Source organism: Undibacterium sp. SXout7W (genome assembly GCF_049339385.1).
Lineage (GTDB): Bacteria > Pseudomonadota > Gammaproteobacteria > Burkholderiales > Burkholderiaceae_D > Undibacterium.
Window position 1 is genome coordinate 1 of record NZ_JBMPPF010000018.1, and the last position, 57671, is coordinate 57671.

The following is a 57671-nucleotide window of genomic DNA, read 5'->3' on the forward strand; positions in this document are numbered from 1 at the left end:
CTGGAACGGCTGCCGCTACAACCGTTTAGTCAAATTAGCCAACTGCTCCCGCATCGCTGGGCCACCGTACAATAATTCTCACCACGATAAAGTCGTTCGGTCAACATGAGTTCGCCGGGCGGTTACCCAGTTCCTGAGCAAATTGGCATTCAGCCCGTAATGCAACGCTATCGCGGCAATGGAGACACCTGGTTGCTCGCAAGCCTGAACTACCTGGGCTTTGAATTCGGCACTATGGCGTCGGCGCCTTGGCACGGGAGGAACTGCATTCAGATTCATAATGTACATGTACCCAGTTATTACGTGGACACTATGTTCTATAAATCCGGAGCGCGGTTCAAGACGACTTTACCGGGTGCTTACCCAGCAAGGGAGTTGATGTGTTTGTAAATGACTCTTTTAGCTGCAAGTAAATAAAAAAGGCGCTGATGCGCCTTTTTTATTGTGAGGACTTAGTAAGAACTAAGTGCATACAGCTTGATTACTGAATCTTCGCTTTTTTCACCAGATTCTGCTGGAATGCTTGTACTTTTTGTTGCTGCAATCCATCGATAATTTGTGGTTTTACTTCTTCTAAGCTCGGGAACTTGGACGCACGAACATCATCCAGTTTAATTACATGGAAACCGAATTCTGTTTTGACCGGAACTTCAGTAAACTGGCCTTTTTGCAAGCCAGTCATCGCTTGGGAGAATGCCGGTACAAAAGTTGCTGGAGATGCCCAATCCAGATCGCCACCTTTAGCTGCGGAACCAGTATCTTTTGACTGTTTTGCCAGTTCTTCAAATTTAGCGCCAGCTTTCAGTTTGGAAATGATGGCTTTTGCATCATCTTCCTTTTCTACCAGAATATGGAATGCATGATATTCCTTGTCGCCAGCTTGTGCTTTTGCTTTGTCATATTCAGCTTTAATTTCTGCATCAGACACTGGATTCTTTTTGACGTAATCAACCATCAAGGCACGGATCAGTAAGGATTGGCGAGCAATTTCCAATTGATTTTTGACTTCTGGATTCGACGCGATACCAGATTTTTCGGCTTCTTGCATCAGTACTTCGCGATTGATCAGTTCTTGTTTGACCATTGCGCGCAACTGAGGCGAATCTTGTTGTCCTTGCGTAGCAAGTTGTTTAACCATTGCATCAACGCGTGCAGATGGAATAGCCTTGCCATTCACTACAGCCAGATTTTGTGCCATTGCAGGCAAAGCAGTTGCAAGCAGTACTACCAGCAAATGAGCAGGTTTAAAAGTCATTGTCTGTTCCTAAATAACAAAATAAAAAACGGATTATAGATAAACTACTTAGGTCGGTATCTCTGACGGAGATAACGCAATAATAGAAAGTGCGTGAATCTCTGTATGCATCATATCGCCAACGGAATCATACACTAGTCGATGGCGGGAAATACGGTTTAATCCTTCAAATTGCTGACAAACTATCTTTAAAATGTAATGTCCAGCCCCTGTCGATGCTCCAGCATGTCCCGCATGCGAAGCAGAGTCATCGGTCAGTTGACAAACAACAGGATCAAAAGTTTCTTTTAATCTGGTAATTATTTTATCGTAGCGGTTCGGATTACTCATGTTGATTCGTGAATGTATTTGGAAAGAAACAGACTTTGCAGGACGATAAAGCCCGGCATGATACCTACAACAGAAATGAGTTTAAAGTTGGCCCAGGTAGACGTTTGAAAGTTGAACGCAACGTATAAATTCACTACACCCATAACCATAAAATAAGCAATCCATGCGAGGCTCAGTCGTCCCCATATTTGTTCTGGAAGAGTCATCTGCGAACCAAGAGCAAGTTTAATCAGGTTTTTTCTAAAGATAAATTGAGCGAGGAAAAAGGCTGCGCCGTAACACCAGTACAGAACGGTAGGCTTCCATTTAATAAATGCTTCACTATGGAAATAGATGGTTGCACCACCAAACAGCATGATGATAATGAATGAGATCCAGAGCATGGCATCAATTTTTTTTCGCGCTATGAGCAAATAAATAATTTGACTCAAGGATGCAATTAACGTGATTGCTGTCGCAAGCAGAATCGGCGCTACTTCGAGGCTCGTTATTCCACCCGAGATGAGCGGAGATAGATATTCATTTGCATAGGCTTGTGCGGCTAAGGCATGACTTTCTCCCCACTTAAAAGTGACAAAGAAAAGAATGACTGGGAAAAGATCAAATAAAAATTTCATTGATAAGCGTATTAAGTGAGTGGTTCAAATTTCAGTGATGCCGAATTAATGCAATATCTGAGTCCGGTAGGGGGCGGGCCATCTGGAAATACATGTCCAAGATGTGCATCGCAAACATTGCAAATAATTTCGGTTCGCACCATTCCATGAGAAAAATCTTTTACTTCTTTGACATGCTCTGGATTGATGGCAGTGAAATAACTAGGCCAACCACAGCCTGATTCAAATTTGGCATCAGATGTAAATAGGGGCGTATCGCAACAAACGCAAGTGTAGATGCCGGTTTCTTGATGATCCCAGTACTTGCCCGTGAATGCGCGCTCTGTTGCGGCATGTCGTGTCACTTCATATTCCATTGGGGCGAGTTGTAAGCGCCATTCGGCATCTGTCTTGATGATTTTGTTCACCGTGAATTTCTCCTGGGGTTAATCTGGTTAAGATGAGCAGCTGACCTCGAGATTTTTTGCCCAGTCAGGTGGTAGTTGAGCATAATCATCGTATTCATCTTGTTCAAGGTAAGGATTTTTCAGAATGGCGAGAAGTTTTGCAATCTCTGAAAAATCTTTCTTTTGTGCTTTTTCGATCGCGATTTGTGCCAGATAATTGCGCAGTATATATTTAGGATTACGTGCCTGCATTATCTGATGGCGCTTTTTTTCATCACTGTTTTCTGACATCAACCTGTCGCGATAAAGTTTGAGCCATTCATTGAGTGCATTTCTGTCAATAAATAAGTCACGCAAAGCCTCGTCATTTGCAGACATCTGATTGTTTATTTTGCTGAGATAACGGAAACTCAGTGTCATATCGGCATGGTTTGCCTGAAGTAGCTGGAAAAAAGACTCAAACAAATCCAAATCATGATCTTGATGTTCACTTAATCCAAATTTTTGTTGGAGTAAAAGCTCCCATTGCGTCTCGTAACTGACTTTATATGAATTGAGTGCTTCCTGGGTTTCTTCTATGCTACCGATTAAAGGTAGTAGTGCCTGAGCGAGGGCGTGGCAATTCCAATGCCCAATTGTCGGTTGCATATGATAGGCATAGCGCCCCTGATGGTCGCTATGATTGCAGATATGATTCATATCGTAGGCCTCCATAAAACCAAAGGGGCCATAGTCGATGGTCAGCCCAAGTATGGACATATTATCTGTGTTCATGACACCATGCATAAAACCTACTGACTGCCATTGAGCAATGAGTTTTGCTGTTTTTTCTGTTACTTGGGTTAACAGTGCTTTATAAGGATTGGCAAGTCCCTGAAGCTCAGGATAGTAGTGAGTCAGCGTGAAATCTGCCAGTGCCTTAAGCTCATCAGGACGCTGATTGTAGTACCAGTGTTCAAAGGAACCAAAGCGTATAAAACTTGGTGCGTAACGAGCGACAACAGCGCTGGTTTCTGGTGTTTCTCTCATGACGTATTGATCCGAACCCGTGATGCACAGGGCTCGGGATGTTGGTATGCCTAATCCAAACATGGCTTCAGAGCAAAGAAACTCCCTGATAGATGACCTGAGTACCGCACGTCCATCACCCATCCGAGAAAAAGGAGTAATTCCCGCACCTTTGAGCTGGATTTCTACTGTTTGTCGTTCCTGATTGAGGGCATCACCTAACAGCAGCGCGCGTCCATCACCTAACTGACCTGCCCAAACACCGAACTGATGTCCCGAATATACGCTGGCAATTGGTATCGCCTTTTTCGAGACTGAGTTGCCAGTAAAGCGTGCAATAAAATCAGGATGGTCGTGTATAGAGTCACTTAAATTGAATTCTGTGACCGCATCTTGATTGATGCCGATCAGATAGGGCTTAGAAAGTGGAGTAGGGGAAACCGGTGCGAAAAAGTCTTTAGGTAACGATGAGAAACGGCTTGGATGTATAAGATCGTCGAGGTCTGTATGACTATTTACGTCGTTTAGTGTGGTGTTACTCATAGAGGGTGCCGTTCTGCAATCAAGATATAGCACTATTCTGCCAGACTCCGCAGAAATGCGTATTCGATTAACATCAGCGATCTGCTATCAGTTACGTAAAGCCACTTCAACAACTGTATGACGCCTTGTCATACAAGACTATATTGCCTTTCGTTGTTATTATGGTGCAGTCAGTGTCTCAGCCAATATGTTGCCGGCTGATGAAACGAACATCACTTGCAAGTGATGTGCTCCAAAGCAAAGGAAGTTCACCTGGCCTTGCAGCGACAATTTTGCACGGCCTTAGCTTTGTGTCATTGGCAGAATGCATTTCGCAATGATTTGCGACGTCATTAAAGTAAAATGAGCTCAGATCTTTAGGGATCTAAGCTCATTTTTACTGGTAAGACACATCTTGCTCAGAGAAGACTGAACTTGTCAGGCGCTCATCCTTTCCCTGACTTTGCATCCATCAATCAGGAAAGACAGACTAATTACCAAAACCAACTCACCCTCGGCAGACCTGGCCGTTCCAGTAATACCTGGAGTGCTGATGCATGATAGCGGTTTGATAACCAGATCTGCTGTCCCATCGACGGAGTCCACAGATAAGATGTAAGGACTTGGCGCCGCAATCACGATGCCAACACGCTCCGACGCTGGTGAGTAGCCGAGAATTTTGCCCAAGGATTTGACTGGGAGTGGTCTGCCGAGGTCGCGCAATACTGGTTGGCCGCCCACGCTTTCAAAGGTTTCTGGTAACTCTACTACGCGCTGCACTGTCGCCATCGGCAGAGCGAGTGAAGCTCCATCCGTTCTCACCAGCATTGTTGGCACAATCGATAATTCGATTGGCAGTCTGATCAGGAAGGTCGTGCCAACGCCTAGTTGTGACGATATTCGTATGGCGCCACGATGGCGTTCCACTGCAGTTTTAACCACGTCCATACCAACACCGCGCCCAGATACGCTGGAGGCGACTTCTTTGGTGGAGAATCCGGGTAAAAATACCAACTGGAATGCCTCATCATCAGTCCTGGCATCGTGGGTATTGATGAGACCCTTGGCAATTGCTTTATCGCGTAGCACCTGAGCATTCATCCCTTTGCCATCATCAGAGACTTCAATCATGACACTACTGGCTTCTTGCCACGCTTTCAATGTTATTGTTGAGCGCGGCGATTTGTTCGTTTTCAGTCGTTCCTCAGATGTTTCGAGACCATGATCCAATGCATTTCTCAGCATGTGAACTAGTGGATCGTACAAACTATCTACTACTACCCGGTCAACTTCTGTCTCAGCACCAGCAATATTCAGATCGACGTCTTTGCCGAGATCGCGCGCCAGTTCCCTTACCAAGCGTGGAAATTTCTGAAATAAGCGCCCAACAGGCTGCATACGTGTTGCAAGGGTCGCTCTTTGTAATTCGGTAGAGTATCTGGATGCGCGTGTCAGAGTTTCTGTCAGTGCAGCCATTAAAGGTGCTGCCTGACCATCAAACTTAAACTGCGATAATTTTTCCAGTAAAACAGCCGCCTGATTCGCGGCTTGAACGGATTCACCTGCAACCTCAAGCAACACATTCAGCTTTACTGCATCAATTCGAATACTTTCTTCTTTCGCTGGAGCAGTGTGCTTGACTTCTGCGCCTGATAAAGATGATTTGACTGCTTCGTGTTCTTCGCTGGCTGTTGCTGCAACTGCTTGAGGTGCTTCGGGTGATTCTGCTGCAGGCAGTGTTCCTTCCGGGGTTACTGCCCGGAAATAAGCTTCCCAATCAAGATTTTTATTTTCGCTGTTTGTTATATTGGCAGTTGGCGCAGCAACGGCGGTAATTGATTGTTCTGTCTTTTGAGGTGCAGCTGGAGCTTTTTCTGGAGCAGGTGTGGGCGCAGATTTTTTACTGGAAATATTTCCTTCAATCGCATCAGTCAATATTTTTTCCAGCGATTTTGGCATGGTAGAGAGCTTTTCAGGATCTTCACCATTGTTCAACGCGGTTAATTGATCTGCGACGAATCCACTTGCTTCCAGCGCAGCTTCTATTGCCTCGGGAGTGACCGGAACCTGACCAGTCCTTAACGCATCAAATAAATTTTCAGTAAGGTGGCAGGCTGACACCATGGCGCTCAGGTTCATAAACCCAGCACCGCCTTTGATTGTGTGAAAGGATCTGAATACTGCATTCAGAGTGTTCATATCACTTGGATTGCGCTCAAGTGACAACAGGTGTTCTTCTACATTTGTCGCCAGGTCGAGAGCTTCGACGACAAATTCTTTGAGCATGTCGTCCATCAGAAACCCAGACTATCAAGTAGGTTATCTACATCATCCTGTTCCAGTGCTGCATTTGGAACGGATGGTCCCTCCATTAATTCTACGGCTTTTTCTTTTAAATCTGAAGGTGCATTGTCGATCAGAATTTGTGCCAGTTCTCGCTCGACCGCCTGTGTTATTGCCACGACTTTCTTGATGAGTTGGCCTGTCAGATCCTGGAAATCTTGTGCCATCATGATGTCAAGCAGCCGAGCTTTTTCAGCATCGGTTGCTCGAATCACGGTATTTGCAAATTCTTTTGAGTCATGTGCAAGTACCTTAAATTCGTCTACGCTCAATTTTCCTTCAAACAGATTCTCCCAGCGACTATCAATAGTTTTTGCGTTTTTCGCGAGAATATCCTGCTCGGGCATACCAACATCAGTCGCATTGAGTACTTTATTTGCCGCTTGTTCGGTCAAAGTTGCAACGTACTCAAGACGACCTTGTGCATCACTGATCTGCGAAGCAACCTCTGAAAGTGACCTGTCATAACCAAGCTCACGCATTGAGTCATGCAGCATGCGTACAAGATTTCCCAAGCGATCAAACATAGGCTTGCTGGCATCACCTTCATTGCTATGAAAATTGAATTTTGTAACAACATGCTCTTCTGACTTTACAGGAGCAGCCTGTGTTGGTGCAGCGTTTGTTTCTAGGCGCTGGTTGGCCATTTCTTCAAATAATGCGTCCAGATCATCTGCTGAGTCGGTCATAGTCCTTTATTCTCCATAATCGCTGCGATTATTGTGTAGTTTTCCACAATTCTCATGGTGTGCCATAAAGAGGGCTTACTCGATAAAGTAAAGTGTGCAATACACGTATTTGATCTTTGCCTCGGTTTATGTCCAGATTGCCTCATGCATGGTATTGAGTAATTTAAATTTGAACATATCACTTACCTTCCATGTCATGGTAACAGGACTTTCTCTAAGAATAACCTAGGGTAATAAAATTTGTCATTCTTTTGTTGGCTTAACTGCGGTTTGATCACAACTTGTCGCATGATTCTCTAAAAATTTTTCTGGTGTTTGTATTTTGAACATTCCCAGATTTTGTACTTTTCGCGCAAGCTTGAGTAGTGCCTTGTCTTTAGTAATCAGTGTGTCGACTTGCGCATCTCGTGAAATTTCTAAAAATTTCTGATCATCTTTATCGCTGCAAACTGGAAGACGTCGCTCATGATTCAGAGGCGGATTTTGACATTCAATATGCGCATCAAATCTTTGTATGATTTCCTGAAGTTGTTCTGGTTGTATTGGTAAGTGTGGATATTTCAGGACGGCCAGCCATTCGTCGCGGCATTCCTGTCGCGTAATTGCTTTAAGTTCGCCAGTTTGCAGCCCGCGAAGTATGTTTGCCCAGCGAGTGTCCTGAAAAACGAACAAATCGAGGCAGACATTGGTGTCAAGCACAAGCAGCTTGGGTATGATGGAGTCCATTGTGTTTGTTGAAGTGAATAAAATTTATGCTTATTGTATTATCCCCAGCCAAAAGTCTTGATTATAAAACTCCACCGACCACAAATATTTCAACAACGCCAGCGTTAATGGCGCAAGCGTCGCGCTTGATTGATATTGTTCGCCGTAAGTCTGCGGAAGAAATTGCTGCTTTAATGAGTCTGTCCCCAGCGTTATCGCAATTAAATGTGGAGCGTTACGCTGCATGGTCTGAGAGTCCTGTGTCTCAGAATATGAAGCAGGCAGTACTGGCATTTAACGGTGACGTGTATGAAGGTTTGGATGCTGGTAGCCTGAGCGCAAAGCAAATAACCTACATGCAGGATCACGTGCGTATTCTTTCTGGGTTATATGGAGTTTTACGTCCGCTGGACGCGTTGCAACCATATCGACTGGAAATGGGAACGAAGCTTGAAAATGCACGAGGCAAAAATTTATATGCGTTTTGGGGGGATGATATTGCAGAAAATCTGAATCAATTGCTCACATTGCAGCAAGACCATGTATTGATTAATCTCGCATCCGAAGAATATTTTAAGGCTGTCAAGCTTTCGATCTTAAATGCAGAGGTGATTACCCCTGTGTTTCAGGATTGGAAAAATGGCAAATATAAAATCATTTCGTTTTACGCGAAACGCGCGCGTGGGTTGATGGCGAGGTACTGTGCAGTAAATCAGATTAAAAAAGCAGAGAAGCTCAAAAAATTTGATGTCGATGGCTATGTGTATTGCGAGGAGGAATCTGATCAAAATCGGTGGGTGTTTCGTCGCAGAGTGGCCGATTGAGTGCGTCATATAAAAGAAAATCAAAGAACAATAAAAAAATCCCCGCAATGTGCGGGGATTTTTTTGTGCAATGTGGATTAAACGATATAACCGGTTTTACCAGAATTTCCACCAAGCCGTACTATCTTTTCCTTTTCCGGTCAGGAAAGCACTTTTCGGGAAATTGGTTAAAAATACTCTGTTTGCATCATCGCGTAAGGCAGTCATATTCATAGCATCATAGGAGCGAACAAGAATAAACATGGCTTCTTCAATCGCTGGTGCGTCCGGGTATTCCTTAATTGCAGATTGTGCCCGGTTAGCTGCTGCCAGATAGGCACCACGACGCATGTAATAGCGCGCTACATGCACATCATATTGTGCCAGTGCATTCACCAGATACTTCATTCTGGCAATGGCGTCCGGTGTGTATTTGCTTTCCGGGAACTGTGTCACCAATTGTTTGAAGGCATCAAATGAATCGCGTGATGCTTTTGGATCGCGTTCCGTAATGTCCTGGTTGGCAAGAAAATTAAACAGACCGAGTTGATCATTAAAATTGATCACGCCACGCAAGTAGTACATATAGTCTACGTGACTGTGATTGGGGTGCAATTTAATGAAACGTTCTACTGCTGCCAGTGCCTGAGCCTGATCACCTTGTTTATAATAGGCGTAGGCTGTTTCTATCTGAGCTTGCTGGGCATAAGTGCCAAAAGGAAACCGCGATTCCAGTTTTTCAAAATACTGAATTGCTTTTTCATACCCTCCATTCGCCATTTCGTCTTTTGCTTCGGCGTATAATTTTGACGCTGACCAACTTTTGGTCTCATCGCCTTTATCACCAAACACCCCGCAACCGCTCAATGTTAGAGAAGCGGTCAGAGCCAGAAACAGCAATTTCAAAGATTTTATGTGCATAAATTTGTGCATGAGCATGGAAACAATTTACGGATTATAGCCGATGGCAAAAAATGTGAAACCAACTACAACAGTGATTTTGTCAAAATCTGATGAAGATATCGATTTTGACGAGGTTGTCGAAGAGGCGGAAGCCGATGAAGAATTTTCTCCGGTAGTCGAAAACATAGACATTAAATTGACGTCTGATGCTTGTGGTGAGCGCTTGGACAAGACATTATCGAAACTTGTTCCTCAATATTCCAGAAGTCGCATACAGCAATGGATAGAGGCTGGATTTGTTGAAGTAGATGGCAAGCCGGGCAAAGGAAAAATGACAATGCTGGGTGATGAGCACATCATCATTCAGCCGCAGGCAGCGCCGGATGAGGGGGCGTATTCACCAGAAGATATTCCGCTCAATGTTGTTTATGAAGATAATTCCATTGTGGTGATTAATAAACCTGCTGGAATGGTCGTGCACCCTGCCGCTGGTAACTGGTCCGGCACGTTGCTCAATGGCTTGTTGTACCGCTGGCCTGCTTTGAATGGCGTTCCCCGTGCTGGTATTGTTCATCGTCTTGATAAAGATACCTCTGGCTTGATGGTAGTGGCTAAAACACTGGTGGCACACACGGAATTGGTGCGGCAATTGCAGGATCGCAGCGTGAAGCGCGAATATTATGCCTTGGTGTGGGGGACGCCGAATGTCTCAGGTACGGTTGATGCGCCAATGGCACGACACCCGCGAGATAGAATAAAAATGGCTGTTTCGCAGAGTGTGATCGCCAAGCCAGCAGTGACACATTTTCAGCGCATCGCTGCCGGAATGTTAGAGAAATTCCCTGTTAGTCTGGTGGCATGTCAACTGGAAACAGGTCGTACTCATCAGATTCGCGTGCATATGCAGTCGCTGAACTTCCCGCTGGTAGGCGATCCTTTATATGGTAAGCAGCATTTGGCGAGATTTTTCCCTAGGCAGGCATTACAGGCGCGTAAGCTGGGGTTGAGCCATCCAGAAACGGGCGAGCATATCGAGTGGGAAATTCCTGTTGCTGAAGATTTTTCTGATCTGCTGAAGCAAGCTGGAATTCATTTGGCATGAACTCCATGATTGCGCGCTTACCATTTCCTGTTATTCAGCCAGATTGGCCAGACCTGCCGTCGAATATCCGTGCTTTTTCAACAAGTAGGCGTGGCGGCTTCAGTGCTGGCGTATATGGTAATCAATATGGTGTCGAGGGGTTCAATCTTGGTGACCATGTTGCTGATGATATTGGGGCGGTCAGTGCCAATCGGGCGTTGCTGAATCAGTACACGCCTCATGATGTCATGTTCTTTTCACAAGTTCATGGCAATATAGTGCTTGATGCTGGCAGCATTCATTCTGGCTTAGTCGGCGATGCAGCATTTTCTAATGCTGTTGGCACCGTGTGTGCCGTTCTCACTGCCGATTGTCTGCCGGTTTTGTTTGCGGACAAAGCTGGGCGGTGTGTTGCTGCGGCGCATGCTGGATGGCGAGGTTTAGCGGGCGGAATATTGCAGCGCACGGTAGATCGCATGAGAGTTGCAGGCGCTAGTGAGTTGACTGCGTGGATGGGGCCAGCAATAGGCCCGGCAAAGTTTGAGGTGGGGCAAGACGTTATGGATGTTTTTTCGTCTGGCTTGTCAGATGTGGAACAATATTTTCGTCCGAAAACCGATGCTGGTGAAGAAAGAAAATATTTGGCTGACATTTATGGTCTTGCCCGGGCAACGTTGGCGAAGCATGGTGTGGTTGATGTGTATGGAGGTAGCTATTGCACTGTCAGCGACCCCGCTCATTTTTACTCATATCGCAGGGATGGTGTTACTGGCCGGATGGGGCATTTGATCTGGATTGATCAGCCGCGTTAGAAGGCGTATCGGGAGATGGTGTTTGGTCGTCGAATTCGCTGATGTGAGATAAATGCTGCGGTGCAGCTTCATTTCTCTTCAGCGCACGCTTGCGTTGTGGTGCGCGCATCAGGTATAAAAGAATCGTTAGAGGGAATACGCAATAAAACAGAAAGGTCATGACTCCAGCTGTTATCGACGGCTCGGTCAATGCCATCAGTAGAACAACGTAAATCCAGGCGATTGCAACAATATAGGCAAACATAATTTCCTCGTTATTTTTATATTTCTTTATTTATTGTTTCAATTTTTTTGAAATTCAAATTGATTGAAGCTAAAAATTAACCCTCAACAATACGCGAAAATCAGGAGGCACGCATGAAGACTTATGATCCTCAAGCTATGTACTCCGAATGGATGTCACAGCTAGTGAATCAAAATCAGTGGCAGGATTGGATGAAGCCTGCTTCTGCATTGGCAGATGCGCCAATGAAAGATGTGCTCAAAGATATTGGCGCACAGATTGATCCTGCGACGTTAAACCGTCTGCAGCATTCCTATATGGAAGAGTTTGGTCGTTTGTGGCAAGACTTTGCTATTTCTAAATTGCCGACATTAAGTGATCGTCGGTTTTCCTCCCCCGATTGGCACAATCATGCCATGCATGCTTACAGTGCTGCGACTTACTTGCTGAATGCCAAGTTTTTAATGTCAATGGCTGAAGCTGTACAGGCAACACCAAAAGTAAAGCAAAAAATCAATTTTGCGGTGCAGCAAATGATTGATGCTGCCTCTCCTGCTAACTTTTTGGTGACCAACCCTGAGGCACAGGCTAAGTTAATTGAGACTAAAGGTGAAAGTCTGGCCAAAGGCATTACTCAGATGCTGTCTGACATGCAAAAAGGCCGCATTTCTCAAACGGATGAATCTGCTTTTGAAGTCGGCGTGAATGTTGCCACGACTGAAGGGGCGGTTGTTTTTGAAAATCATCTGTTTCAGTTGATTCAATATAAGCCACTGACTAGTACTGTGCATCAGCGTCCATTGCTGATGGTGCCGCCTTGTATTAATAAATTCTATATTTTGGATTTGCAGCCGGAAAATTCTGTGGTTCGTTATGCAGTTGAGCAAGGGCATACTGTTTTCCTTGTTTCTTGGGTGAATCCTGACGCTCATTTGGACGAGGTAAGCTGGAATGATTACATCGAAGTCGGTGCAATTAAGGCTCTGCATGTCGTTCAGGAAATTACCAAGCAAGATCAGCTGAATGTATTTGGTTTTTGTGTCGGCGGTACGATCATTTCAACGGCTTTGTCTGTTTTGGCGGACCGGGGTGAATATCCTGCCAGTAGCCTGACATTGTTGACGACCTTGCTTGATTTTTCTGATACCGGCATCCTGGACGTATTCGTCGACGAGATGAATGTGGTGATGCGCGAGCAAACCATCGGTAAAAAGGGATTGTTGCTTGGACGTGATCTGACCAGCACTTTCTCCAGTTTGCGCGCGAATGATCTTGTCTGGAATTATGTTCAGTCCAATTACCTGAAAGGGCAGGCGCCTCCGCCTTTCGATTTGCTTTATTGGAATGCAGACAGCACAAATTTACCAGGCCCTATGTATTGCTGGTATTTGCGCAATACTTACCTGGAAAATAATTTGATGCAGCCAGGAAAATTGACTGTTGCTGGAAATAAAGTTGATTTGGGCAAAATTGACGCGCCAACTTTCATTTATGGCTCCAAAGAAGATCATATTGTGCCTTGGGGCGCTGCTTTTGCATCAACCAACTTGCTCAATGCCAAGCATAAAGAACGTAATCGTTTCGTGCTTGGTGCTTCGGGTCATATCGCTGGTGTAGTGAATCCTCCGGCGAAGAAGAAAAGAAGTTACTGGACTAATGATCGGGTTGGTGTTGATGCAGCGGCATGGTTTGAGGGTGCAACCGAGCACACGGGTAGTTGGTGGCCTGAATGGTCTGCATTTTTGTCGGAACATGGCGGCAAGATGGTAAAAGCGCCAGCAAAACCTGGTAATGCAAAATACCCAGAGATTGAAGTGGCTCCGGGGCGGTTTGTGAAAGTAAGAGCAGATTAATTGTTGTAGCGGAACTTTATATTTCAAACAGGAGAACAAGTATGTCAAAGCGTGTCGCATATGTAACCGGTGGTATGGGTGGTATCGGAACCTCAATCTGTAAGCGTTTATGCAGAGATGGTTACATTGTTGTGGCTGGTTGCGGCCCTAACTCTGCCCGTAAAGATAAATGGCTGGCAGATATGCGTGCTGAAGGGTATGAAATTCATGCCTCTGAAGGTAATGTGTCTGATTGGGAATCTACTAAAGCTGCTTTTGATAAAGTAAAAGCAGAAATTGGCAACATCGACGTTCTTGTTAATAATGCTGGTATTACCCGCGACGGTCAGTTCCGTAAAATGACCAAAGATGACTGGGACGCGGTCATGGATACCAACCTGAATTCCTTGTTTAATGTCACCAAGCAAGTGATTGAAGGCATGGTTGATCGTAACTGGGGTCGTATTATCAATATTTCTTCGGTTAATGGTCAAAAAGGGCAGTTTGGTCAGACTAATTACTCCACTGCAAAAGCCGGTATTCATGGTTTCTCAATGGCGTTAGCGCAAGAAGTTGCAACGAAAGGTGTTACTGTAAATACAGTGTCTCCTGGTTACGTTGGAACCGACATGGTGAAAGCGATTCGTCCAGATGTATTAGAAAAAATTGTTTCCGGTATTCCAGTACGTCGCCTTGCTGAACCAGAAGAAATTGCTTCTATCGTTGCATGGATTGCTTCTGACGAAGGTGGTTATGCTACCGGATCTGATTTTTCCATCAATGGCGGCTTGCATATGGGCTAATGCCTGTGTTGCAGAAACGATGTTGATGTTTGTTTAAAATCACTTTTTGCTGTTTTTGAGTTGTAATGAATCTACTGCAGTGCGGTAGAATATGCCCACCGGATCATATGATTCTGGTGGGCAATTTACTTGTAAGTAATAAAATAAAAATGCAATAAAAATGGGGACAGACAAGCCGTTGTGTTTTATATGTAGAACGAAATGCATAACTTGTTTGCTTGAAGCAATCCAGAACGAATAGCCACTTTTTAGCTGGACTAGCAACTGGGATACGAAGTTATTACCTGAGATTTCGATGAATAGCGCAAAAAAATCAACTCAACATCTGATCAAAAAATACCCAAATCGCCGTTTGTATGACACACAGACAAGCAGCTATATCACGTTGGTCGATGTCAAACAATTTGTACTCGATAATGATGATTTTGCGGTGGTTGATGCAAAAACAGGTGAGGATCTGACGCGCAGCATTTTGTTGCAAATTATTCTGGAAGAAGAAGCGGGCGGCACGCCAATGTTTTCCAGCGTTGTGTTGGCACAAATTATCAGATACTACGGGCATGCTATGCAGGGCATGATGGGAAATTATCTGGAGAAGAACGTACAAGCTTTTATTGATATTCAAAATAAATTAGCTGAAAACTCCAAAGGGATCTATGAAGGTAAGCCCTTTAGCCCCGAAATGTGGACGCAGTTCATGAATGTGCAGGGCCCGATGATGCAAGGCATGATGGGGAACTACATTGAGCAAAGTAAGAGCCTTTTTGTGCAGATGCAGGAACAGATGCAAAATCAGGCAAAAAACATCTTCACCGCTTTCCCATTTAATCCTGAGGATCAGAATAAAAAATAATCTATTTGACCTAAGTGACTGATTTATTGGTAACTTAGGTAGGTAAGTGGGCAAGGCTTGGTCGCAGAGGGTACAATAGCGGATTCGCTGTTCGTACCCTTTTTGTTATTTGTGTCTGCTATGTCTATAAATGAATTACGTCGTCAAGAATCCACTTCCAGCCCTAAAGTTGGCTTTGTAAGCCTCGGCTGTCCTAAGGCCCTTGTTGACTCCGAACAAATCCTGACCCAGTTACGGGCTGAGGGTTACGATACTGCCAAGTCCTATGACGGTGCTGATCTGGTGATTGTTAACACTTGCGGGTTTATTGATGCTGCGGTGCAAGAGTCACTCGATGCGATTGGTGAGGCATTGGCAGAAAATGGAAAAGTGATCGTCACTGGCTGCCTTGGCGCAAAAAAAGATGCAGATGGCAAGGATATGATCCAGTCTATCCATCCGAAAGTGCTGGAAGTGACTGGTCCACATGCCGTAGGTGAGGTGATGGCAGCGGTACACAAGCATTTGCCTAAGCCGCATGAGCCGTTTATTGATCTGGTGCCAGCGCAAGGTGTGAAGCTGACACCCAAACACTTTGCTTATCTGAAAATTTCTGAAGGCTGCAATCATCGTTGCAGTTTCTGCATTATCCCTTCCATGCGTGGTGATCTGGTGTCGCGTCCGATTGCGGATGTCATGCTGGAGGCTGAGAATTTGTTTAAAGCCGGCGTGAAAGAGCTGTTAGTGATCTCTCAAGATACCAGTGCCTACGGTGTTGATGTCAAATTCCGGACTGGTTTCTGGAATGGCAAGCCTGTGAAAACACATATGACGCAGTTGGTAGAGGCCTTGGGTGAGCTGGCAAAGCAATATGATGCCTGGGTGCGCCTGCATTATGTTTATCCTTATCCTCATGTCGATCAGATCATTCCTTTTATGAATAATGGGCATGTTCTGCCTTACCTTGATGTGCCTTTGCAACATGCACATCCTGATGTGTTGAAGCGCATGAAACGTCCAGCCAGTGGTGAAAAAAACATTGAGCGCATTAAAGCGTGGCGTGAGATGTGTCCAGATATCACCATACGCTCGACCTTCATCGCTGGTTTTCCGGGTGAAACTGAAGAAGAATTTGAGTACCTTCTGGATTTCCTGAAAGAAGCTGAAATCGATCGACTTGGTTGTTTTGCCTATTCTCCTGTCGAAGGTGCAACAGCAAATGAGTTGGCCGGTCAGTTGCCAGATGAGGTGCGTGAGGATCGTCGGCGTCGTGTGATGGAGTTGCAGGAAGAGATTTCCAAAAAACGTTTGCAGGCCAAAATTGGAAAAACCATGCGAGTACTGATTGATGCACTTGATCGTAGTGGCGGTGTCGGCCGTAGTTCTGCTGATGCGCCTGAGATTGATGGTGTGGTCTACGTCAAGCCGCCATTTGAGCCTCATCGTAAATTAAAAATAGGCGAGTTCGTGGACGTGTTAATCACTGCTGCTGATGCGCATGATTTGTGGGGCTCGGCAGTGTAACGGTATGAGGGTCCTTTCGATCAGATTGCTGTCAATCGCTTGCCTGTCTGCAGTAACGACCTTAGTAGAGGCGCAACAGGCTGGGCCTGCCATGACTAACCCCTTATTTGCCAAGCCAGTAGAGTTGCGAGGGAAATTGGGGGCGCAGCAGATCCGTATGTATCTGCAGCCTAAAACCGAAGATCGCGATAGTGTTGAAGGGAGCTATGTTATCGTCCATGCAGGTAAACTTGGTCAAAAAATTTTACTGGCTGGTGAAGTGACTGCGGATAAGCTAAGTATGGAGGAATCCATTGACGGTACAGATGTCTCCGGCCAGTGGGATGGTGACCTTCATGGTAATGTGGTTCGTGGTGTCTGGTTATCTGCAGATGGAACGATTCATCAGGATTTCGCGTTGGAGCTGGTTCCATTGAGTAAATCGAAGCAAATTTCCAACAATGGTAGTCGTAAAAAATAAAAAAGCGCACTCTGCGCTTTAAACTCGTAACGATTGCCTGTTGGATTCATAGCGATTGCTTCAGCGAGTTGGAATATGCCACAGTTTGGAGTCGTTAATGGGGGTGTCTTTTGGCAGATGTGGATTGTTTAATCGGATGATTCGTCGGCTTTTCATGTTCAGCTTTGTTATCGCATCCTGATAGTACTTATTAAAAATGGCATCAAAACTCCCATCTTTTTGCATAATGCGTAAGCCGGCTTCTACTCTTTCTTTGATTTCCTGATCTTGCTTGTTGAAGAAGAAATAGTAGGGGAATGGATAGTAAATCAATAGATTCTTTTCTATCATCAGCTCTGGATTTTCTGCTTTATTTTGCTCGTACTCTGTCAAAATTTCACCAATGCCGCGGGGAAAGCCGTCAAAACGATTTGCTGACAGCATTTTAAATAGCTGAGAATATTTACCCTGTACGACTTTGATGCCATGATTTTCAAAGATGGCATTGTCATTCCAGTCAACACCCTGACCAAAACTTATTTTTTTCAGATCATCTGACGTTTTTATCTGATTGAATTTGACCTGATTCTCTTTGTTAATCAGAAGCACACGATAGCCGAGCAAGCCTTTGCGCAAGGGAAAACGTATCGTTGCAAAACGTTGCTCCAGCTCGATTGATGTCGGATTCCAGGCAACGTTAATAGTGTGCTCGGCCGATTCCAGCTCCTGCAAAACCCGTTTTTTGGGTACCAACTTAGTGTACGGGAGGCATTCATAGTCGCCGTACTGTGGCCGTGATTTTTCTAATGCGGTACAAAGGATTTCAATGACATCATTAAAGCGCGACTCATTGGGAGCTTCACCAATAGAGTAAATCACTTTGATCACTGCTGCCTGAGTGATTACAGGAATGAAAATCAGATAGACGAGTAAGCTGCTGCGGAGAATCAGAGAGAGGATATTCATCGCATCACAAATACGGTGTCAATGGTTATTCGTGCATATTGTGTGGTACAGCATGCCGTGTATTTCTGATGACGTATCATGTTGATGTGATCTGTTGATATGAGCTGAACCGATTGTCTGTTTTCTCAAAAATGGCGTGAGGATAGAAAATTCGCAGCGTATTCCATGTGTGTAATTTTAATCGACTTTCATCGCTGACAAGTCTGACAAGTATCCTCAAGCGGGTATTTAGGGCATATTGACACGATGTTTTACAAATGGCGCGGGTTTGTCTGTTGGATGATTTGTTGTAGTTCAAATGCCGATGGGCCCGTTTGAATGAAGTACGGAGAATGCAAAGTCGGATGAAAGCATCTCAATGGTACATACTCCCCATAGAATTTGGATTAATGCCCTCAATCTCTGCGTAAAATAAGGTGCTTAAAATATACTGGTAGGAGTATATTTAAGCACCTTATTTTGTGTAGCGGACTCAGGGGTGTTTTAGTGTTGATGAATAAATCAGAGGTTTTTATATGTCTAAAAATGACAATCAGGTAAATGGTGTTGCAACTCGCGTGATTCACAGTGCATACACAGCACCGGCTGGTTTTGGTGCGTTTCCTGTGGCGATTCATCATGCGTCGACAGTATTGTTTGACAGTGTCGCTGCAATGAGATCACGTAGCTGGCAAGAAAAATCCTCATATACCTATGGTTTGCATGGCACGCCAACCAGTTTTACGCTGGAAGCGCGTTTGGCCGAAATAGAGCAGGGCAATCATTGCCTGTTGGTACCGAGTGGTCTGGCGGCGATTACGCTGGTGGATCTGGCGTTGCTGAAAAGCGGTGACGATGTATTGATTCCGGATAACGTCTATAACCCGAATCGCGATCTGGCGAATTGGTTGAGTCAGAGCTACGGGATCAGCGCACGTTTTTATGATCCGTTGATTGGTGCTGGCATTGCTGCGCTGATTCAGGAAAATACTCGTCTGATCTGGACTGAAGCACCGGGTTCGGTATCAATGGAAGTACCTGATATTCCAGCGATCTGCGCTGCGGCACATGCCAGAGGCGTATTGGTGGCGCTCGATAATACCTGGTCTGCTGGTATCGCCTTTTCTGCGTTTGCCCATGGCGTCGATATCATCATGCAGGCGCTGACAAAATACCAAAGCGGTGGTTCGGATGTATTAATGGGAGCGGTCATCACCAAAGACAAAGCACTCAATACGCGTTTGCAGCTTGCCCACATGCGTCTGGGTTTTGGTGTGGGCATGGATGATGCATATCTGGTATTGCGTAATTTGCCCAGCCTGAAGTTGCGTTTTGAGGCGCATGATCGTGGTGCGCGCGAAGTCGCTGCATGGCTGGCGCAACGCCCAGAGGTCAGCACCGTGCTGCATCCTGCAATGCCGGATTGTCCCGGACATGAAATATGGAAGCGCGATTTCAGTGGTGCCGGAGGTTTGTTCTCGGTGCTATTTGACGAGCGTTATACAGAGCAGCAAACGGATCGTTTTGTCGATAGTCTGAACTTATTCAAGATTGGTTTCAGTTGGGGCGGCGCGCATAGCTTGTGCATACCTTACCGGATAGAGCAGATGCGCGATCGTTGGCAGGCTCGTGGTATTTTGGTGCGCTTTAATATTGGCCTGGAAGAACCAACGGATTTGATTGCTGATATTGAGCAAGCGCTGGTGGAAATGAAAAAAGCTGCCTGAAGCAAAAGGCAGCTTTTTGTGATGAGCGATCAATTCAGGAAGTAAATGAATTGATATTAATGCAGGAAAATGAATTATTTGCTGCTGGCGGCAGCATCGCTGGCCGGAGCTGGAGCATTAGCCGAAGCCGCAACGGGTGCTGGGATCGATGCTTCAGCGCTGGCAGATGCGGAGTGGACTTCTGTTGGATTATGTCCGGCCGCTTCGCCTTGCATGTCAACTTTGTCACCAGCTTTAAAAATCACAAATAGTGCTGCTGCGGCAAAAATAATGAAGCCGACGAGAATTTTCCACATAATTGTCTCCTGAAAAAAGTGTAAAACTATTTTGGTATTTGATTATTCTGAATGTCTCTGCAACACGGCAGATGTAATTCAGGCATGGCTCTACAGTAAACTGGCTGGCTTACAGCTTCCTTGCAACGATATTTATCGCCATGCAAATAAAATGGGGTGCATTCCAGAAGGAGTGCACCCCATTTTTATTTCAACACACCGCCATCTTGCAGGCGGTGCGAGATATTACGCCGCTGACAACAGTTGACGCAATACGAATGGCAGGATACCGCCATGTTTGTAGTAATCAACTTCGATTGGTGTATCAATACGCAACAGAACTTTCACTTCCTGAGTTTCGCCGTTAGCACGGTTGATGACCAGAGTGACTTCCTGTTGAGGTTTGATATCGTTTTCGATGCCTTTCAGATCAAAGGACTCATTACCTGTGATGCCTAAGGAGTCAACGCTATCTGTACCCAGGAATTGCAGGGGTAACACACCCATACCAACCAGGTTGGAACGGTGAATACGTTCGAAAGAGCGAGCGATTACTGCTTTGACACCCAACAATTGTGTACCTTTGGCAGCCCAGTCACGTGAAGAGCCTGTACCGTATTCTTCGCCGCCGAAGATCATGGTTGGCGTGCCTTCAGCAACGTATTTCATCGCTGCATCGTAAATTGCCATTTGTTCGCCGGTTGGCTGGAACAATGTTTCGCCACCTTCAACACGGGAGCCATCTTCTTTTGCCGGGATCATCAGGTTCTTGATGCGAACGTTAGCAAACGTACCGCGCATCATGATTTCGTGGTTACCACGACGTGAACCATAGGAGTTGAAGTCTTCCTTCAAAACGCCATTTTCTTTCAGCCATTTACCCGCTGGGCTGGATTCTTTGATAGAACCTGCTGGAGAAATATGATCAGTCGTGATGGAGTCGCCAAATACGCCCAGTGCGCGTGCGCCTGTGATGCCAGTCGCTGCTGCTTTTGGCTCCATTGCAAAGTCAGCAAAGAATGGTGGCTCAGCAATGTAAGTAGACGCAGGCCAGTTGTAGACTTCGCCTTCAGCTACGCCTTTGATGTTTTCCCACAGCTTGCCTGGTGCGCCTTTAACGTCAGCATAGTTGTCTTTGAATGTTTTTGCATTCATCGCGAACTTCATCAGTTTTTGAATTTCTGCGCTGGTTGGCCAGATATCGCCCAAGAAAATGTCTTTACCTTTAACGCGACCAACTGGTTCTGTCATCAGGTCTTTCGTCATGTTGCCAGCAATAGCGTAAGCAACGACGAGTGGAGGAGATGCCAGGAAGTTGGAGCGGATATTCGGGTGAATACGTGCTTCAAAGTTACGGTTACCAGACAATACAGCGGATGCCACAACGTCGTTAGCAACGATTGCTTCATTCATTGCTGGAGTCAGATCACCTGCGTTACCGATACAGGTTGTGCAACCGTATGCAGTGACACCAAAACCGAGTTTTTCCAGATATGGCAACAGACCAGCTGCTTCCAGATATTTAGTCACTACGCGGGAGCCTGGCGCCAGCGATGTTTTGATATGTGGAGCTACTTTCAAACCAGCTTCGACTGCTTTTTTCGCTAACAAACCAGCCGCCAGCAAAACGCTAGGGTTGGATGTGTTTGTGCAAGAAGTAATCGCAGCAATGAGTACGTCGCCGTTTTTAACTTTGACGCCATCAGCATTGGTGTATACCGCATCCAGATCTTCAATTTTTTTGTTGAAGCCGTTTTCGGATGTTGGTTTCGCAAACAGGTCAGCAAATGTCGATTTAACGTTGCCGATTTCGATACGATCCTGTGGACGCTTAGGGCCGGCCAGTGATGGAGAAACTGTCGACAGATCCAGTGAGATTTCAGTGGTGTAATCGATGTCGCCTTTTTTCGGGATACCGAACATTTTCTGTGCTTTGAAATAGCCTTCGAATGCGTCGATTTCTGCTTTTGTGCGACCTGTGCCTTTGAAGTAGTCAATCGTTGCTTCGTCAACAGGGAAGAAGCCCATTGTCGCGCCGTATTCCGGTGCCATGTTGGCGATCGTTGCGCGATCTGTCAGTGACAGTGTGCGCGTGCCTTCGCCGAAGAATTCAACGAATTTACCAACGACTTTTGCTTTGCGCAGCAGTTCAGTAATTGTCAGTACCAGATCGGTTGCAGTGCAGCCTTCGCGCAATGCGCCAGTCAGGTTCACGCCAACGACGTCAGGTGTCAGGAAGTACACTGGCTGACCGAGCATACCGGCTTCAGCTTCGATACCGCCAACGCCCCAGCCGACGACGCCGATACCGTTGATCATCGTAGTGTGAGAATCTGTACCTACCAGTGTGTCAGGGTAGTAAACTTCGTTTTTCTTCGCATCTTTGACTTTGTGTACGCCACGTGCCAAGTATTCCAGATTGACCTGGTGAACGATACCGAAGCCTGGAGGAACAACGCCGAACGTATCAAACGCTTGCATACCCCATTTCATGAACTGATAACGCTCGTTGTTGCGTGAGAATTCCAGTTTCATGTTCAAGTCAAGCGCTTTCTTTTCGCGGAAATGATCGATTTGTACAGAGTGATCCACGACCAGATCAACTGGAACCAATGGTTCGATATTTTTTGGATTTTTGCCTTGTTTCGCGGCGACGTTACGCATCGCGGCCAGATCGGCTAATAGAGGAACGCCGGTAAAGTCTTGCAGTACAACGCGGGAAACCACGAATGGGATTTCGTCAACGCGGGAAGCTGTTGCACCCCAGTTAGCTAATTGCTTGACGTGTTCTTCAGTAACTTTTTTGCCGTCGCAGTTACGCAGAACAGATTCCAGAACCACGCGAATGGAAACTGGCAGACGGGAAATTTTAACGTCCAGGTTTTTTTCCAGTGCAGGCAAAGAGAAGAACTTGCCTTTCTTCGTTTCTGAAATTTTAAAATCTTTCAGGGTTTTGAATGCATCTTGGTACGCATTTTGGCTCATGGCTGTTCCTTATATACAAAAATCAACGATCAAATAACATATTTACTGCTTCCCCTTTCGGGGGCAATCTCATGATCTGATGCGACTCAATCTGAGATTAATTGGTAGTAATTGGTAGTAATTGGTAAATAGCTTGCTTTATTTTACTTGTGCGGCCGAATCAACTTCGGCGAGAACCGGTTGAGTCGTTTTGCATTCATTTGCCAGTTGTTGCCCTTTGTGGGAATCAAGCAACAGTCCTTTGGCAGGAATGCCAATCCAGATAAAACCAGCTTTGCGGTTTTCGAAGCGAAATGCACCAGTGGTGGTATCTACCTTTGCCATCCTGTAAAGACGCTTTTTCCAGCGCATCGCGATGTGGTTTTCATCTTCAGGATTGGTGTACATCGTCAGAGAATTGCCAAGCTCGCACTTGTATTCAAAGTTCTTATGATTCTGTACATCCGGCTCAGGTTCATCGTCCTCTTTCGCAGCAGTGACTGCGACTGGTTTATTTGTTTTGGAAGAAATTTTTGCTTTGCTCGGATGTGTTTCTGCAGTCGCCAATAATGGTGTGCAGAGAATGCCAGAGGCAATCATCAGACTGGCAAAGCGGGAAAAGAATTGTTTCATGTGAGTCTCCTTAGATTAACTCTTGCGCCAGTTCTGGCAATGCAATGCGGCTCATCTGAGCCCTTTTTAAAACTGTCCAGTAATAACGATAACTTGCTCTGTCATGCAGATGGCCATTGAATTGTATTGGGCCCCACTGATTCTGTTTTGCGAGAGTAAGAATATTGACCGCGTCATGCACCTCTATATTGCGGGGCGACATGGCCTTGACGATCGGCTTGATCTGATCGGGATGTATGCTCCACATTCTGGTGTAGCCACATTCCATCTTTGCTCTGGTTGCATCGCTCGAAACGATGGCTGGGTCTTTAAATTCTGTTGTGACGCTATGCGACGGTACTTTTCCGAACCGATGGCATGCTGCTGCGATTTCAATTTTCGCGCGCATCACCAAAGGATGATTGAATTGTCCTGGGGAGCGCATCGCGGTGGATGGAATTGCTCCAAAATGTGATGAAACGAAATCCATAATGCCAAACGACAAGCATTCGACCTGAGGAAGTGCGGCGATTGCAGCAACGTCCGCCAGTGCTTCATGTGTCTCGATTAAAACATGTACTGGCAAACTTGCTCTGCCGACAGCGGTAGATAATGCGTTTATTTTGCCTATGGCGGAAGATACTTGATCTGCCGAGGTAACTTTGGGTAAAACAATATAGGCGAGAGTATTGGCTGTGGCTGGTAGTATCAGTTCTAAATCCTGTTCAAAGGCAGGATGATCGGCATTGTGCACGCGCACGCCGATTCGCTGATACAGATTATCGTCGCTATTAATGAGTGAGCTGACTAAATTGGCGTGAGCAGTTTCATTGCCGGTAGCTGCGCCGTCTTCGCAATCAAATGTGATGTCAAATATCGCGCCGTAGTCTTTCTGCATGGCCATTGACTTGCGCATGAGTTTTTCGGAGCCAGCGTAATGATCGCATACCGGTAAAAAAACCGGTTGTAACTGATCCTGAAATAGCGCTTGAGAAGGATGCATCAGTTGTGGAGTCGATTGAAATAAATGGATTGGGCAAGCTTGTGCCTGCCCAATCCTTGTTGCTATTAGCCTACCAAGTGCTTAACGCCGTCGCGTTCTTCTTGCAATTCATTGAGTGTAACATTGATGCGTTCGCGGGAGAACTCGTCGATTTCCAAGCCTTGAACGATAGTGTATTCGCCATTTTCTGTAGTGACAGGGAAACCGAACATAGTGCCTTCAGGGATGCCATAAGAGCCATCAGAAGGAATGCCCATGGTAGTCCATTTGCCATTTGTGCCGAGTACCCAGTCACGCACGTGGTCGATTGCCGCATTCGCTGCTGATGCAGCAGAAGACAGACCGCGTGCTTCAATGATCGCCGCGCCACGTTTGCCAACTGTTGGCAGGAACACGTCTTTGTTCCACACCTGATCGTTGATCAAGTCTTTGACGGATGCGCCATCAGCAGTTGCAAAACGATAGTCTGCATACATTGTTGGAGAGTGATTGCCCCATACGCAGAGTTTTTCGATCGCAGCAACTGGCTTACCAATTTTTGCGGCGACTTGAGATAGAGCACGGTTGTGATCCAGGCGCAGCATTGCTGTGAAGTTTTTCGCTGGCAGATTAGGTGCGGATTTCATTGCGATGTAAGCGTTCGTGTTAGCTGGATTGCCAACCACCAGAACTTTAACATTGCGTGATGCCACTGCATCCAGTGCTTTGCCTTGAACAGTGAAGATTTGCGCATTGGCTTCGAGCAAGTCTTTACGTTCCATTCCTGGGCCACGTGGACGAGCGCCAACTAACAGAGCAACGTCGATATCTTTAAATGCAGTCATCGGATCGCTGTGTGCAGTCATGCCAGCCAGCAGCGGGAATGCGCAATCATCAATCTCCATCATCACGCCTTTCAGCGCTTTTTGTGCTTTCTCGTCAGGAATTTCGAGCAGTTGCAAAATGACTGGCTGGTCTTTGCCCAGCATATCGCCGTTAGCGATGCGAAACAGAAGGGAATAGCCGATTTGGCCAGCGGCGCCGGTTACAGCTACGCGCATAGGGGATTTCGCCATGATGGATCTCCGAGGTGGTGTAAAAACGATGTTCAAAATTTTGCTGCGACCGATAGATTAAGTCACGATATGCAAACGCTCAATAATACCTTTGAAAACACAAGCAGTCAGCCAAATTTAACGTATTAATGCCAGTTTTCATGTGAGACATTGATATTTCTCGCATGAATTTTGGTGTTATTTATATTTTGACTGATCTTCTGTATTCACGTTCCTGCGTGAGTGTAGGCTGTGAGTGGTGCTGTGTCAATCAATATCTTATGTCTTATATAAGACATATTAATTGGTACATTTCTCTGGACGTGGGTGCTATTTTTGTGGTGAAATTGCGCTCTATGAATTCGAATACGACAAACACTAATCCACAGTCTCTTGTGCAGACCGGCGCTGGCTCGGTCGGTGGGGCTGTTTCTGTCAGTCCGTCGCCGACATTCAGCCCATTGTACCAGCAGATCAAGGCGTTAATTACGCAGGGCTTGCAGTCCGGGGAATGGAAACCTGGGGAGTTAATTCCAAGCGAGATGGAGTTGGCGGCGCGCTTTAAGGTGAGCCAGGGTACCGTGCGCAAGGCGATTGATGAATTGTCTGCTGAAAATCTGGTGGTTCGTCGTCAAGGTAAGGGAACGTTCGTTGCAACTCATCATGAGGCGCGTGCGCAGTTTCGCTTTTTACGCCTCGCACCTGATGAAGGTATTCCTCATTATCCTGAAAATAAAGTGATAGAGGTCAGGCGTGTTCGCGCTCCTGCTGAAGTTGCTCGCATGCTCGAAATTAAATCCGGTGATCCGGTGGTCTTTATTCGCCGTGTCCAATCATTTTCCGGAACGCCGACAATTCTTGAGGATTTATGGTTGCCGGGTGCGATATTTAAGGGGCTAACGGCGGAGCGCTTAATTGAGTACAAGGGGCCGATGTATGGCTTATTCGAAACTGAATTTGGTACGCACATGATTCGTGCTTCTGAGCAGGTGAGGGCGGTTTGTGCTGATGAGGTTGCTGCGCAGTTGCTTGATATTAAGGTCGCCGCTCCATTGCTGAGTGTTGAGCGCGTGTCGTTTACGTACGGCGATAAGCCAGTTGAGTTGCGTCGGGGTTTGTATATTACTTCGCATCATCACTACAGGAATGAGCTTAGTTGAGATTCTTGGTGCTCTGCAGATATGCGAAATAATCGCTAATATAGATATATTTCGTTTTAACTGCATTATTTGTTGGTGCGATGCACCAAAATAAGCGAAAATTGTAAAGTTTATGTACAGACTAGTTAATGGGGAGATTATTTATGTCTGAAGTAGTAAAGAGCAGGCCTCGCTATGGTGTGATGCGCCTGATAGATGCAACTGGATACCGATTGCCACTCGCGGGATTTGTTTCTATTTTGCATCGTGTAAGCGGCATGTTAATGTTTTTGTTGTTGCCTTTCATTTTGTATTTACTCGACAAGAGTCTGACATCTGAGCTTTCTTTTGCCGAACTGCAAAATTTCACTTCAGGTATCTTCGTTAAGTTGGTCATTCTGGCGCTTGTTTGGGCCTATCTTCATCATTTCTGTGCAGGTGTTCGCCATTTATTCATGGATTTTCACTTTGGTTTGAATAAAGATACAGCGCGTAAATCTGCTGTTGGCGTGCTGAGTGTCAGTGTGACTCTGGCTGCTTTAATTGGCTTGAAATTGTTCGGAGTATTTTAAATGGCAAATAACAACATCGGACCTAAGCGCCTGGTTGTTGGTGCGAACTACGGTTTGCGCGACTGGTTGGCGCAACGTGTGACGGCGATTGTAATGGCAACGTACACGGTTATTTTGCTGGTTCTGTTTCTGACTGGTAAAAATTTCGGTTACGAAGCATGGGCTGGTATTTTTGCGATGCAATGGTTCAAGCTTGCAACTTTTTCAGTTGTTATATGCTTGCTGTATCACGCATGGGTTGGTATGCGTGATGTCTGGATGGATTATGTGACGCACAATGTATTTGTTCGTCTGGTGTTTCAGGTTGCCACCATTTTGTGGCTGGTTGCTTGTGCTGGCTATGCTGCACAGATTTTGTGGAGAGTATAAAAGTGGCTGCAATTAAATCCACAATTCCTTCCCGTCGTTTTGACGCGGTTATTATTGGTGCTGGTGGTTCAGGTATGCGTGCTTCCCTGCAATTGGCAGAAGCAGGTCTGAACGTCGCTGTGTTATCGAAAGTTTTCCCAACGCGCTCACATACCGTTGCTGCGCAAGGTGGTATTGGTGCTTCCCTTGGGAATATGTCGGAAGATAACTGGTACTGGCACATGTTCGACACCGTTAAAGGTGGCGACTATCTGGGGGACCAGGATGCGATTGAGTTTATGTGTCGTGAAGCTCCGAAAGTGGTCTACGAGTTAGAGCACTTCGGTATGCCTTTCGATCGTAATTCAGACGGTACAATTTATCAGCGTCCTTTTGGTGGTCATACTGCGAATTTCGGTGAAAAGCCTGTGCAGCGCGCTTGTGCTGCCGCTGATCGTACCGGTCATGCACTTTTGCATACTTTGTACCAACGTAATGTTCGTGCTCGCACGCACTTCTTTGTTGAGTGGATGGCCATTGACCTGATTCGTGATGCAGAGGGTGATGTGCTGGGTGTTGTTGCACTCGAAATGGAAACCGGTGAAGTCATGATGCTCGAAGCGAAAACGACAATTTTCGCAACGGGTGGCGCTGGTCGTATTTTTGCTGCTTCCACTAATGCATTTATTAACACCGGCGACGGTATGGGTATGGCGGCACGTGCTGGCTTGCCTTTGCAAGATATGGAGTTCTGGCAGTTCCATCCAACTGGCGTTGCAGGTGCAGGCGTGCTGATCACTGAAGGTGTTCGCGGCGAGGGTGGTATTCTGGTAAATAGTCAGGGTGAGCGTTTCATGGAGCGCTATGCGCCGACATTGAAAGATTTGGCTCCACGTGACTTCGTTTCCCGTTCTATGGATCAGGAAATCAAAGAAGGTCGTGGCTGTGGTCCAAATAAAGATCACGTGATGCTCGATTTGCGTCATATCGGTGCCGATACTATTCAGAAACGTTTGCCATCTATTTTGGAAATCGGTCATAAGTTTGCCAACGTCGATGCAACTAAAGAGCCAATTCCTGTTGTGCCAACGATTCACTATCAGATGGGTGGTATTCCTACCAATATTTACGGCCAGGTAGTTGCTCCTAAAAACGGTAGCAGCGAGATCGTGAATGGTCTGTACGCTATTGGTGAGTGTGCCTGCGTATCTGTTCACGGTGCTAATCGCCTTGGTACTAACTCTTTGCTGGATCTGGTCGTATTTGGTCGTGCAGCTGGTAATCATGTTGTGGCAAGCAACCTTAAAGCACGTAGCAATAAAGATTTGCCAGCTGATGCAGCTGATCTGGCCTTGTCTCGTCTTTCCAAGCTTGAATCCAGCACTGGTTCTGAGCGCGTGCAAGATGTGGCAAATGCTATTCGTGGCACGATGCAGCAATATTGCGGTGTATTCCGTACAGATGAATTACTGCAGACTGGCTACAAAAAGATCATGGAGCTTGATGAGCGTCGCAAGCATGTTTCTTTCAAAGATAAATCCAAAGTGTTTAACACTGCTCGTGTTGAAGCATTGGAATTGGATAATTTGATCGAAACTGCGAAGGCAACGATTACTTCGGCAAATGCGCGTAAAGAGTCCCGCGGTGCACATGCTCATCGTGATTATGAAAAACGTGACGATGAAAACTGGATGAAGCATACGCTTTGGTACTCCGAAGGCAACCGCCTCGACTACAAACCGGTTGTGACTAAGCCGCTTACAGTCGAGACCTTCAAGCCTAAAGCTCGTACATTCTAAAGAGATATTACTATGGCACGTACACTGAAATTTAAAATTTACCGCTACGATCCGGACAAGGATTCTAAGCCTTACATGCAAGACCTGACGGTCGAGCTGCAGGATACTGACAAAATGTTGCTTGATGCATTGCAACGTATTAAAGCTGACGTGGATGACTCTCTTGCATTACGTCGCTCATGCCGTGAAGGTGTTTGCGGTTCCGATGCGATGAACATCAATGGTAAGAATGGTCTTGCTTGCACAACCAATTTGAATGAGTTGGTTGAGCCTATCGTCTTGCGTCCATTGCCAGGGTTGCCGGTGATTCGCGATCTGATCGTGGATATGACGCAATTCTTCAAGCAATATAACTCGATCAAGCCATACTTGATGAACGAATCTATTCCTCCGGAAAAAGAGCGTTTGCAGACTCCTGCTGAGCGTGAAGAGCTGGATGGTTTGTATGAGTGCATCTTGTGCGCATGCTGCTCCACTTCTTGTCCTTCATTCTGGTGGAATCCCGACAAGTTCGTGGGTCCGGCTGGTTTGTTGCAGGCTTACCGCTTTATTGCTGATTCCCGTGATGAAGCTACTGGTCAGCGTCTGGACAATCTTGAAGATCCTTATCGCTTGTTCCGTTGCCACACTATTATGAACTGTGTTGATGTTTGTCCTAAAGGCTTAAACCCGACACGTGCTATTGGCAAAATCAAGGAATTGATGGTTCGCCGCGCTGTGTAACCATTGCCTGTAAGTTTGGAGCGATGTTTTTATCGGCATCGCTTCTATTTCATGCGATTTTTTCATTCGAAGAGTTGCATGAAATAGAAAGTATGAAATAGAAAGTATTTATGTCTGAAACTACAGCTGCCACACATCAAAGCGACCCTGCGAAGCGAGCTCGTCTAAGATGGCGCGCCAGACGAGGCTTACTGGAAAATGATTTGATTTTGACCCGTTTTCTGGATGCATACGAAGAGACTTTGTCTGATGAAGAAGTTGACGCTTTTAGTCGCTTGATGGATTTGTCAGACAATACCCTGATGGATTTACTCATGGCGAAAACGAAGCCGGAAGCGGAAGTCGATTTGCCCCATGTGCATACTCTGTTAGATCGTTTGCAAAAAGCCTGACGTAGATTTTTTTTGTGTTTTTTTGATTAACGACTCACCTCTTTTCTGAAGGAAGAGCCATGACTAATTCCGAAACAAAAGCCACCCTGTCATTTTCCGATGGTTCGCCATCGCTGGATATGCCAATTTATAAAGGATCTGTTGGTCCCGATGTGATTGATATTCGTAAGCTGTACGGTGCTACTGGCATGTTTACGTATGATCCGGGTTTCATGTCCACAGCGGCATGTAATTCTTCTATTACCTATATTGATGGTGATAAAGGTGAATTGTTATATCGTGGTTACCCGATTGAGCAATTGGCTGTCAATGGTGGTGATTTCCTGGAAACCTGCTATCTGTTGTTGAATGGCGAGTTGCCAAATGCCGCAGAAAAAGAGAAATTTGTTGCGACTGTTACTAACCACACAATGGTCCATGAACAGATGCAATTTTTCTTCCGTGGTTTCCGTCGTGATGCGCATCCTATGTCAGTGCTGGTTGGTACGGTTGGTGCGCTTGCTTCGTTTTACCATGATTCTCTGGATATCAATGATCCGCATCATCGTGAAGTTTCCGCTATTCGGCTGATTGCGAAAATGCCGACTCTGGTTGCAATGGCTTATAAGTATTCTATTGGTCAGCCATTCGTATATCCGCGTAATGACTTGTCTTACAGTGCTAATTTTATGCACATGATGTTCTCTACGCCATGCGCTGAATACAAAGTGAATGATGTATTGGTGCGTGCGTTGGATCGTATTTTGATTTTGCATGCGGATCATGAGCAAAATGCGTCTACTTCCACCGTTCGTTTGGCTGGTTCCTCCGGTGCAAATCCATTCGCGTGTATCGCGGCCGGTATCGCTTGCCTGTGGGGTCCTGCTCACGGTGGTGCAAACGAAGCAGCTCTGGATATGCTGGAATCGATTGGTTCAGTTGATAATATTCCTGAATTTATCGCTCAGGTGAAAGATAAGAACTCCGGCGTTAAGTTGATGGGCTTTGGTCATCGCGTGTACAAAAACTACGATCCTCGCGCAAAGCTGATGCGTGAAACATGCTACGAAGTGTTGAATGAGCTTGGTTTGCAAGATGATCCATTGTTCAAGCTCGCAATGGCACTGGAAAAAATCGCGTTGGAAGATGAGTACTTTGTTTCTCGCAAATTGTATCCGAACGTTGACTTCTATTCTGGTATCGTTCAGCGCGCACTTGGTATCCCGACTTCGTTGTTCACAGGTATTTTTGCCTTGGCTCGTACAGTAGGCTGGATTGCGCAGTGGAAAGAAATGATCTCTGATCCAGAGCAAAAAATTGGGCGTCCTCGCCAGTTGTTTGTTGGTTCTCCAACACGTACTGTTCCACCAATTGACAAGCGTTAATAGCTTGCAATAGCCCCGGCTATGTCAAATGAAAAAGCGAGTCGTCAAGACTCGCTTTTTTTTTCGATAAATATGCTATGCTTCGCAACCAGTACGCAAACTTGATATTTTTGAAGTGTCCTATGTGTATTTGTGCCGGTTTTGATGCTGGCGACAGGAATAGTTTGAAACAAGCCCTTCCCCACAACTTGATGTGCAATCCGCTAACCGGTCAGGCCGTGTCGCGGAAGGTTAGTTAACCCGCTAATCTCGCGAAACGCGAAGAAAGGTGAGCAAGATGATGCAACAATATAACGCTAACTCGTATTTGTTTGGCGGCAATGCGCCGTATGTAGAAGAGCTGTACGAAGCGTATCTGAATAATCCCGGATCTGTTCCAGATAACTGGCGTTCATATTTTGACGCTATGCAAAATGTGCCAGCAGGTGACGGTACAAATAAACCCGACGTAGCACATGCTCCTGTGATCGCCTCGTTTGCTGAACGTGCGAAGCTAGGTCCGATCCGCAATGTCAGCGCAAGCGCTGATGCTGAAATGGGGCGCAAACGTGTCGCGGCAACCCAGTTGATCGCTGCATATCGTTTTTTGGGTAGCCACTGGGCTAATCTCGATCCTTTGCAGCGTCAGGAGCGTCCAAGCATTCCTGAGCTGGAGCCAGCTTTTTATGGCTTTAGCGATGCTGATATGGATATTAAGTTCAATATCAGTAACACTTACTTCGGTCCAGAAGTAGCTTCCTTGCGTGATTTGCTGAATTTCTTGCGTGATACATATTGCCGCTCTATTGGCGCGGAATTTATGTATATCAGTGATCCAGCCGAAAAGCGCTGGTTACAGCAAAAGCTCGAATCTATCCGCTCAACACCATCATTTACTGCCGAAAAGAAAAAACACATTCTTGATCGTCTGACAGCAGCTGAGGGTCTTGAGCGTTATTTACATACAAAATACGTTGGTCAGAAGCGTTTTTCCCTTGAAGGCGGTGAGAGTTTTATCGCTTCTATGGATGAGACTATCCAACGTGCCGGTGAGCGCGGTGTTGAAGAAATCGTTATTGGTATGGCGCACCGCGGACGTCTGAACGTTCTGGTCAATACACTCGGTAAAATGCCGCAAGATCTGTTTGCTGAATTCGAAGGCAAACATGGCGATGACTTACCAGCTGGTGACGTCAAATACCATCAAGGCTTCTCTTCTGATGTATCTACCCCTGGCGGCCCGGTTCATCTTTCTTTGTCATTTAATCCATCCCATCTGGAAATTGTTAATCCTGTGGTTGAGGGTTCGGTCAAGGCGCGTATGGAGCGTCGTGGCGATAAAGATGGCTCTCAGGTCTTGCCAATTCTGGTACACGGTGATGCTGCGTTTGCAGGTCAAGGTGTCGTTATGGAAACACTGAATCTGGCTCAAACCCGTGGTTACGGTACTGGTGGTACGGTTCATATCGTCATCAATAACCAGATTGGTTTCACGACTTCTGATCCACGTGATTCACGCTCAACATTGTATTGCTCCGACGTAGTGAAAATGATCGAGGCGCCGGTGTTGCATGTGAATGCAGATGATCCTGAAGCGGTAGTTCTGGCGACACAAATCGCACTCGACTATCGTATGGAATTTAAGAAAGATATCGTTGTTGATATCATCTGTTACCGTAAATTAGGTCATAACGAGCAAGATACACCAGCGCTGACTCAGCCGTTGATGTACAAAAAAATTGGTCAGCATCCAGGTACACGCAAGCTGTACGCAGATAAATTGGCGGCGCAAGGCACAATTCCTGCCGATGGTGGTGATCAGATGGTCAAGGAGTTCCGCGACGCAATGGATGCGGGTAAACATACTCATGACCCTGTTATTTCCAACTTCAAGAACAAATATGCAGTTGACTGGATCCCATTCCTGAACCGTAAATGGACAGACGCAGCTGATACAGCAGTACCGCTGACAGAATTAAAACGTCTGGCTGAGCGTATTACGGTTGTTCCTGAAGGATTCAAACCGCATAGTCTGGTAGAAAAAGTACTGGGTGATCGTGCGACTATGGGGCGTGGCGAGATGAATCTCGATTGGGGTATGGGCGAGCATCTGGCTTATGCATCGTTGCTGTCTTCTGGTTACGCTATCCGTTTGACTGGTCAAGATGCAGGTCGTGGTACGTTCGTTCATCGTCACGCGGTATTGCATGATCAAAAACGTGAGCGTTGGGATGCCGGTAGTTATATTCCTCTCCAGAATATCTCTGATAAACAAGCACCTTTCACAGTGATTGATTCGGTATTGTCTGAAGAAGCTGTATTGGCATTCGAATACGGTTACTCCAGTGCTGAACCAAATACGCTGACAATCTGGGAAGCGCAGTTCGGCGATTTTGCTAACGGTGCACAGGTTGTGATCGATCAATTCATCAGCTCTGGTGAAGTGAAATGGGGTCGTGCCTGTGGTTTGGTTATGATGCTGCCGCATGGTTACGAAGGTCAGGGGCCAGAGCATTCATCAGCACGTCCGGAACGTTTCCTGCAATTGTGCGCTGATAACAATATGCAAGTTGTTCAGCCAACTAGTGCAGCACAGATTTTCCATCTGTTGCGCCGTCAGATGATTCGTCAGTTCCGTAAGCCATTGGTCATCCTGACACCTAAATCGTTGCTGCGTAACAAAGATGCAGGTTCTCCATTGGCCGAATTAGCGAAGAGCAGTTTCCATACTGTGATCGGTGAAGTGGATGAAAGCATCGACGCGAAGAAAGTCAAACGTGTGATTGCTTGCTCCGGTAAGGTTTACTACGATCTGGTGAATTCACGTAAAGAGCGTGGTCAGACAGATACGGCCATTATTCGCGTGGAACAGTTGTATCCGTTCCCACATAAGAGTTTCTCTGCTGAATTGAAAAAATTCCCTCATATGGCAGAGCTGGTTTGGGCGCAAGACGAGCCGCAAAATCAAGGACCATGGTTTCAGATTCAGCACAATATTTTTGAAAGCATGGAAGAAGGTCAGAAATTGGCCTATGCAGGTCGTCCAGCCAGCGCATCACCTGCGGTTGGCTACTACGACAAGCACTATGCTCAGCAAAAAGCATTGCTGGAAACGGCATTTTCCAAACTCAAAGGCTTTGTCCTGACTAAATAATGACGCAACGTTGCATCAGAAGCTGGTGCAACGTTTGGCTACCCGAATCGGAGAGTAAAAAATGGCAATTATCGAAGTAAAAGTTCCACAATTATCTGAATCCGTCGCAGAAGCGACACTGTTGTCCTGGCACAAAAAAGTCGGCGAAGCTGTTGGTCGCGACGAAAACCTGATTGACGTTGAGACTGACAAGGTTGTTCTGGAATTGCCAGCACCGGATGCAGGCGTGATCACTCAAATTATCAAAGCGGATGGTAGTACTGTTGTTGCTGGCGAAATCATCGCCATTATCGATACTGAAGCGACAGCTGGTGCTGGCGCTGCTCCTGCAGCAGCACCCGTAGCTGCGGCAGCCGCTCCTGCTGATGCTAAATCGTCTGCTGGTGTTGCGATGCCTGCAGCTGCGAAGATTTTGGCTGAAAACGGTTTATCTGCTGGTCAGGTTGATGGTTCCGGTAAAGATGGTCGTGTTACTAAGGGTGACGCACTGGCTGCAGTAGCTGGTAAAGCTGTTCCTGCAGTAGCTCCTCTGGCAGCACCAGTGGCAGCCAAGCCTGCGTTGCAGCAAGTTGCAGCGCCAGTGGCAGTCAACCTGGGTGATCGTCCTGAAGAGCGCGTACCGATGAGCCGTTTGCGTGCACGTATCGCAGAACGTCTGGTGCAGTCTCAATCGACTAATGCAATTTTGACGACCTTCAACGAAGTCAATATGCAGCCTGTGATTGACCTGCGTAACAAATACAAAGACAAGTTTGAAAAAGAACATGGCGTTAAGCTGGGCTTTATGTCTTTCTTTGTCAAAGCGGCTGTAGCAGCACTGAAAAAATACCCGATTATTAATGCGTCCGTTGATGGCAATGATATCGTTTATCACGGCTACTTTGATATCGGTATTGCAGTTGGTTCTCCACGTGGTCTGGTGGTGCCTATCTTGCGTAATGCAGATCAAATGTCGATTGCTGATATTGAAAAGAAAATTGGTGAATTTGGCGCCAAAGCGAAAGATGGCAAACTGACTCTGGACGACTTGTCTGGTGGTACGTTCTCTATATCCAATGGTGGTACTTTCGGTTCGATGTTGTCCACGCCAATTATCAACCCGCCACAATCTGCAATTCTGGGTGTGCATGCAACAAAAGACCGTGCTGTTGTTGAAAACGGTCAGGTTGTTGTGCGTCCAATGAACTACCTGGCGATGTCTTACGATCACCGTATCATTGACGGTCGTGAAGCAGTATTGGGTCTGGTGGCAATGAAAGATGCGCTGGAAGACCCAGCACGTCTGTTGTTGGATCTGTAATCGGCAATAGCCGTGAATATCGCTGACGAAATCAAACGTCTGCACGAACTGCATCAGGCAGGAGCATTGACTGATGCAGAGTTCGCGCAAGCCAAAGCGAAGCTCCTTTCCTCTATAGGGGGAGGAGCATCTGCAAGCCAGTCTGCTAACAATGCCTTTTCAGGTGTTGATGATTCCCTCGCGCAGTTAAATCACTTTCGGCGGTCTAAACGAGATCGCTGGTTAGGTGGTATTTGTGGCGGCCTGGGGAAATTCACCGGGATGGAATCGTGGCTATGGCGTTTGTTATTCGTCTTTTTTACTTGTTATTTTGGAGCTGGTCTGGTCGCTTATGTTCTGGCGTGGATTTTTGTTCCGGAGGATGAGTGATGAGTAAATGCGATCGCATTAACCTTGACTGACAAAGTCAGATACAAAACAGAAATCAGGATAATTCCATGAGTAAACAATTTGATGTCGTCGTGATCGGCGGCGGCCCTGGCGGCTATATCGCAGCAATCCGCGCTGCGCAACTTGGCTTTTCTACTGCATGTATTGATGCGTGGAGCAATGATAAAGGTGGTCCGGCACCAGGCGGCACTTGCACTAATGTTGGCTGTATCCCATCCAAAGCCTTACTGCAATCGTCTGAGCATTTCGAACACGCTGGTCACGCGTTTGCTGATCACGGTATTTCGGTATCCGGTCTGGGTATGGATGTCGCAAAAATGCTGGGACGTAAAAACACCATCGTTAAACAAAATAACGACGGTATTCTGTTCCTGTTCAAAAAGAATAAAGTCACTTTCTTCCACGGTCATGGCTCTTTCGTGAAAGCCGACGCGGCTGGCTACGAAATCAAGGTCGCAGGTAAAGCAGAAGAGACAATTACAGGCAAGCACATCATCGTTGCAACTGGCTCGAATGCACGTGCATTGCCAGGCGCTCCGTTCGATGAGCAAGCGATTCTGTCGAATGAAGGCGCACTGAACATCGCTGAAACACCGAAAAAACTCGGTGTGATCGGTGCTGGTGTGATTGGTCTGGAAATGGGTAGCGTATGGCGCCGCCTTGGCGCAGAAGTGACAGTACTGGAAGCACTGCCGACTTTCCTCGGTGCTGTGGATGAGCAGATCGCCAAAGAAGCGAAAAAACTGTTCGACAAGCAGGGTCTGAATATTAATCTTGGCGTAAAAATCGGCGAAATCGTCAACGGTGGCAATGACGTTACTGTCAATTACACTGACGACAAAGGCGCAGAACACAAAGCCGTATTCGATAAGCTGATCATTTCTATCGGCCGTACACCAAACACCAACGGCCTGAATGCCGAAGGCGTTGGCCTGGCACTTGATGAGCGCGGCTTCATTGCGGTGGATGGCGATTGCAAAACCAATCTGCCTAACGTCTGGGCGGTCGGTGACGTAGTGCGCGGTCCTATGCTCGCCCACAAAGCGGAAGAAGAAGGCGTTGCCGTTGCAGAACGTATCGCTGGTCAGCATGGTCACGTGAACTTCAACACGATTCCTTGGGTCATTTACACATCCCCTGAAATCGCATGGGTAGGTCGCACCGAACAGCAATTGAAAGCTGACGGTGTTGCGTATAAAGCAGGTACGTTCCCATTCATGGCGAATGGCCGTGCGCGCGCGTTGGGCGATACTTCCGGTATGGTGAAATTCCTTGCTGATGCAACAACGGATGAAATCCTCGGTGTGCATATCGTTGGTCCTATGGCTTCTGAGTTGATTTCTGAAGCAGTGGTGGCAATGGAATTCCGCGCTTCTTCGGAAGATATCGCCCGTATCTGCCACGCGCATCCTTCTTTGTCGGAAGCGACGAAAGAGGCAGCGTTGGCAGTTGATAAGCGTTCCTTGAATTTCTAATTATTGTTATGTCGCAAATGGATGTGCTGATGTCAGCACATCCATGTTGTTATTTCGCTGTTTTTTGTTGTTTTTTTGCTGTTTTTTTTGTTTCTTGCTGTTTCTCCCGGATTTGAATGTGGTTGCTTCAATCCCGCATGTTTCAGCACCTTCCCTATGTTGTTCTGTCGCGCCAACACTCAGGCATATCGGCAAATAAAGTCCTTTTCCATCCACATGAATGTTCTCGAGTACTATCAGGTAGCCTTATCGCAGCGCGGTTTTCAAGCTGATGATGCACAAAAACGTGCGGTTGACCGTTTGCAGCAAGCCTATGATGACTGGTTGCTGTACAAAGGCAAGCGTGCCAACAAATTGACGCGCCTCATTACGCGTCCTGAAGTGCCGCGCGGGGTTTACATGTGGGGTGGGGTGGGGCGTGGTAAATCGTTTTTGATGGATAGCTTTTACTCTGTCGTGCCGGTGGTGCGTAAAACCCGCCTGCATTTTCATGAGTTTATGCGCGGCGTCCATCGTCAACTCGATGAGTTGAAAGGCATTCCTGATCCACTTAATGAAGTGGCGAAACGTGTCGCCAAAAAATATCGGCTCATCTGTTTTGATGAATTTCATGTCTCCGATGTCGCAGATGCCATGCTGTTGTATAACTTGTTGAATGCCTTGTTTAATAACGGGGTTTCTTTCGTCATGACGTCCAACTATGAGCCTGACACTTTATATCCGGATGGTTTGCATCGTGATCGTATGTTGCCAACCATTGCCCTGATTAAAGAAAAGCTGGATGTATTGAATGTAGATTCAGGCAATGATTACCGCAAGCGTGCGCTGGAGCAGGTGCAAGCCTATCTGACGCCTTTGAATGCAGCTACGGATAAGGCGTTGCGCGATACATTTTTACGAATTGCCGAAACCGGTGATGAGGATGCGCACGTGGACATTGAAGGGCGCAAGTTAAAATCCTTACGCCGGGCGGGTAGCCTGATCTGGTTTGATTTTGCTACCTTATGCGGCGGTCCGCGTTCTCAAAATGATTATCTGGAAATTGCCAGCCGTTTTCATACCGTCATTCTGTCATCGATCCCGCGTATGTCGGCAGGAATGTCCTCCGAAGCGCGACGTTTTACCTGGCTGATTGATGTTTTTTATGACAATAAAGTAAAGCTGATCATGTCTGCAGAAGTCGAACCTGAACAGTTATATACCAGTGGTACTTTGTCTAACGAGTTTCATCGTACTGTGTCCCGCATTATAGAAATGCAATCCAAAGAATATATGGATGCAGATCAGCGGCATATTACTGAATCGATTGCCTGATCATGAAATCGTTTTATCTTGTCCCCGTTGTTTACTTTGCTTGCGCAATTTGTTTGCTGGCAGTGTCTCCCTTTGCAGCAGCCACCCCCGATCAGACAGAGTGGAATGCGATCGCTGCTGCCACAAAGGAGTTGGATGCTCGTTACCAGAGTGACACGATTCTATCCATAGAGCAGGCAGAGTCTGCTTCGCTGGAGACAAATGCGCTGCAAGTTCGCTTGCAAAACTGGTACAGTCGTTCAGAGCGCGCTTGTCGCGAGTTATTTTTTGTTAATGATTGCCTGGCGGATATCAAGCGTCTGCGCCGTACGCAAACACTCGTGTTGAACCGGGTTTCTATCGAAGCAAAGGCATTGCAACGTAAATTGCATATCCAGCAGCTTGATCAGGATTTACAGCAAAAACAAATGAAGTAATCGTGGACGATGTCATTGTATTGATTCTGGCAGGTCTGACAAAAAACCATCGCAGTAATGTGATGGTTTTTTGTTTTGAAACCTAGTACAAGCCGCATACAAATAAGGTGTAAGTAAGGCAGAATTGCGACCATTTTCGTCGCCTAGCCTTGCCGGGATATTGGTACGTATATCCCATCTTATTTCAGTATTATTGGGGAGTATGAGTAAAAATATACCCTCTCCACGTTATAGAATAAAGGCTCTTTTATATACTGGGTAGGGTATATAAAAGAGCCTTTGGTACATCAGAGAGTGTTCAAACGTGCAATTGCCTGTTGTAAGGTTGCTTCCTGTTTCGCAAAGCAAAACCGCACGATGCCGGACTCTTTGGGTTGTTGATAAAACGCTGACACCGGGATTGCCGCAACGCCGATTTCAGACGTCAGCCAGCGTGCAAAGTCGAGTTCTGAATCGTTTGAAATGGCGGAGTAATCAACGCATTGGAAGTAAGTTCCGGCACACGGTAATAAGCGGAAGCGTGAGTTTTCCAGACCTTGTCTGAACATGTCCCTTTTTTGTTGATAAAACGCCGGCAATTCCAGATACGGATCTGGTCTTTGCATATACGCTGCCAGCCCGTATTGCACCGGCGTGTTGACAGTAAACACGTTGTACTGATGCACCTTGCGAAACTCTGCCATGAGCGCTGCTGGCGCAACCACATAACCCACTTTCCACCCTGTGACATGGTAAGTTTTACCAAAGCTGGAAATAATGAAGCTGCGCTCTGCCAGTTCAGGGTAGCGAGCCAGTGATGCATGGCTTTGCCCATCAAATACCATGTGTTCATAGACTTCATCTGAAGCGATCAGAATATCGGTATTGTTGACGATCTCCGTCAATGCACTGATATCGGCCGCGGATAGCACCGACCCTGTCGGATTGTGAGGCGAGTTCAGCATAATCATGCGTGTTTTATCGCTGATTTTACTTTGTACCTGATCCCAGGGAATGCTGTATCCATGTTCTCCTACATTCATGCTCACAAACACAGGAGTGCCGCCTGCCAGTTGAATTGCGGGCACATAACTGTCGTAGGCTGGTTCAATCACGATGACCTCGTCACCCGCCCGCACGCATGCCAATAAGGTCGTCAGAATTCCCTGTGTGGCACCAGCCGTGATCGTAATCTCGCTGTTTGCATCGTACTGATGGACGTACAGTGCGCTGATTTTTGCGGCAATCTGCTCCCTGAATACAGCTACTCCTGCCATCGGTGGATATTGATTGTGTCCGTCGCTCATTGCCCTTGTCACCGCATCGGGTAAGGCAGGATCGCAGGCAAAGTCCGGGAACCCTTGTCCCAGATTGACCGCTTTTTTCTCCGCCGCGAGAGCAGACATGACAGAAAAGATCGTGGTGCCAACATCAGGCAGCTTGGAGGACGGAACAAATCGGGCAATGGTGGTCATAGATAACAGAAATAACAGAAGAAAATAGAAATAATGAAAATCTGCTCATCGTCGCTGTTGCAGCAACGATGAGCACTCAACTATCTGGAATATGTCTGAAGCATCTGCAATCCAAGTATTTTTCTGGAGCAGCCTTGCTGCATAACATTATTTGGTACCGAATAAGCGATCACCAGCGTCACCCAATCCGGGAACAATATATCCGTGTTCATTGAGGCATTGATCAATTGATGCTGTCACGATAGGCACGTCAGGATGTGCTGCCTGCATGACCTGAATCCCCTCAGGGGCTGCCAGCAGACAAACAAATTTGATGGTCGTGGCTCCTGCCAGTTTGAGGCGGGCGATTGCTGCCACAGCTGAATTGCCTGTAGCGAGCATAGGATCGACAACAATCACCAGCCGGTCAGCAATATCTTCTGGCACTTTGAAGTAATACTCCACTGGTTCCAGTGTCTCCGGATCGCGATACAAACCAATATGACCAACCCGCGCGTTCGGCAACAGATCCAGCATGCCATCCAGAATGCCATTTCCGGCACGCAATACCGAAATAACACATAATTTTTTGCCACTGATCGCTGGAGCATCAATCGTAGTGATCGGCGTCTCGATTTTGACCATCTCCAGCGGCAAATCGCGGGTGACTTCATACGCCAGCATCTGGCTGATTTCACGTAACAGACGACGGAAGTTATCCGTGGGCGTTTCTTTGCTACGCATTAAGGTCAGCTTGTGCTGCACGAGCGGATGACGGATTTCAGTAACGAAGTCGTTCAAGATGTTTCCCCTGCAAAATTGAGATAAGACGCATTTTACGTCTCTGATCGCAATATGGGAAATCGTAAGCCGTCGTTTCCTGCTGGCGGTTATTGAAAACGGGAATAGAGCGGTTTTCCCGCTTCTTTTCAGATCATTGTTTCGATTTCCATTCGCAGATAATTCAGGATAAGAAGTTCCGGTGCAGTAAGGCCAACTGAATCGGTGAACGACTATCTATCAGGAGCGCAGAATGGAAAGCAATCAGGCATTGTTGAATAAATTATCGTTGGGAGGTTTCTCCCTGGATCGTCATGCCGATCGTAAAGAAGAATTTTCACCTTCTGATGATGTGCTGGAATCCAATGCGCGCATTGACGTAAAAGGCATACGCGAAGCGATTGCCCGAGTTGAGGCTGAAGCCCGTGCCACCGTCGCGTCAGAAAGTCGCTTGAAAGCCGAGACTCAGGCGCGCATGCTGGCAGAAGCCAGAGCACAGGCAGAAGCCGAGTCCGCTGAGTTGGCACAAAGAAAATTGGCGCTGGAACAAGAAGCAATCAGCAGTACCAAGGCCAAATTGATTGCCGAGCGTCAGTCACGGGCTGCCAGCGAAGCCAGAATTGCAGCCTCAAATCAGGAAACCATGGATTTGCAAGAGCGTGCGCAGATGGAAGCTCGCGCCCGTGAACAATCAGAACAACGCGCCAGGCTTGAGCAACAGGCGAAAGCCCGTGCAGAAATGCAACTGAAAGCAGAAACCGAATTAACCGTTAAAGCACAAGCGGAATCTGAAAAGCTGCATCAACAAACAGAAAATGCGCGTAACTGGGCTGCCGAACGTTTTGCAGCATCTCAATCTGCCCGCCAGCAGGCCGAAGAGCGCGCACGCGCTGATGCACGTATTGCTGAACTGGCACGTGAACGTGAAAAACGTGATCGCGAAGCACGCGAAACGGCAGAAATGCTGGCGAAAGTGCGTAGTGAATCCCTGCAAGTCAACAAAGAGCGCGAACAAGCCGAAGTAATGGCGTTGGAGTACGCTATTAACCGTGCTCCTGTAGAAGTGCGCGCACGGGAAGATGCATTGGCCCGCGTTGCTATCGAACAAGAGCAGGAAGCCATCGCGCAGGCACGCGCCGAATCCGAACGCCGCGCCGCAGAAGCTATTCAAATGCGCATGCAGGCAGAGCAGGACTTACGCGCTGCTGCTGCCAAGCGCGAACAGGCTGAAATGATGGCCGCAGCGACTGCCCAGGCCCGTCGCGAAGCCGAAGATCAGATTCGTCAGGTCACAGAATCCCGCATTCGCGCAGAGCGCGAATTGCAATCGACCGCATTAAACCGTATCGAAAACGAACAACAGGCAGATGCCCAGGCTCGCTCACGTCAGGAAGCCGAAGCTGCCGCGTCCGAAGAAGCACGTCTGCGTCGCATCGCCGAGCAAGAAGCAACCGACATCGCACGTCAGCGTGCAGTAGAAGAGCAGCGCGCAATGAAGCTGGCAAAAGAGCGCGCAGAAGTAGAGCGTTGCGCAGTACAGGCCGCTCGTGAACTGGCAGATAAAGAGCAACAAGCACTGAGCGCCAGCGCATTCCAGGCAGAATTGCTCAAACGCGCCAACGAAAATGCCTTGTTGAAAGCAAAAAAAGCGGAAGAACTGGCACTCGCTGAAAAATTGCGCGCAACAGCAGAAGAAAAAGCACTCGCTGCAATGAGTGAAAAGTTAAAGGCGGAGCGCGAAAAAACAGAAGAAGCCGATGCCCGCGCTAAAGCAGAAAAAACACACGCTGAACTGTTACGTATGCAACAGCAGGCGGAACATGCTGCCCGCATTGCGCAGGAAACGGAATGCGCCGCAGAAAAGCTGACTCTGGAAAAAACCATGGAGCAGGCGGCCTTGCAACAGCAAATGGCGGTAGCGACTGTCAAAAAAGAGAAAAATGTCAGCGAACTGCTGCGCGTACAGCAGCAACGTGTCAAAGATGAGGCCAAAGCAATGGAACTGATCGAAGAAAAGCTGACGGCAGAACGTCGTCGTGCAGAGGCGGTGCAGCAGGTACTCAAAGCAACACAGGAAAAATTAGCCACAGAACAAGCAGCGCAAATAGAAGCAGAAGCAAAGCTGAAGGCGGAAGAGGAGGCAACATTTCTGGCCGCAGCAAAAGAGCAGGCGGATCGTGAACAGCGTCTGGCATTAGAGGCAACTGCCGCAGCAGAAAAGGCCGCCCTGGAACAATCTGAGTTGCAAAAAGACGCGCAGCGTAAAGCAGCGAAACTCGCTATTTTAAAAAGTCATCAGGCAACAGAGCTGGCACGTGCAGAGCAGGTGCGTACCGAAGCCGAAAAACAAGCGGCGATTGCTGCGCAGGAAAAACTGGAAGCAGAGCAGGCAACTGCCGAACAAGTCATTGCCCGCGCACATGCTGATCGTGAGCATGTGAGCGTACTGCAAGCTCGCCAGCAACAAGAAATCGCAGCACGGGAAGCCCGGCAGTCCATGATTCAGGCTGAGCAGGCACGTTTGCAAAAAATGCAGGAACACGCCGAGTTGCAAAAACAAACGGCTGCACTGGCACAGACAAAAGCGGCAGAAGCTGAAGAATTAGGTAAAACATTACGCCAGCGTGCTGAGTCAGAGCAAAAGGCGCTGACTTTGGTGCAACAAAAGCTCCAGGCAGAAAAGCAGCTGACGGCAGAGTTGCAGGCAAAAGCAGAGCTCGAACAACAAGAGCGAGATCAGCATTTGTCCAGATTGCAGGCAGAACAGGCATTGCGCGAAGCACTGGCGACCAAGGTGGCGCAAGAACAATCTTTACTGACTCAGCAACAAGAACAGTTGAAAGCGGAACAACAAGCCGCCGAAGCCGCCAGCGCACGTGTCAAGGCTGCATCACAATTGACACAACTCGAACAGGAAAAAGCCCATTCCCAACAACAGGCTGCTGCTGCACTGGAACAAAAAGCACGTCTTGAACAAGAAGCAACTGAGGCGGTACGTCAGGCGGCGCAAGCTGCGGAAGAGGCATTGTCCGCAGAAAAAATCGCTCATCACGCAGCTCTTGCCAGAGCAGAAGCAGAAAAGCAGCAAGCTATTGCCGCAACGGCCAGAGCAAAAGCAGAGCAAGAAGCGGGTGTGTTGGCAGAAACCAAGCTGGCGGCAGAAAAAGCGCTGCAGATTCAGGCTCAGGCTTATGCAGACAGTCAGCAACGAGCGCATCAGTTGGTGCTGGAAAAAAACCGCAAAATCGCAGAACTGGAGCAAGTCGTGCAGTTGCGGGCGACAGAAGACGCGGCATTGCTAGCAACAACCGAGGCAAAATTGCAGGCAGAGCAACAAGCGCAAGAGGATGTGCATCAGCGTCTGACAGCAGAATCCAGTGCGCGTCAGTTTGCAGAAGCACGTGCCCATGCAGAGCAAGTCGCTCGTATTGCCAGTGAAGCGACGCTGGCAGCAGAGCAGGCGCTGTATCAGGAGCTGGCTGCACATGCCGATGCACAAAAACTGGTGGCAGAATTATTACGCCAACGCGTCCAGCAAGAACAGCAATTGGCCGCTGCTCAGCAACAACGTGCCGAAGCAGAACAAAGCATGCAGGAAATGTTAATGGCAAAGCAACAGGCCGAGATGTTTGCCATTGCGGAAGCGCAGGCACGTACGCTCGCTGAACAAGAGCAAGTGCGTTTGCTTGAAGCACGTCAGGCGAGCGAGCATGAGGCTCGTATCGCTGCTGAATTGTTTAACGCATCCGAGAAACAATGGCTGGCGCAAGCTTCTGAAGAAGCCTTGATCAAGCGCCAGGCAGCGAATGTACTGGAAGAAAAATCCGTACTGTTGTCTGAACTCAACCGCGCCGAACAGGCCAGAATCGAGGCTGAGCAGGCAGTGCAGACACAACTCCAGATGAAACTGGACGAAGAACAATCAGCATATCAGACAGCGCAACTACGACTGGAGATCGAACGCGAGGCGGCGTCTGCCGCCACAGCACGCGCTGAGCAAGAAAAATTGGCCGCTGATCTGGCTGCACAGCAGGCAGCCGCAGAACAAGTGTTATTTGAAACATCTCTGGAACATGCCGAAGCACAAAAAGTAGCTACTGAACTTGCCGAAGTTCGCTTGCGTGAAGCTCAGGCATTGGTGGAAGCTGAGCAACGCCGTACTGCCTGCGAGCTGGAAGAATTGCAATTAGTTCAGCAGAAAAAACAGGCCGAAGAACAAGCGTTGAAAGAAGCAGAACAACGCAAACAAGCTGAGCAGGAATACCTGAGCGTTTGCGAAATTCGTGCGCAGGCAGAACAGGATGCCAACGTAGCGATTCAGGCTAAGTTACGTAACGAAAAAGATGCCGCTGAATTAGCCGCTCTGCACGCAGCAACAGAAAAACAGGCCGCAGAACAGGCGCAGGCGCTGGCAGACGAATTGTTGGCGTTGCATCAGGCAGAATTGCAGCGTGCAGAATGCGAACAGCGTGAAACTATGCTGGTGCAACAAAAGAAACAACAGGAACTGGAAGGTCTGCAATTAAAACAGCAGGCTTTGCAGTTGATCGAAGAGAAAATGTCTGCCGAACGATTGCTGAACGACGCCGCCGAAGAGCGCGTGCGTATTGAAACAGAATTGGCTCAGCAAAGTAAATTGCGCGCGGAAGCGGCACAACTGGCAGCCGCAGCAGAGAACGATAAACTTGCGTTGGAATGCCAATTGACGGCAGCGTTGGTTGCGCAAACAAGCGCAGATCAGCAGGCCGCCGCTGCCATGCAGACACGGATTGCAGAAGAGGAGCAATTGCAAGTAATGCAGGTGCAACGTTTGGCTGCTGAGCAGCAACTGGCATCAGATATTGCTCAACGTTTAGCTGCAGAAAAGTCTTTGGCGGAGAGTGTTGCGCAGCAGCAAGCGACTGAAGCAGAACTTCATGCCTTACTGCAACAACGACTGGAAGAGCAGATACAAGCGCAACGTCAGGCAGAAAATGCACTGGCAGAAGCAAAAGCCTTACAAGAGCAGTTGCAGGCACAGTTGCAACAACAGCAGGCCAGCATTTTGGATGAGACAGAACAGGTACGTCAGGCACTGGCTGATGAACATCATCAGGCAGAGTTGCAGGCGCAGGAATTAATTCAGAAGTTGATCAACAACAAGCAGCACAGCGCCGAATGGCGTCAACAAGCGCAGCAGATGCTTTCTGCTGCTCCTGTTGATGTTGAATTTGAGGTGCAACATGATGAGCATCATGGACAGCAAGAACAACAGGAACAGCAAGGTATCGATACTCAAAAACGCTTCCGTATTCGTCCATCGGTACTCGCAGGATTGATGTTGTGTGCCGGTGTTGCTGGCATGGGTTCTGCACATTTAACTGCTGCCAGCACTTCAGCTGTGATGAATTCTCATGTGCCGACATCAACGCAAGTTGTACCGGCTACAATACAAAAAGTCGATACAAAATTGCAAATGAGTTATGACTTGGCAACGCCAAAAACTGAGGATGCAGCAGCGCAGGCAACAGAAAAAGGCAGTGCATTAACGCAGATCGCTCTTGTTACCCACCGATAGTCAATCATCTGAAAAGTAAGAGGATGTGTCGCAGAGTAATAAACAGTTTTATCGTCAGCCGTGTTTATCTGTATTGGTTCTGACGTGAGATTGATGCCATTTTTTCGATGTCATTGCAGTCAATGAGTAGAATAAAAAAAATCCCGATGTTATCGGGATTTTTTATGGGTGCTAGCTTCCAACGCCTTGGCAGCACTATAGTCATGCACTATTTTCATCTGACTCAATTCAGTTTAACTTACCTTTTTACCGGAAATGATGGCGTCATGAATTCGATTTGCTTGAGGATTGCATGAGCTGCCTTGATGCGTTCGGGGATGGGGTAATTTTTATTGGCAAGCATCACAATACCTATCTGTTTTTCTGGCACAAAGGCGACATAGCTGCCAAATCCATTGGTTGACCCTGTTTTATCAAATAAGCGGGTTCTGGATAATGCATGAGAGGGCGTAATTTTTTTGGCGGCGTTGGATTCAAAGATCATTTTTTCGGAATTGCCGGAGAGCAAGCGTTCCAGCGTGACAGGGTAGGGAAATTGTTCCCATCCTAATCCTTGAATCATTTCTCCTACCATGAAGTAAGCCGTATGGGTGCCATTGATGGCGCCTTGCATTGGCTTTGGAAGTGAGGTTGGATCCATGTTCATTTGTACGAATCGGATCATGTCTGCAGAAGTTGATTTAATCCCATAAGTTTCTGCATCGAATACTCCGGGTTGTACCCGAATGGCGTTGTTTTTCTTGTCATATCCCCATGCATAGTTAGGCATTTCATTGGTTGGTACATGGATATAACTGTGCTGCAGGCCGAGTCCCAGGAATAATATGGTTTCCATTGCGCTGGCAAAATCACGTCCTAATGCAATTCCTGTGATATAGCCGAACAAGCCAATGCTCGGATTGGAATATTTGCGTTGAGTTCCGGCTGCTGTTTTGGGTGTCCATTGCTGAAAATAGTTGATTACCTCGTCGTTCCCGATATCGTCAGGAAATTGTAGTGGCAACTCACCCGCGGTGAAGGTGGCAAGATTCAGCAGGGAGACCTGATCGATTGCACTTCCCTTTAGCTGCGGTATGTAGCGACCTGGGTGATCATCCAGTGCGAGTTTGCCAATCACCTGAGCATAGGAGGCAAGTGTCGCAGTCAATGTTTTACTGATTGATCCTAGTTCAAAGATGGTAGCTTCGGTGACTGGGATATTTTTTTCTTTCGACGCAACACCGTAGTTGAAAAAAAGGGTGCGACCACCGATGCTAACGGCGACAGCCATACCTGGCACGTTGTTTTTGTTCATTAAAGAGGGAATAACTGCATCGACGATGTTGCGTATTGGTGTTGAGTCATCGGCAGCCAGGGCAGGGTGTGAAACAACATAAGCAGTTGTGATGGCAAGCGTAACGCGACGTGCGATGTAGTGTGTACAAATCAAGATGGTTTCCTTTTTGATGTGGCTTTGCCCGATATCGGGTGTGACACTCAATTTATATTGGGGGCATATATCTATCGAAACGATCGAGAATATCAAGATAATCGACAGCTTACGGAGATATGTCGAATGGATACTCGGCGAACAATACCGTTGGCTTTATTCTGTGCATGAGCTTGGTAAGCTTGTTCCGACAATTGTTGCACTACCTATGGCTGTTGCTTCATTTCTGGGAATGCAATCACGACGACAAATCCACCGTCAGTATGATTGTAAATACGTAATTTTCCATCGTGACGTTTCACAATCCTGTCCACGATTGCGAGTCCCAGTCCCGAACCATTTGCCTGACTGCGTGATACATCTGCCCGGGTAAAGGGACGGAGCAGTCGGGCAATATCTTGCGAGGGTACGCCTTGACCATAATCCCTGAAGCTGATCAGTAAATCTTGTTTTCTTGAACGTTGTTTGTGTCCGCACTGGATGTCCATCAGGGTTTTTTCCTCTCCGACTGTTTTGCCATAGCGACAGGCATTTTCGATGAGGTTGTTAAACATGCGCCGCAGTTCAGTGCTGTTACCTAAAATGATGTGATTTGGTGCAATGTTTGACCGTATTTGTAAATGGGGCAAACGGGAAAATTCCTGTATGACCTGCTGCAACAAGTCACTGACATTGACCGTTTCAAGTTGCATGCTGTCCATCGGCTTTGCATAATCCAGAAATTGCCCAATGATTTCATCCATTTGTTGCAAGTCAGATTGCATTCCTTCGCGAGATTCTGACGATAAGCTGGCCATTTCCACCTCAAGTTGCATCCGCGCCAGCGGTGTGCGCAGGTCGTGAGAAATACCTGCAAGGATGATAGACCGGTCCGCCTCGATACGATTCAGATCTTCCATCATCCGATTAAAGCTGGTATTTGTTTCCCGGATTTCCCTTGGGCCGATTTCTGGCAGTGGCAGCGGTTGTTTGCCTTTGGCAATCTGACGTGCTGCATTGCTCAGCCTGGATAAAGGATCATTAATCAATTTGGAGATAACGACGGCACCTAGTAATGTCAGTAGCAACGTCACTGATACCCAGCTAAGTAATTGCAGCCCCATTGGTTGTTCCAGGCGCTCTTGCTCTAGTCTCAACCAGTACTGATCTTCTTCCATGTCAAAACTGATCCAAAAGCCATTGACTCCGTTCATATTTTGAGCAAAGTGCGTTTCCGGCCCCAGTTTTTGTTTGGTGAGTGCTTTCAGTTCCAGGAAAAAAGGAGTTTCTTCAGGTGCAATAATTTTGTCACCTTCTTCACGCAGATATATCCGCACACCTTCATTGCTGGCCAGATCAAATAAAAGTTCTCGTCGTTTTTCTGGGGCGGAATGAGTCAGTGCTGCACGTGTGATTGTGACGATCGAGACGATCTGGGCAGACATTTGTTGCGCCCGGGGTGTTCTTTCTACGGTGCGGAAACTGGTGATCCACGCAAACATGCTAGCCATCACAAGGAAGGCCAGCATGAAAAAAGTTCGCCAGAATAAGCCGCTTCTGAGCCACTCCAGACTATTTAAGTACGATCGCATTATCTAAGCCGCACTGGCGCGTACCATGCAGGGAATCTGACGATCAGTGGGACTGACCGTCCGGAATAAATACATAACCCAGTCCCCAAACGGTTTGTATATAGCGCGGATTGGTAGGGTCTGGCTCAATCAGTTTGCGCAGGCGGGAAATTTGTACATCCAGACTGCGATCGAAAACTTCATATTCACGACCGCGTGCCAGCTCCATCAACTTTTCACGCGATAGCGGCTGCCGTGCATGACGTGAAAATGCTTTTAATACTGAAAATTCCCCGGTTGTCAGGGAAATTAAATTGTTGTTTTTAGTTAAAGTTCTGGTGCCAATATCCAAAACAAAGTCACCAAATGTAAAAGTCTGTGGGCCATCGGAGGATGGGGCGCCTGGCAATTCTTCGGGCGCTTTGCGGCGTAGCACTGCATTGATGCGGGCAACCAGTTCGCGTGGGTTAAAGGGCTTGGGTAAGTAATCATCCGCACCCATTTCGAGACCAATAATACGATCAACTTCCTCACCTTTGGCTGTCAGCATGATGATCGGTGTCTTGTCGCCCGCGCCCCGAAGCCGTCGGCAAATTGCCAGACCATCTTCGCCTGGTAGCATCAGGTCGAGCACCATTAAATCGTAGCGTTCACGTATCCAGAGTTTATTCATGGCCTGCGCATTTTCTGCGCTGACCACATGAAATCCTTGTTCACTCAAATAGCGGCGCAACAGGTCGCGTAGACGCAAATCATCGTCAACGACGAGAATTTTCGCTTTGTGTGTATTGCCAGCGTTACTTTGAGGGGAGTCAGATGCGGCAGGTATATTGTTCATATGGGTGATGGTACTGTCTTCAGCAGTTCTTGCAAATAAAATGCGGGATTCAATTACACACTGTTACATACTTTACTTAAAACCACAGTCGGATGATATTTACTGGCGTAGACTTTATTCTGTCATCTGGAAGTAGTATTCGGGAGGATTTTCCGATTAAAATCGGCAGTTATTTTTCAAGTCCTGTTTCTGAATATTGTTTTCAGTGATATGTGATTGTTCATTTTGCATTTAATGTTTTATGGGTCGTTAATGAAACCATTTCCCGTCAGTTGCTCTGTTGCTGTGTGTTTGCTGTTTGTGGCAGGCTCAGTGCTGGCCGAAGGGGGGCGAGGCCCAAGCGGCGGTAATGGTGGCAATGCTGGCGGTTTTTTTGGGCGATCCTCTGTTGATTTACAACGCAGGGACGATCTGGTTCGCAGTCGGCGGGATGTCGATGTTATTGGGCCTCAAGGCATTGGTAATTCGCGATCCGTGGAACAACGTTGTGCTGACGATCAACATGCTGGTGATCGTCTTTGCGGTGGTAATGACAATGCTCAAAAAAAGAGTCGCCTCACTCTCGATGAGCGCCGTGCCTTGCGACGTCAGATTCAGGACGCTGGACAGGAACTATACATCCCAGTGAAGTAAATGTTATCGACGCCTGTTGGCGGTAGATAAATCCATTGCCTGCTATGTTGTTAGTCCTGATTTTCTCTGGTGCTGCGATTGGTGCATGGTGTCTTGCGCCGTATTCACTGTTAATGCTGCTCTAGCGGCGATTTTGCTTCATGATCTTTTGTTGTTCGCGGTGCCAGTCTCTTTCTTTTTCGGTATCGCGTTTATCATGCTGTTTCTTTCCCTTGGCTAGGCCAATCTGGCATTTGATTCTGCCTTTGCTGAAATGCATATTCAGAGGAACCATTGTGTAGCCAGATCGCTCGACCTTGCCGATCAATTTGCTGATTTCTGCGGCGTTCAGCAGTAATTTGCGGGTACGTACAGAGTCAGGGTGAATGTGTGTCGATGCTGTGGGCAATGCGCCAATATGTGCGCCGAACAGAAAAATCTCGCCATTTTTTACGATGACATAAGCTTCTTTCAGTTGCAGTCTGCCGGCACGTATTGCCTTGACTTCCCAACCTTGTAACACGACACCTGCCTCATATTGTTCCTCGATAAAGTAATCGTGAAAGGCCTTTTTGTTATCTGCAATACTCATGGAGGATCAAATTTCATTCTTTGCCAGATCAAAAATCATTTTGATGATTTCGGTCTGGGGGTGACTCGGTTAAAATGCGAACTGATGATTCTACCAAATGGTTCCCTTAGATGGCAGTCGTACATAAAACAGTTTTCGTCGGATATAGTGCAGAGCAAATGTTTGCGCTGGTTGATGGAGTCGAGGATTATCCTCATTTTTTGCCTTGGTGCGGTGGTGTGAATGTGCAAGAGCGTACAGAAACCAGTCTGATTGCCACGCTTTTGATTAACTATCATGGTATCAAACAACAATTTACAACTAAAAACGATAATCAGCCACCGCATTCTATGCAAATGAGCCTGATTGATGGCCCATTCAAGCAATTAACAGGCCGCTGGAAATTTATTGAGTTGCGGGCAGATGCCTGCAAAATTGAATTTGATTTGAATTATGAATTTTCAAGTAAATTTCTTGAACATCTGATTGGTCCGGTCTTCGGAAAAATTGCCAACAGTTTCGTAGACTCTTTTTGCTCTAGAGCGGAGAAAGTTTATGGCTGAAATGATGTCGGACTATATTTCAGTGCAAGTTTGTTATGCCGGTCTGGAGTCGACAAGTCTGTTGTCTTTGTCCGTGCCTGCAGAAACCAATCTGGGGGATGTAATTGAGCGTAGCGGCATCATTGAGCGGCACCCTGAAATTGATATTAGTGTTTGCAAGCTTGGTGTTTTTGGGAAATTAAAAACACTGGAGTCTTCCTTGCATGACGGGGATAGAGTCGAAATTTATCGACCGTTGATTGCTGATCCTATGGAGGCACGTCGCCGCAGAGCGAAGAAGCAACGCTAGTTGTTATCACTCAGATTCAGTCTGTCAACGGCTTTATCGACGAGATTTACTATCCTGCGATGTCAATTAGTCACTTTTATTTCATTGGCAGCCAGACAAAATTCTCTTGGCATCTGACATTTCTTTGCTCTTTTGTTCGTCTGTCATATAACTTTTCTCGCCATTTTTATCTGTAGTTGCAATCCGTATGCCAGAGTCAAGCGCTTTTTGGTATGCTTTGGCGCGCTCACAATTTTTTGCTTTATCGGTATTGGCTTGTTGTTCTTCCGCTGCCTTCTTTTCGTTTTCGGCTTGTTGTGTCCGGCGTTTATTAAATTCTTCGTTTTTACTGGCCGTCGTTACGGGTTTTTGTGGCTTGCCTGCCGTTTCGCCTGCACTTGATGCGGGTGTGTCAGTAGGCGTGCTGGCAGGTTTGGCTGGTTGGCTTGGTGATCTGATGATGCGGTTGGCTGGCGTTGATACTGGTGGTGGTGTATCAGAATACTGTTTGCTACCTTTTTCATCCAGCCACACATACTGTGCGTGCGCGCTGGCACACAAGAAGCTTGCTGTAAGTAGAAAGATAATGTGATGACGTGAAGACATTTGGGACTCGCTATTACACTGAAAGATACAAGAGTTTTACACGTAGCGAGACGACTCGGCAAGTTTTCTGTATAATTCACTTTTGCGCCTATAGGAAATGCTATGCGTTTACTCCAAAAAGCACTCACATTCGATGACGTGCTCCTTGTTCCAGCATATTCGGACATCCTCCCAAAAGATACTTCGTTGGCTACCAAGCTGACGCGTAATATCAATTTAAACATTCCACTCGTATCTGCTGCAATGGATACCGTGACTGAAGCTCGACTGGCTATCGCGATGGCACAGGAAGGCGGAATTGGTATCGTTCACAAAAACCTGACTGCCAAAGAGCAGGCTCGTGAAGTTGCGAAGGTTAAACGTTTTGAATCCGGTGTATTGCGTGATCCGATCACGATTCCTCCGAGCATGAAGATTCGTGAAGTCATTGCTCTGTCTCAACAATATGGCATCAGTGGTTTTCCAGTGGTTGAAGGCAAAACGGTCGTGGGTATTATCACCAACCGCGATCTGCGCTTTGAAGAAGAGCTGGATGCAGAAGCCCGCGCCAAAATGACGCCGCGTGAAAAACTGGTTTGTGTCAATGAAACGGCTGATTTGGCAGAAGCCAAGCGTTTGATGAATAAACACCGTCTTGAACGTGTGCTGGTAGTCAACGACGCGTTTGAATTACGTGGCCTGATTACTGTCAAAGATATTCAAAAGTCAACAGAGCATCCTTTTGCGTCTAAGGATGATCAAGGTAAGTTGCGCGTTGGTGCAGCGGTTGGCGTTGGTGCTGACAATGAAGAGCGTATTGACTTGCTGGCAAAAGCGGGTGTGGATGTGATCGTTGTTGATACAGCGCACGGTCATTCCAAAGGCGTTCTGGATCGCGTTCGCTGGGTTAAGGATAACTATCCGCATATTGAAGTCATTGGTGGAAATATCGCAACAGCCGCAGCGGCTCTGGCCTTGGTTGAGCACGGTGCTGATGCAGTGAAAGTTGGTATTGGCCCTGGTTCCATCTGCACCACGCGGATTGTCGCGGGTGTTGGTGTGCCGCAAATTTCAGCGATCGCCAATGTGGCGAATGCGCTGAAAGGCACTGGCGTTCCTTGTATCGCCGATGGCGGTGTGCGTTTTTCTGGTGACGTGTCTAAAGCCTTGGCTGCTGGCGCATCGACAGTGATGATGGGCAGTATGTTTGCTGGCACAGAAGAAGCCCCCGGCGAAGTGATTCTGTTCCAAGGTCGTAGTTATAAATCTTATCGTGGCATGGGTAGTCTGGGTGCGATGGCGGACGGCTCTGCTGACCGCTATTTCCAGGATGCTGCTAATAATGCAGACAAGCTGGTTCCAGAGGGTATCGAAGGGCGCGTGCCTTACAAAGGCAGTGTGTTGGCGATTCTGTATCAGTTAGTCGGTGGCGTACGGTCTTCGATGGGATATTGTGGTTGTGCGTCGATTGATGATTTACATACCAAGGCTGAATTTGTAGAAATTACCTCTGCCGGTATGCGTGAATCTCATGTTCATGACGTGCAGATTACGAAAGAAGCGCCTAATTATCGCGCTGACTAAAACAATAACTTGCTCGATTGCGTTTGCCGGGAGTGGAGTATGTCCAGAAAAACTGATCGATCAAGTCTGACTACGTCGATACAGGAAAATTCCGGTTTTGATCGTATGTTGGCAGAGTCGCTTGAGGCGCGTATTTTGCGCTTCGAGCGTTTCTCCATCAGGCTTTTTGGTGTTGCCAACTGTTTCGTCAGTTTTGGACATGTCGGTGGTCGACCCGGGCAAGGCGATCGTTCTATTGCTGCAATGGAAGCTGCTTTCTCAGACGCATTTCCTTTATCTGATGACATTATCCTGATCGCAGACCTGCGGGAGAGCGAAGAGTTAAGTCAGCACCGTCTCGTAGTTGGTGCGCCGTATATCCGGTTTTATGCTAGTCATCCTGTTTATGATACGGCAGGTAATTTGGTGGCATGTATTCGCTTGCTGGATTATCACGTACGCGAAATGAGTGATGAAGATACCTTGCTGTTTTCGGATTTGGCTAATCTGATGGAGCGTGAATTGGCATTTGGAGCGCTGTATCAGGCTCAAAATGAGTTGGTCAAGCAGAATCGTCAACTTAAACGAGATGCTTTGATTGATCCCTTACTGGGCACCTGGAATAAATCTGCCATTGTTCGTTCGTTGCAGATAGAAATTGAGCGTTGCCAAAAAGCGGTCAGGCCTATTGCTTTGTTGCTGGTGTCTCTGGATCAGATTGTGCGTATCCGTGATTCGTATGGCATTGTTGTCAGTGATCAGACACTGGTGAAAATGGTCAGCAGGATACGCTCTTGCATCAGGCCGTTTGATGCACTAGGACGTTTTGGTGGTGACGAGTTATTGATAGTGTTGCCAGGTGCATCGCATTTGGTAGCAACCGCAGTAGGGGAGCGCATCCGACTGGCAATTATGATGCATCCCGAAACGATAGAAAATGAACAAGCTGCATTGACGATGAGTGCAGGAGCGGTGTCTACAGACATCTTTCCCGATGCAGAGCCGGAGCTGTTAATCAGCCTCGCCGAAAAAGCCCTGTTATCCGCCCGGACAGCAGGAAACAATTGCGTTGTAATGGCTAAGCCCGCGCAACCTGACATGATAATTTGATTTATGCATTCAAAAATTCTTATTCTCGACTTTGGCTCCCAAGTCACTCAATTGATCGCACGCCGTGTCCGTGACGCTGGTGTTTTTTCTGAAGTTCATCCTTACGATGTCAGCGATGAATTTATCCGCAATTACGGCGCTGCTGGCATCATTCTGTCAGGTGGCCCAAGCAGTGTGACCGAAGGTGATACGCCACGCGCGCCGATGGCAGTATTCGACGCTGGCGTACCGGTGCTGGGTATCTGCTACGGTATGCAAACCATGGCAGAGCAACTTGGCGGCAAAGTGGAAAATGGTCTGGTACGTGAATTTGGTTACGCTGAAGTCCGTGCCCGCAGCCATACAGCATTGTTAAACGGTATCAATGATTTCGTGACACCTGAAGGCCACGGCATGCTGAAGGTCTGGATGAGTCACGGCGATAAAGTCAATGAAATGCCACCGGGTTTCAAGCTGATGGCATCAACGGATAACTGCCCGATTGCAGCAATGGCGGACGAAGATCGCCGTTTCTATGCCGTCCAGTTCCATCCCGAAGTCACGCACACTGTGCAAGGTGAGGCAATTATTGGCCGTTTTGTGCATGAAATTTGTGGCTGTAAATCTGACTGGAATATGCCGGATTACATCGCCGAAGCAGTGGCTGCAATCCGCGCTCAGGTTGGTACCGATGAAGTGATCCTCGGCTTGTCTGGCGGCGTTGACAGCAGCGTTGCTGCCGCGCTGATTCATCGCGCTATCGGTGATCAGCTGACTTGTGTGTTTGTCGATCACGGCTTG

Annotated in this window: 53 protein-coding genes (1 of these 53 running past the window's edge); 29 read left to right on the forward strand and 24 right to left on the reverse strand. The window is 47.1% G+C overall.

Going from position 1 to position 57671, the window contains the following annotated elements:
* Window positions 1–78 precede the first annotated feature (78 nt).
* From ACO0LB_RS15875 to ACO0LB_RS15915, 9 genes are all read right to left on the reverse strand, one after another.
* Window positions 79–288, reverse strand: a complete 210-nt coding sequence (locus ACO0LB_RS15875) for a transposase (protein ID WP_423050791.1) — start codon at window positions 286–288, stop codon at window positions 79–81.
* 193 nt (window positions 289–481) lie between these two features.
* Window positions 482–1255: a peptidyl-prolyl cis-trans isomerase gene (locus ACO0LB_RS15880; RefSeq protein WP_423050793.1), complete on the reverse strand. Its 774-nt coding sequence runs from the start codon at window positions 1253–1255 to the stop codon at window positions 482–484.
* A 48-nt stretch (window positions 1256–1303) separates the two neighbouring features.
* Window positions 1304–1585: a BolA family protein gene (locus tag ACO0LB_RS15885; protein WP_423050795.1), complete on the reverse strand. Its 282-nt coding sequence runs from the start codon at window positions 1583–1585 to the stop codon at window positions 1304–1306.
* Window positions 1582–2202 (reverse strand): septation protein A, encoded by a 621-nt coding sequence (locus tag ACO0LB_RS15890; protein ID WP_423050797.1) that lies wholly within the window; start codon window positions 2200–2202, stop codon window positions 1582–1584. Before ACO0LB_RS15890 ends, ACO0LB_RS15885 begins: the two co-directional genes overlap by 4 nt.
* Before the next feature lie 11 nt (window positions 2203–2213).
* A complete protein-coding gene (gene msrB, locus ACO0LB_RS15895; RefSeq protein ID WP_423050799.1) occupies window positions 2214–2609 on the reverse strand; it encodes a peptide-methionine (R)-S-oxide reductase MsrB in 396 nt (131 codons plus the stop codon).
* A 27-nt stretch (window positions 2610–2636) separates the two neighbouring features.
* Window positions 2637–4139 (reverse strand): protein adenylyltransferase SelO, encoded by a 1503-nt coding sequence (locus tag ACO0LB_RS15900; RefSeq protein WP_423050801.1) that lies wholly within the window; start codon window positions 4137–4139, stop codon window positions 2637–2639.
* A 417-nt stretch (window positions 4140–4556) separates the two neighbouring features.
* A complete protein-coding gene (locus ACO0LB_RS15905) occupies window positions 4557–6413 on the reverse strand; it encodes a chemotaxis protein CheA (RefSeq protein ID WP_423050803.1) in 1857 nt (618 codons plus the stop codon).
* Window positions 6413–7150, reverse strand: a complete 738-nt coding sequence (locus ACO0LB_RS15910) for a protein phosphatase CheZ (RefSeq protein ID WP_423050805.1) — start codon at window positions 7148–7150, stop codon at window positions 6413–6415. Before ACO0LB_RS15910 ends, ACO0LB_RS15905 begins: the two co-directional genes overlap by 1 nt.
* A gap of 243 nt (window positions 7151–7393) precedes the next feature.
* Window positions 7394–7876: a putative toxin-antitoxin system toxin component, PIN family gene (locus ACO0LB_RS15915; protein ID WP_423050807.1), complete on the reverse strand. Its 483-nt coding sequence runs from the start codon at window positions 7874–7876 to the stop codon at window positions 7394–7396.
* Between the two features lie 26 nt (window positions 7877–7902).
* On the opposite strand from ACO0LB_RS15915, the gene yaaA reads away from it, so the two are divergent.
* Window positions 7903–8679 (forward strand): peroxide stress protein YaaA, encoded by a 777-nt coding sequence (yaaA, locus tag ACO0LB_RS15920; RefSeq protein WP_423050809.1) that lies wholly within the window; start codon window positions 7903–7905, stop codon window positions 8677–8679.
* 96 nt (window positions 8680–8775) lie between these two features.
* On the opposite strand, the gene ACO0LB_RS15925 is transcribed toward yaaA, so the two are convergent.
* Entirely contained in the window at window positions 8776–9579 is an 804-nt protein-coding gene (locus ACO0LB_RS15925) for an outer membrane protein assembly factor BamD (RefSeq protein WP_423050811.1), read from the reverse strand.
* A gap of 43 nt (window positions 9580–9622) precedes the next feature.
* Here ACO0LB_RS15925 and ACO0LB_RS15930 point away from each other — a divergent pair, with 43 nt between their 5' ends.
* Together ACO0LB_RS15930 and pgeF are read left to right on the forward strand one after the other, a co-directional pair.
* A complete protein-coding gene (locus ACO0LB_RS15930) occupies window positions 9623–10663 on the forward strand; it encodes an RluA family pseudouridine synthase (protein ID WP_423050813.1) in 1041 nt (346 codons plus the stop codon).
* Window positions 10660–11454, forward strand: a complete 795-nt coding sequence (gene pgeF, locus ACO0LB_RS15935) for a peptidoglycan editing factor PgeF (protein ID WP_423050816.1) — start codon at window positions 10660–10662, stop codon at window positions 11452–11454. Before ACO0LB_RS15930 ends, pgeF begins: the two co-directional genes overlap by 4 nt.
* Here the strand turns inward: pgeF and ACO0LB_RS15940 are convergent.
* Window positions 11408–11698: a hypothetical protein gene (locus ACO0LB_RS15940; RefSeq protein ID WP_423050818.1), complete on the reverse strand. Its 291-nt coding sequence runs from the start codon at window positions 11696–11698 to the stop codon at window positions 11408–11410. The genes pgeF and ACO0LB_RS15940 overlap by 47 nt on opposite strands.
* A 113-nt stretch (window positions 11699–11811) precedes the next feature.
* Here ACO0LB_RS15940 and phaC point away from each other — a divergent pair, with 113 nt between their 5' ends.
* The 5 genes from phaC to ACO0LB_RS15965 all read left to right on the forward strand — a co-directional run bounded on the left by phaC (window position 11812) and on the right by ACO0LB_RS15965 (window position 17128).
* Window positions 11812–13530, forward strand: coding sequence for a class I poly(R)-hydroxyalkanoic acid synthase (gene phaC / locus ACO0LB_RS15945; RefSeq protein ID WP_423050820.1), 1719 nt, complete (start codon window positions 11812–11814; stop codon window positions 13528–13530).
* Window positions 13531–13571: 41 nt separating this feature from the next.
* Entirely contained in the window at window positions 13572–14312 is a 741-nt protein-coding gene (locus ACO0LB_RS15950; RefSeq protein WP_423050822.1) for a 3-ketoacyl-ACP reductase, read from the forward strand.
* 295 nt (window positions 14313–14607) lie between these two features.
* Window positions 14608–15165 carry a polyhydroxyalkanoate synthesis repressor PhaR gene (phaR, locus tag ACO0LB_RS15955; RefSeq protein WP_423050824.1) on the forward strand — a complete coding sequence of 186 codons (558 nt, stop codon included), beginning with the start codon at window positions 14608–14610 and terminating at the stop codon, window positions 15163–15165.
* A 120-nt stretch (window positions 15166–15285) separates the two neighbouring features.
* The gene (gene rimO, locus ACO0LB_RS15960) at window positions 15286–16668 is read left to right on the forward strand and encodes a 30S ribosomal protein S12 methylthiotransferase RimO (RefSeq protein WP_423050826.1); all 1383 of its coding nucleotides are present in this window, start codon (window positions 15286–15288) and stop codon (window positions 16666–16668) included.
* Window positions 16669–16672: 4 nt separating this feature from the next.
* The gene (locus ACO0LB_RS15965) at window positions 16673–17128 is read left to right on the forward strand and encodes a hypothetical protein (RefSeq protein WP_423050828.1); all 456 of its coding nucleotides are present in this window, start codon (window positions 16673–16675) and stop codon (window positions 17126–17128) included.
* A 60-nt stretch (window positions 17129–17188) separates the two neighbouring features.
* On the opposite strand, the gene ACO0LB_RS15970 is transcribed toward ACO0LB_RS15965, so the two are convergent.
* Window positions 17189–18073: an amino acid ABC transporter substrate-binding protein gene (locus tag ACO0LB_RS15970; RefSeq protein ID WP_423050830.1), complete on the reverse strand. Its 885-nt coding sequence runs from the start codon at window positions 18071–18073 to the stop codon at window positions 17189–17191.
* Window positions 18074–18588: 515 nt separating this feature from the next.
* On the opposite strand from ACO0LB_RS15970, the gene ACO0LB_RS15975 reads away from it, so the two are divergent.
* Window positions 18589–19779 (forward strand): cystathionine beta-lyase, encoded by a 1191-nt coding sequence (locus ACO0LB_RS15975; protein ID WP_423050832.1) that lies wholly within the window; start codon window positions 18589–18591, stop codon window positions 19777–19779.
* 74 nt (window positions 19780–19853) lie between these two features.
* On the opposite strand, the gene ACO0LB_RS15980 is transcribed toward ACO0LB_RS15975, so the two are convergent.
* From ACO0LB_RS15980 to ACO0LB_RS16000, 5 genes are all read right to left on the reverse strand, one after another.
* On the reverse strand, window positions 19854–20075 hold the full coding sequence (locus ACO0LB_RS15980; protein WP_423050834.1) for a hypothetical protein: 222 nt from the start codon (window positions 20073–20075) through the stop codon (window positions 19854–19856).
* A 225-nt stretch (window positions 20076–20300) separates the two neighbouring features.
* Window positions 20301–23039 (reverse strand): aconitate hydratase AcnA, encoded by a 2739-nt coding sequence (gene acnA / locus ACO0LB_RS15985; RefSeq protein WP_423050836.1) that lies wholly within the window; start codon window positions 23037–23039, stop codon window positions 20301–20303.
* 138 nt (window positions 23040–23177) lie between these two features.
* Window positions 23178–23651 carry a hypothetical protein gene (locus ACO0LB_RS15990; protein WP_423050838.1) on the reverse strand — a complete coding sequence of 158 codons (474 nt, stop codon included), beginning with the start codon at window positions 23649–23651 and terminating at the stop codon, window positions 23178–23180.
* A gap of 10 nt (window positions 23652–23661) precedes the next feature.
* Window positions 23662–24633: an HpcH/HpaI aldolase/citrate lyase family protein gene (locus ACO0LB_RS15995; protein WP_423050840.1), complete on the reverse strand. Its 972-nt coding sequence runs from the start codon at window positions 24631–24633 to the stop codon at window positions 23662–23664.
* Between the two features lie 65 nt (window positions 24634–24698).
* The gene (locus ACO0LB_RS16000; protein ID WP_423050842.1) at window positions 24699–25688 is read right to left on the reverse strand and encodes a malate dehydrogenase; all 990 of its coding nucleotides are present in this window, start codon (window positions 25686–25688) and stop codon (window positions 24699–24701) included.
* Between the two features lie 335 nt (window positions 25689–26023).
* On the opposite strand from ACO0LB_RS16000, the gene ACO0LB_RS16005 reads away from it, so the two are divergent.
* The 13 genes from ACO0LB_RS16005 (at window position 26024) to ACO0LB_RS16065 (ending at window position 40032) form a co-directional block, all read left to right on the forward strand.
* Window positions 26024–26827, forward strand: a complete 804-nt coding sequence (locus ACO0LB_RS16005; RefSeq protein ID WP_423050979.1) for a GntR family transcriptional regulator — start codon at window positions 26024–26026, stop codon at window positions 26825–26827.
* 143 nt (window positions 26828–26970) lie between these two features.
* Entirely contained in the window at window positions 26971–27378 is a 408-nt protein-coding gene (gene sdhC, locus ACO0LB_RS16010; RefSeq protein ID WP_423050844.1) for a succinate dehydrogenase, cytochrome b556 subunit, read from the forward strand.
* Window positions 27379–27747, forward strand: coding sequence for a succinate dehydrogenase, hydrophobic membrane anchor protein (sdhD, locus tag ACO0LB_RS16015; RefSeq protein ID WP_423050846.1), 369 nt, complete (start codon window positions 27379–27381; stop codon window positions 27745–27747). It begins immediately after the preceding gene.
* A gap of 2 nt (window positions 27748–27749) precedes the next feature.
* Window positions 27750–29525 (forward strand): succinate dehydrogenase flavoprotein subunit, encoded by a 1776-nt coding sequence (sdhA, locus tag ACO0LB_RS16020; protein ID WP_423050848.1) that lies wholly within the window; start codon window positions 27750–27752, stop codon window positions 29523–29525.
* Between the two features lie 12 nt (window positions 29526–29537).
* Window positions 29538–30248 (forward strand): succinate dehydrogenase iron-sulfur subunit, encoded by a 711-nt coding sequence (locus ACO0LB_RS16025; RefSeq protein ID WP_423050850.1) that lies wholly within the window; start codon window positions 29538–29540, stop codon window positions 30246–30248.
* 110 nt (window positions 30249–30358) lie between these two features.
* On the forward strand, window positions 30359–30640 hold the full coding sequence (locus ACO0LB_RS16030; protein ID WP_423050852.1) for a succinate dehydrogenase assembly factor 2: 282 nt from the start codon (window positions 30359–30361) through the stop codon (window positions 30638–30640).
* Window positions 30641–30699: 59 nt separating this feature from the next.
* Window positions 30700–32004 carry a citrate synthase gene (gene gltA / locus ACO0LB_RS16035; RefSeq protein ID WP_423050854.1) on the forward strand — a complete coding sequence of 435 codons (1305 nt, stop codon included), beginning with the start codon at window positions 30700–30702 and terminating at the stop codon, window positions 32002–32004.
* 277 nt (window positions 32005–32281) lie between these two features.
* On the forward strand, window positions 32282–35137 hold the full coding sequence (locus ACO0LB_RS16040) for a 2-oxoglutarate dehydrogenase E1 component (RefSeq protein ID WP_423050856.1): 2856 nt from the start codon (window positions 32282–32284) through the stop codon (window positions 35135–35137).
* A 61-nt stretch (window positions 35138–35198) separates the two neighbouring features.
* Window positions 35199–36437 carry a 2-oxoglutarate dehydrogenase complex dihydrolipoyllysine-residue succinyltransferase gene (gene odhB, locus ACO0LB_RS16045; protein ID WP_423050858.1) on the forward strand — a complete coding sequence of 413 codons (1239 nt, stop codon included), beginning with the start codon at window positions 35199–35201 and terminating at the stop codon, window positions 36435–36437.
* Between the two features lie 12 nt (window positions 36438–36449).
* Window positions 36450–36806: a PspC domain-containing protein gene (locus tag ACO0LB_RS16050; RefSeq protein ID WP_423050859.1), complete on the forward strand. Its 357-nt coding sequence runs from the start codon at window positions 36450–36452 to the stop codon at window positions 36804–36806.
* Between the two features lie 68 nt (window positions 36807–36874).
* Entirely contained in the window at window positions 36875–38302 is a 1428-nt protein-coding gene (lpdA, locus tag ACO0LB_RS16055) for a dihydrolipoyl dehydrogenase (RefSeq protein ID WP_423050861.1), read from the forward strand.
* Between the two features lie 216 nt (window positions 38303–38518).
* Window positions 38519–39616 (forward strand): cell division protein ZapE, encoded by a 1098-nt coding sequence (zapE, locus tag ACO0LB_RS16060; protein ID WP_423050863.1) that lies wholly within the window; start codon window positions 38519–38521, stop codon window positions 39614–39616.
* Window positions 39617–39618: 2 nt separating this feature from the next.
* On the forward strand, window positions 39619–40032 hold the full coding sequence (locus ACO0LB_RS16065) for a hypothetical protein (protein WP_423050865.1): 414 nt from the start codon (window positions 39619–39621) through the stop codon (window positions 40030–40032).
* Between the two features lie 287 nt (window positions 40033–40319).
* Here the strand turns inward: ACO0LB_RS16065 and ACO0LB_RS16070 are convergent, their stop codons facing one another.
* Complete coding sequence (locus ACO0LB_RS16070) at window positions 40320–41486, reverse strand: pyridoxal phosphate-dependent aminotransferase (RefSeq protein ID WP_423050867.1); 1167 nt, start codon at window positions 41484–41486, stop codon at window positions 40320–40322.
* 147 nt (window positions 41487–41633) lie between these two features.
* Window positions 41634–42266 (reverse strand): uracil phosphoribosyltransferase, encoded by a 633-nt coding sequence (upp, locus tag ACO0LB_RS16075; RefSeq protein ID WP_423050868.1) that lies wholly within the window; start codon window positions 42264–42266, stop codon window positions 41634–41636.
* A gap of 232 nt (window positions 42267–42498) precedes the next feature.
* Between upp and ACO0LB_RS16080 the strand changes: the two genes are divergently transcribed.
* A complete protein-coding gene (locus tag ACO0LB_RS16080) occupies window positions 42499–47802 on the forward strand; it encodes a hypothetical protein (RefSeq protein WP_423050871.1) in 5304 nt (1767 codons plus the stop codon).
* A gap of 238 nt (window positions 47803–48040) precedes the next feature.
* Here ACO0LB_RS16080 and ampC read toward each other — a convergent pair whose 3' ends face one another.
* The 3 genes from ampC to ompR form a co-directional block, all read right to left on the reverse strand.
* Entirely contained in the window at window positions 48041–49213 is a 1173-nt protein-coding gene (gene ampC, locus ACO0LB_RS16085) for a class C beta-lactamase (RefSeq protein ID WP_423050981.1), read from the reverse strand.
* 224 nt (window positions 49214–49437) lie between these two features.
* Window positions 49438–50802 (reverse strand): ATP-binding protein, encoded by a 1365-nt coding sequence (locus tag ACO0LB_RS16090; RefSeq protein ID WP_423050872.1) that lies wholly within the window; start codon window positions 50800–50802, stop codon window positions 49438–49440.
* Between the two features lie 43 nt (window positions 50803–50845).
* Window positions 50846–51619 carry a two-component system response regulator OmpR gene (gene ompR / locus ACO0LB_RS16095; protein WP_423050874.1) on the reverse strand — a complete coding sequence of 258 codons (774 nt, stop codon included), beginning with the start codon at window positions 51617–51619 and terminating at the stop codon, window positions 50846–50848.
* Between the two features lie 252 nt (window positions 51620–51871).
* Here ompR and ACO0LB_RS16100 point away from each other — a divergent pair, with 252 nt between their 5' ends.
* Window positions 51872–52252, forward strand: a complete 381-nt coding sequence (locus ACO0LB_RS16100; RefSeq protein ID WP_423050875.1) for a hypothetical protein — start codon at window positions 51872–51874, stop codon at window positions 52250–52252.
* 121 nt (window positions 52253–52373) lie between these two features.
* On the opposite strand, the gene smpB is transcribed toward ACO0LB_RS16100, so the two are convergent.
* The gene (smpB, locus tag ACO0LB_RS16105) at window positions 52374–52823 is read right to left on the reverse strand and encodes an SsrA-binding protein SmpB (protein ID WP_423050877.1); all 450 of its coding nucleotides are present in this window, start codon (window positions 52821–52823) and stop codon (window positions 52374–52376) included.
* A 110-nt stretch (window positions 52824–52933) separates the two neighbouring features.
* Between smpB and ACO0LB_RS16110 the strand changes: the two genes are divergently transcribed.
* Both ACO0LB_RS16110 and ACO0LB_RS16115 read left to right on the forward strand, forming a co-directional pair.
* Window positions 52934–53365 carry a type II toxin-antitoxin system RatA family toxin gene (locus tag ACO0LB_RS16110; RefSeq protein ID WP_423050879.1) on the forward strand — a complete coding sequence of 144 codons (432 nt, stop codon included), beginning with the start codon at window positions 52934–52936 and terminating at the stop codon, window positions 53363–53365.
* Window positions 53358–53654: an RnfH family protein gene (locus tag ACO0LB_RS16115; protein WP_423050881.1), complete on the forward strand. Its 297-nt coding sequence runs from the start codon at window positions 53358–53360 to the stop codon at window positions 53652–53654. The genes ACO0LB_RS16110 and ACO0LB_RS16115 overlap by 8 nt, the downstream gene beginning before the upstream one ends.
* A gap of 81 nt (window positions 53655–53735) precedes the next feature.
* On the opposite strand, the gene ACO0LB_RS16120 is transcribed toward ACO0LB_RS16115, so the two are convergent.
* On the reverse strand, window positions 53736–54239 hold the full coding sequence (locus tag ACO0LB_RS16120) for a DUF4124 domain-containing protein (RefSeq protein ID WP_423050883.1): 504 nt from the start codon (window positions 54237–54239) through the stop codon (window positions 53736–53738).
* A gap of 102 nt (window positions 54240–54341) precedes the next feature.
* Between ACO0LB_RS16120 and guaB the strand changes: the two genes are divergently transcribed.
* The 3 genes in view from guaB to guaA are tightly spaced (at most 39 nt apart) and all read left to right on the forward strand, a layout consistent with a single transcriptional unit that may run on beyond the window.
* Window positions 54342–55802, forward strand: coding sequence for an IMP dehydrogenase (guaB, locus tag ACO0LB_RS16125; RefSeq protein ID WP_423050885.1), 1461 nt, complete (start codon window positions 54342–54344; stop codon window positions 55800–55802).
* A gap of 39 nt (window positions 55803–55841) precedes the next feature.
* Window positions 55842–56891, forward strand: coding sequence for a GGDEF domain-containing protein (locus ACO0LB_RS16130; RefSeq protein WP_423050887.1), 1050 nt, complete (start codon window positions 55842–55844; stop codon window positions 56889–56891).
* Window positions 56892–56894: 3 nt separating this feature from the next.
* On the forward strand, window positions 56895–57671 hold the beginning of the coding sequence (gene guaA / locus ACO0LB_RS16135) for a glutamine-hydrolyzing GMP synthase (RefSeq protein WP_423050889.1). The gene runs 816 nt beyond the window's last position; only the first 777 of its 1593 coding nucleotides appear in the window; it begins with the start codon at window positions 56895–56897; the stop codon falls past the right edge of the window.

Excerpts from the sequence above, each read along its gene's own strand:
- ACO0LB_RS16110 (WP_423050879.1), top strand. The coding sequence starts at position 52,934 with ATGGCAGTCGTACATAAAACAGTTTTCGTCGGATATAGTGCAGAGCAA.
- ACO0LB_RS16030 (WP_423050852.1), top strand. The coding sequence starts at position 30,359 with ATGTCTGAAACTACAGCTGCCACACATCAAAGCGACCCTGCGAAGCGA.
- rimO (WP_423050826.1), top strand. The coding sequence starts at position 15,286 with ATGTCTATAAATGAATTACGTCGTCAAGAATCCACTTCCAGCCCTAAA.
- ACO0LB_RS15885 (WP_423050795.1), bottom strand. The coding sequence starts at position 1,585 with ATGAGTAATCCGAACCGCTACGATAAAATAATTACCAGATTAAAAGAA.
- ACO0LB_RS16000 (WP_423050842.1), bottom strand. The coding sequence starts at position 25,688 with ATGGCGAAATCCCCTATGCGCGTAGCTGTAACCGGCGCCGCTGGCCAA.
- odhB (WP_423050858.1), top strand. The coding sequence starts at position 35,199 with ATGGCAATTATCGAAGTAAAAGTTCCACAATTATCTGAATCCGTCGCA.
- ACO0LB_RS16025 (WP_423050850.1), top strand. The coding sequence starts at position 29,538 with ATGGCACGTACACTGAAATTTAAAATTTACCGCTACGATCCGGACAAG.
- ACO0LB_RS16100 (WP_423050875.1), top strand. The coding sequence starts at position 51,872 with ATGAAACCATTTCCCGTCAGTTGCTCTGTTGCTGTGTGTTTGCTGTTT.
- ACO0LB_RS16040 (WP_423050856.1), top strand. The coding sequence starts at position 32,282 with ATGATGCAACAATATAACGCTAACTCGTATTTGTTTGGCGGCAATGCG.
- ACO0LB_RS15915 (WP_423050807.1), bottom strand. The coding sequence starts at position 7,876 with ATGGACTCCATCATACCCAAGCTGCTTGTGCTTGACACCAATGTCTGC.
- smpB (WP_423050877.1), bottom strand. The coding sequence starts at position 52,823 with ATGAGTATTGCAGATAACAAAAAGGCCTTTCACGATTACTTTATCGAG.
- ACO0LB_RS15995 (WP_423050840.1), bottom strand. The coding sequence starts at position 24,633 with ATGCATCCTTCTCAAGCGCTATTTCAGGATCAGTTACAACCGGTTTTT.
- ACO0LB_RS15930 (WP_423050813.1), top strand. The coding sequence starts at position 9,623 with ATGGCAAAAAATGTGAAACCAACTACAACAGTGATTTTGTCAAAATCT.
- ACO0LB_RS15905 (WP_423050803.1), bottom strand. The coding sequence starts at position 6,413 with ATGGACGACATGCTCAAAGAATTTGTCGTCGAAGCTCTCGACCTGGCG.
- ACO0LB_RS16080 (WP_423050871.1), top strand. The coding sequence starts at position 42,499 with ATGGAAAGCAATCAGGCATTGTTGAATAAATTATCGTTGGGAGGTTTC.
- ACO0LB_RS15875 (WP_423050791.1), bottom strand. The coding sequence starts at position 288 with ATGTACATTATGAATCTGAATGCAGTTCCTCCCGTGCCAAGGCGCCGA.
- ACO0LB_RS16070 (WP_423050867.1), bottom strand. The coding sequence starts at position 41,486 with ATGACCACCATTGCCCGATTTGTTCCGTCCTCCAAGCTGCCTGATGTT.
- yaaA (WP_423050809.1), top strand. The coding sequence starts at position 7,903 with ATGCTTATTGTATTATCCCCAGCCAAAAGTCTTGATTATAAAACTCCA.
- phaR (WP_423050824.1), top strand. The coding sequence starts at position 14,608 with ATGAATAGCGCAAAAAAATCAACTCAACATCTGATCAAAAAATACCCA.
- ACO0LB_RS15900 (WP_423050801.1), bottom strand. The coding sequence starts at position 4,139 with ATGAGTAACACCACACTAAACGACGTAAATAGTCATACAGACCTCGAC.
- ACO0LB_RS15910 (WP_423050805.1), bottom strand. The coding sequence starts at position 7,150 with ATGACCGACTCAGCAGATGATCTGGACGCATTATTTGAAGAAATGGCC.
- ACO0LB_RS15990 (WP_423050838.1), bottom strand. The coding sequence starts at position 23,651 with ATGAAACAATTCTTTTCCCGCTTTGCCAGTCTGATGATTGCCTCTGGC.
- phaC (WP_423050820.1), top strand. The coding sequence starts at position 11,812 with ATGAAGACTTATGATCCTCAAGCTATGTACTCCGAATGGATGTCACAG.
- lpdA (WP_423050861.1), top strand. The coding sequence starts at position 36,875 with ATGAGTAAACAATTTGATGTCGTCGTGATCGGCGGCGGCCCTGGCGGC.
- guaB (WP_423050885.1), top strand. The coding sequence starts at position 54,342 with ATGCGTTTACTCCAAAAAGCACTCACATTCGATGACGTGCTCCTTGTT.
- sdhD (WP_423050846.1), top strand. The coding sequence starts at position 27,379 with ATGGCAAATAACAACATCGGACCTAAGCGCCTGGTTGTTGGTGCGAAC.
- ACO0LB_RS15950 (WP_423050822.1), top strand. The coding sequence starts at position 13,572 with ATGTCAAAGCGTGTCGCATATGTAACCGGTGGTATGGGTGGTATCGGA.
- ACO0LB_RS16065 (WP_423050865.1), top strand. The coding sequence starts at position 39,619 with ATGAAATCGTTTTATCTTGTCCCCGTTGTTTACTTTGCTTGCGCAATT.
- ACO0LB_RS15965 (WP_423050828.1), top strand. The coding sequence starts at position 16,673 with ATGAGGGTCCTTTCGATCAGATTGCTGTCAATCGCTTGCCTGTCTGCA.
- pgeF (WP_423050816.1), top strand. The coding sequence starts at position 10,660 with ATGAACTCCATGATTGCGCGCTTACCATTTCCTGTTATTCAGCCAGAT.
- ACO0LB_RS15975 (WP_423050832.1), top strand. The coding sequence starts at position 18,589 with ATGTCTAAAAATGACAATCAGGTAAATGGTGTTGCAACTCGCGTGATT.
- ACO0LB_RS16120 (WP_423050883.1), bottom strand. The coding sequence starts at position 54,239 with ATGTCTTCACGTCATCACATTATCTTTCTACTTACAGCAAGCTTCTTG.
- ACO0LB_RS16005 (WP_423050979.1), top strand. The coding sequence starts at position 26,024 with ATGAATTCGAATACGACAAACACTAATCCACAGTCTCTTGTGCAGACC.
- ACO0LB_RS16090 (WP_423050872.1), bottom strand. The coding sequence starts at position 50,802 with ATGCGATCGTACTTAAATAGTCTGGAGTGGCTCAGAAGCGGCTTATTC.
- sdhC (WP_423050844.1), top strand. The coding sequence starts at position 26,971 with ATGTCTGAAGTAGTAAAGAGCAGGCCTCGCTATGGTGTGATGCGCCTG.
- ACO0LB_RS15890 (WP_423050797.1), bottom strand. The coding sequence starts at position 2,202 with ATGAAATTTTTATTTGATCTTTTCCCAGTCATTCTTTTCTTTGTCACT.
- ACO0LB_RS16115 (WP_423050881.1), top strand. The coding sequence starts at position 53,358 with ATGGCTGAAATGATGTCGGACTATATTTCAGTGCAAGTTTGTTATGCC.
- ompR (WP_423050874.1), bottom strand. The coding sequence starts at position 51,619 with ATGAACAATATACCTGCCGCATCTGACTCCCCTCAAAGTAACGCTGGC.
- ACO0LB_RS15940 (WP_423050818.1), bottom strand. The coding sequence starts at position 11,698 with ATGTTTGCCTATATTGTTGCAATCGCCTGGATTTACGTTGTTCTACTG.
- zapE (WP_423050863.1), top strand. The coding sequence starts at position 38,519 with ATGAATGTTCTCGAGTACTATCAGGTAGCCTTATCGCAGCGCGGTTTT.
- ACO0LB_RS15880 (WP_423050793.1), bottom strand. The coding sequence starts at position 1,255 with ATGACTTTTAAACCTGCTCATTTGCTGGTAGTACTGCTTGCAACTGCT.
- ACO0LB_RS15970 (WP_423050830.1), bottom strand. The coding sequence starts at position 18,073 with ATGAATATCCTCTCTCTGATTCTCCGCAGCAGCTTACTCGTCTATCTG.
- ACO0LB_RS15980 (WP_423050834.1), bottom strand. The coding sequence starts at position 20,075 with ATGTGGAAAATTCTCGTCGGCTTCATTATTTTTGCCGCAGCAGCACTA.
- acnA (WP_423050836.1), bottom strand. The coding sequence starts at position 23,039 with ATGAGCCAAAATGCGTACCAAGATGCATTCAAAACCCTGAAAGATTTT.
- ACO0LB_RS15925 (WP_423050811.1), bottom strand. The coding sequence starts at position 9,579 with ATGCACATAAAATCTTTGAAATTGCTGTTTCTGGCTCTGACCGCTTCT.
- ACO0LB_RS16130 (WP_423050887.1), top strand. The coding sequence starts at position 55,842 with ATGTCCAGAAAAACTGATCGATCAAGTCTGACTACGTCGATACAGGAA.
- gltA (WP_423050854.1), top strand. The coding sequence starts at position 30,700 with ATGACTAATTCCGAAACAAAAGCCACCCTGTCATTTTCCGATGGTTCG.